Annotated in this window: 57 protein-coding genes (2 of these 57 only partly in view); 18 read left to right on the top strand and 39 right to left on the bottom strand. The window is 65.9% G+C overall.

Features of this window, described 5'->3' with window-relative positions:
• Window positions 1-1,171: the 5' portion of a DNA mismatch repair endonuclease MutL gene (gene mutL, locus U5S82_11680; protein MDZ7752304.1), read on the bottom strand. Its footprint begins 563 nt before the window's first position; the window shows 1,171 of its 1,734 coding nt (coding positions 1-1,171); it begins with the start codon at window positions 1,169-1,171; the stop codon falls past the left edge of the window.
• Between the two features lie 187 nt (window positions 1,172-1,358).
• Between mutL and U5S82_11675 the strand changes: the two genes are divergently transcribed.
• Window positions 1,359-1,955 carry a hypothetical protein gene (locus U5S82_11675; protein ID MDZ7752303.1) on the top strand — a complete coding sequence of 199 codons (597 nt, stop codon included), beginning with the start codon at window positions 1,359-1,361 and terminating at the stop codon, window positions 1,953-1,955.
• On the opposite strand, the gene rlmD is transcribed toward U5S82_11675, so the two are convergent.
• Both rlmD and cysM read right to left on the bottom strand, forming a co-directional pair.
• Window positions 1,948-3,264, bottom strand: coding sequence for a 23S rRNA (uracil(1939)-C(5))-methyltransferase RlmD (rlmD, locus tag U5S82_11670; protein ID MDZ7752302.1), 1,317 nt, complete (start codon window positions 3,262-3,264; stop codon window positions 1,948-1,950). The genes U5S82_11675 and rlmD overlap by 8 nt on opposite strands.
• A 40-nt stretch (window positions 3,265-3,304) precedes the next feature.
• Window positions 3,305-4,192: a cysteine synthase CysM gene (cysM, locus tag U5S82_11665; protein MDZ7752301.1), complete on the bottom strand. Its 888-nt coding sequence runs from the start codon at window positions 4,190-4,192 to the stop codon at window positions 3,305-3,307.
• Between the two features lie 213 nt (window positions 4,193-4,405).
• On the opposite strand from cysM, the gene U5S82_11660 reads away from it, so the two are divergent.
• Together U5S82_11660 and U5S82_11655 are read left to right on the top strand one after the other, a co-directional pair.
• Entirely contained in the window at window positions 4,406-5,362 is a 957-nt protein-coding gene (locus U5S82_11660; protein MDZ7752300.1) for an ABC transporter substrate binding protein, read from the top strand.
• Window positions 5,359-8,148: an ATP-binding protein gene (locus U5S82_11655; GenBank protein ID MDZ7752299.1), complete on the top strand. Its 2,790-nt coding sequence runs from the start codon at window positions 5,359-5,361 to the stop codon at window positions 8,146-8,148. Before U5S82_11660 ends, U5S82_11655 begins: the two co-directional genes overlap by 4 nt.
• On the opposite strand, the gene rimI is transcribed toward U5S82_11655, so the two are convergent.
• The 7 genes from rimI to U5S82_11620 form a co-directional block, all read right to left on the bottom strand.
• Window positions 8,121-8,618 (bottom strand): ribosomal protein S18-alanine N-acetyltransferase, encoded by a 498-nt coding sequence (gene rimI / locus U5S82_11650; protein ID MDZ7752298.1) that lies wholly within the window; start codon window positions 8,616-8,618, stop codon window positions 8,121-8,123. The two genes, U5S82_11655 and rimI, sit on opposite strands and share 28 nt — an antisense overlap.
• Window positions 8,619-8,625: 7 nt before the next feature.
• Window positions 8,626-9,282: a uracil-DNA glycosylase gene (locus U5S82_11645; protein ID MDZ7752297.1), complete on the bottom strand. Its 657-nt coding sequence runs from the start codon at window positions 9,280-9,282 to the stop codon at window positions 8,626-8,628.
• Window positions 9,283-9,317: 35 nt separating this feature from the next.
• Window positions 9,318-10,853: a 2-isopropylmalate synthase gene (locus tag U5S82_11640; GenBank protein MDZ7752296.1), complete on the bottom strand. Its 1,536-nt coding sequence runs from the start codon at window positions 10,851-10,853 to the stop codon at window positions 9,318-9,320.
• A 293-nt stretch (window positions 10,854-11,146) separates the two neighbouring features.
• Entirely contained in the window at window positions 11,147-11,947 is an 801-nt protein-coding gene (gene pssA, locus U5S82_11635) for a CDP-diacylglycerol--serine O-phosphatidyltransferase (protein MDZ7752295.1), read from the bottom strand.
• A 103-nt stretch (window positions 11,948-12,050) separates the two neighbouring features.
• On the bottom strand, window positions 12,051-13,088 hold the full coding sequence (gene ilvC, locus U5S82_11630; protein MDZ7752294.1) for a ketol-acid reductoisomerase: 1,038 nt from the start codon (window positions 13,086-13,088) through the stop codon (window positions 12,051-12,053).
• Between the two features lie 37 nt (window positions 13,089-13,125).
• Window positions 13,126-13,617, bottom strand: a complete 492-nt coding sequence (ilvN, locus tag U5S82_11625) for an acetolactate synthase small subunit (GenBank protein MDZ7752293.1) — start codon at window positions 13,615-13,617, stop codon at window positions 13,126-13,128.
• A gap of 2 nt (window positions 13,618-13,619) precedes the next feature.
• Window positions 13,620-15,347 carry an acetolactate synthase 3 large subunit gene (locus U5S82_11620; protein MDZ7752292.1) on the bottom strand — a complete coding sequence of 576 codons (1,728 nt, stop codon included), beginning with the start codon at window positions 15,345-15,347 and terminating at the stop codon, window positions 13,620-13,622.
• A 225-nt stretch (window positions 15,348-15,572) separates the two neighbouring features.
• On the opposite strand from U5S82_11620, the gene U5S82_11615 reads away from it, so the two are divergent.
• The 4 genes from U5S82_11615 (at window position 15,573) to U5S82_11600 (ending at window position 19,002) form a co-directional block, all read left to right on the top strand.
• Window positions 15,573-16,055 (top strand): DUF4124 domain-containing protein, encoded by a 483-nt coding sequence (locus U5S82_11615; GenBank protein ID MDZ7752291.1) that lies wholly within the window; start codon window positions 15,573-15,575, stop codon window positions 16,053-16,055.
• Window positions 16,056-16,185: 130 nt separating this feature from the next.
• Window positions 16,186-16,536: a hypothetical protein gene (locus tag U5S82_11610; GenBank protein ID MDZ7752290.1), complete on the top strand. Its 351-nt coding sequence runs from the start codon at window positions 16,186-16,188 to the stop codon at window positions 16,534-16,536.
• Window positions 16,537-16,681: 145 nt separating this feature from the next.
• Window positions 16,682-18,406, top strand: a complete 1,725-nt coding sequence (locus U5S82_11605; GenBank protein ID MDZ7752289.1) for a proline--tRNA ligase — start codon at window positions 16,682-16,684, stop codon at window positions 18,404-18,406.
• Between the two features lie 71 nt (window positions 18,407-18,477).
• Window positions 18,478-19,002, top strand: coding sequence for a transglycosylase SLT domain-containing protein (locus U5S82_11600; GenBank protein MDZ7752288.1), 525 nt, complete (start codon window positions 18,478-18,480; stop codon window positions 19,000-19,002).
• Between the two features lie 10 nt (window positions 19,003-19,012).
• Here the strand turns inward: U5S82_11600 and U5S82_11595 are convergent, their stop codons facing one another.
• The 6 genes from U5S82_11595 to U5S82_11570 form a co-directional block, all read right to left on the bottom strand.
• Window positions 19,013-19,294 carry an acylphosphatase gene (locus tag U5S82_11595; protein MDZ7752287.1) on the bottom strand — a complete coding sequence of 94 codons (282 nt, stop codon included), beginning with the start codon at window positions 19,292-19,294 and terminating at the stop codon, window positions 19,013-19,015.
• An 88-nt stretch (window positions 19,295-19,382) separates the two neighbouring features.
• Window positions 19,383-20,147, bottom strand: coding sequence for an efflux RND transporter periplasmic adaptor subunit (locus tag U5S82_11590; GenBank protein MDZ7752286.1), 765 nt, complete (start codon window positions 20,145-20,147; stop codon window positions 19,383-19,385).
• Window positions 20,148-20,180: 33 nt separating this feature from the next.
• Window positions 20,181-21,407 (bottom strand): TolC family protein, encoded by a 1,227-nt coding sequence (locus U5S82_11585; protein MDZ7752285.1) that lies wholly within the window; start codon window positions 21,405-21,407, stop codon window positions 20,181-20,183.
• A 109-nt stretch (window positions 21,408-21,516) separates the two neighbouring features.
• Window positions 21,517-22,020 carry a thioredoxin family protein gene (locus tag U5S82_11580; GenBank protein ID MDZ7752284.1) on the bottom strand — a complete coding sequence of 168 codons (504 nt, stop codon included), beginning with the start codon at window positions 22,018-22,020 and terminating at the stop codon, window positions 21,517-21,519.
• 271 nt (window positions 22,021-22,291) lie between these two features.
• On the bottom strand, window positions 22,292-22,780 hold the full coding sequence (locus tag U5S82_11575) for a TlpA disulfide reductase family protein (GenBank protein ID MDZ7752283.1): 489 nt from the start codon (window positions 22,778-22,780) through the stop codon (window positions 22,292-22,294).
• Window positions 22,781-22,950: 170 nt separating this feature from the next.
• Window positions 22,951-23,865, bottom strand: a complete 915-nt coding sequence (locus tag U5S82_11570) for a DUF4398 domain-containing protein (GenBank protein ID MDZ7752282.1) — start codon at window positions 23,863-23,865, stop codon at window positions 22,951-22,953.
• Window positions 23,866-24,019: 154 nt separating this feature from the next.
• Here U5S82_11570 and arsC point away from each other — a divergent pair, with 154 nt between their 5' ends.
• The 3 genes from arsC (at window position 24,020) to U5S82_11555 (ending at window position 25,410) form a co-directional block, all read left to right on the top strand.
• Window positions 24,020-24,367, top strand: a complete 348-nt coding sequence (gene arsC, locus U5S82_11565) for an arsenate reductase (glutaredoxin) (protein MDZ7752281.1) — start codon at window positions 24,020-24,022, stop codon at window positions 24,365-24,367.
• 66 nt (window positions 24,368-24,433) lie between these two features.
• Entirely contained in the window at window positions 24,434-25,030 is a 597-nt protein-coding gene (wrbA, locus tag U5S82_11560) for an NAD(P)H:quinone oxidoreductase (protein MDZ7752280.1), read from the top strand.
• Window positions 25,027-25,410 carry a DUF2069 domain-containing protein gene (locus tag U5S82_11555; GenBank protein ID MDZ7752279.1) on the top strand — a complete coding sequence of 128 codons (384 nt, stop codon included), beginning with the start codon at window positions 25,027-25,029 and terminating at the stop codon, window positions 25,408-25,410. The genes wrbA and U5S82_11555 overlap by 4 nt, the downstream gene beginning before the upstream one ends.
• Window positions 25,411-25,459: 49 nt before the next feature.
• On the opposite strand, the gene U5S82_11550 is transcribed toward U5S82_11555, so the two are convergent.
• From U5S82_11550 to proV, 4 genes are all read right to left on the bottom strand, one after another.
• Window positions 25,460-26,827 (bottom strand): hypothetical protein, encoded by a 1,368-nt coding sequence (locus tag U5S82_11550; protein MDZ7752278.1) that lies wholly within the window; start codon window positions 26,825-26,827, stop codon window positions 25,460-25,462.
• 108 nt (window positions 26,828-26,935) lie between these two features.
• Window positions 26,936-27,748 carry a glycine betaine ABC transporter substrate-binding protein gene (locus U5S82_11545; GenBank protein ID MDZ7752277.1) on the bottom strand — a complete coding sequence of 271 codons (813 nt, stop codon included), beginning with the start codon at window positions 27,746-27,748 and terminating at the stop codon, window positions 26,936-26,938.
• A gap of 173 nt (window positions 27,749-27,921) precedes the next feature.
• Entirely contained in the window at window positions 27,922-28,821 is a 900-nt protein-coding gene (locus tag U5S82_11540) for a proline/glycine betaine ABC transporter permease (GenBank protein MDZ7752276.1), read from the bottom strand.
• A 3-nt stretch (window positions 28,822-28,824) separates the two neighbouring features.
• On the bottom strand, window positions 28,825-30,018 hold the full coding sequence (gene proV, locus U5S82_11535; GenBank protein MDZ7752275.1) for a glycine betaine/L-proline ABC transporter ATP-binding protein ProV: 1,194 nt from the start codon (window positions 30,016-30,018) through the stop codon (window positions 28,825-28,827).
• Between the two features lie 163 nt (window positions 30,019-30,181).
• Here proV and recQ point away from each other — a divergent pair, with 163 nt between their 5' ends.
• Window positions 30,182-32,050, top strand: a complete 1,869-nt coding sequence (gene recQ / locus U5S82_11530; GenBank protein MDZ7752274.1) for a DNA helicase RecQ — start codon at window positions 30,182-30,184, stop codon at window positions 32,048-32,050.
• Window positions 32,051-32,107: 57 nt separating this feature from the next.
• Here recQ and tyrS read toward each other — a convergent pair whose 3' ends face one another.
• The gene (tyrS, locus tag U5S82_11525) at window positions 32,108-33,316 is read right to left on the bottom strand and encodes a tyrosine--tRNA ligase (protein ID MDZ7752273.1); all 1,209 of its coding nucleotides are present in this window, start codon (window positions 33,314-33,316) and stop codon (window positions 32,108-32,110) included.
• A 226-nt stretch (window positions 33,317-33,542) separates the two neighbouring features.
• On the opposite strand from tyrS, the gene U5S82_11520 reads away from it, so the two are divergent.
• Together U5S82_11520 and U5S82_11515 are read left to right on the top strand one after the other, a co-directional pair.
• Window positions 33,543-35,327: a peptidoglycan DD-metalloendopeptidase family protein gene (locus U5S82_11520; protein MDZ7752272.1), complete on the top strand. Its 1,785-nt coding sequence runs from the start codon at window positions 33,543-33,545 to the stop codon at window positions 35,325-35,327.
• A gap of 57 nt (window positions 35,328-35,384) precedes the next feature.
• Window positions 35,385-36,539: an anhydro-N-acetylmuramic acid kinase gene (locus tag U5S82_11515; protein MDZ7752271.1), complete on the top strand. Its 1,155-nt coding sequence runs from the start codon at window positions 35,385-35,387 to the stop codon at window positions 36,537-36,539.
• A 77-nt stretch (window positions 36,540-36,616) separates the two neighbouring features.
• On the opposite strand, the gene erpA is transcribed toward U5S82_11515, so the two are convergent.
• The 4 genes from erpA to argC form a co-directional block, all read right to left on the bottom strand.
• Window positions 36,617-36,970 carry an iron-sulfur cluster insertion protein ErpA gene (gene erpA / locus U5S82_11510; protein ID MDZ7752270.1) on the bottom strand — a complete coding sequence of 118 codons (354 nt, stop codon included), beginning with the start codon at window positions 36,968-36,970 and terminating at the stop codon, window positions 36,617-36,619.
• A 78-nt stretch (window positions 36,971-37,048) separates the two neighbouring features.
• Complete coding sequence (locus U5S82_11505) at window positions 37,049-37,480, bottom strand: polymer-forming cytoskeletal protein (GenBank protein ID MDZ7752269.1); 432 nt, start codon at window positions 37,478-37,480, stop codon at window positions 37,049-37,051.
• A complete protein-coding gene (locus U5S82_11500; GenBank protein ID MDZ7752268.1) occupies window positions 37,477-38,214 on the bottom strand; it encodes a DUF6776 family protein in 738 nt (245 codons plus the stop codon). Before U5S82_11500 ends, U5S82_11505 begins: the two co-directional genes overlap by 4 nt.
• A 9-nt stretch (window positions 38,215-38,223) precedes the next feature.
• Window positions 38,224-39,255: an N-acetyl-gamma-glutamyl-phosphate reductase gene (argC, locus tag U5S82_11495; GenBank protein MDZ7752267.1), complete on the bottom strand. Its 1,032-nt coding sequence runs from the start codon at window positions 39,253-39,255 to the stop codon at window positions 38,224-38,226.
• A gap of 368 nt (window positions 39,256-39,623) precedes the next feature.
• Here argC and U5S82_11490 point away from each other — a divergent pair, with 368 nt between their 5' ends.
• On the top strand, window positions 39,624-40,154 hold the full coding sequence (locus U5S82_11490; protein ID MDZ7752266.1) for a TlpA disulfide reductase family protein: 531 nt from the start codon (window positions 39,624-39,626) through the stop codon (window positions 40,152-40,154).
• A gap of 116 nt (window positions 40,155-40,270) precedes the next feature.
• On the top strand, window positions 40,271-40,555 hold the full coding sequence (locus tag U5S82_11485; GenBank protein ID MDZ7752265.1) for an oxidative damage protection protein: 285 nt from the start codon (window positions 40,271-40,273) through the stop codon (window positions 40,553-40,555).
• Here the strand turns inward: U5S82_11485 and U5S82_11480 are convergent.
• The 3 genes from U5S82_11480 to U5S82_11470 form a co-directional block, all read right to left on the bottom strand.
• Window positions 40,545-41,801, bottom strand: coding sequence for an ATP-grasp domain-containing protein (locus tag U5S82_11480; protein MDZ7752264.1), 1,257 nt, complete (start codon window positions 41,799-41,801; stop codon window positions 40,545-40,547). The two genes, U5S82_11485 and U5S82_11480, sit on opposite strands and share 11 nt — an antisense overlap.
• A gap of 95 nt (window positions 41,802-41,896) precedes the next feature.
• Entirely contained in the window at window positions 41,897-42,292 is a 396-nt protein-coding gene (locus U5S82_11475) for an iron-sulfur cluster assembly accessory protein (protein ID MDZ7752263.1), read from the bottom strand.
• A gap of 100 nt (window positions 42,293-42,392) precedes the next feature.
• Complete coding sequence (locus U5S82_11470) at window positions 42,393-42,557, bottom strand: rubredoxin (protein MDZ7752262.1); 165 nt, start codon at window positions 42,555-42,557, stop codon at window positions 42,393-42,395.
• A 267-nt stretch (window positions 42,558-42,824) separates the two neighbouring features.
• Here U5S82_11470 and U5S82_11465 point away from each other — a divergent pair, with 267 nt between their 5' ends.
• The 3 genes from U5S82_11465 to hemL are packed head-to-tail and all read left to right on the top strand — an operon-like array spanning window position 42,825 to window position 45,549.
• Window positions 42,825-43,595: a hydroxymethylpyrimidine/phosphomethylpyrimidine kinase gene (locus U5S82_11465; GenBank protein MDZ7752261.1), complete on the top strand. Its 771-nt coding sequence runs from the start codon at window positions 42,825-42,827 to the stop codon at window positions 43,593-43,595.
• Window positions 43,592-44,248, top strand: a complete 657-nt coding sequence (thiE, locus tag U5S82_11460) for a thiamine phosphate synthase (GenBank protein MDZ7752260.1) — start codon at window positions 43,592-43,594, stop codon at window positions 44,246-44,248. Before U5S82_11465 ends, thiE begins: the two co-directional genes overlap by 4 nt.
• Before the next feature lie 20 nt (window positions 44,249-44,268).
• Complete coding sequence (gene hemL / locus U5S82_11455) at window positions 44,269-45,549, top strand: glutamate-1-semialdehyde 2,1-aminomutase (GenBank protein MDZ7752259.1); 1,281 nt, start codon at window positions 44,269-44,271, stop codon at window positions 45,547-45,549.
• Between the two features lie 43 nt (window positions 45,550-45,592).
• Here hemL and U5S82_11450 read toward each other — a convergent pair whose 3' ends face one another.
• The 11 genes from U5S82_11450 to atpB form a co-directional block, all read right to left on the bottom strand.
• Window positions 45,593-46,441 carry an FHA domain-containing protein gene (locus U5S82_11450; protein MDZ7752258.1) on the bottom strand — a complete coding sequence of 283 codons (849 nt, stop codon included), beginning with the start codon at window positions 46,439-46,441 and terminating at the stop codon, window positions 45,593-45,595.
• 190 nt (window positions 46,442-46,631) lie between these two features.
• Window positions 46,632-48,455, bottom strand: coding sequence for a glutamine--fructose-6-phosphate transaminase (isomerizing) (gene glmS, locus U5S82_11445; protein ID MDZ7752257.1), 1,824 nt, complete (start codon window positions 48,453-48,455; stop codon window positions 46,632-46,634).
• 120 nt (window positions 48,456-48,575) lie between these two features.
• Complete coding sequence (gene glmU / locus U5S82_11440; protein MDZ7752256.1) at window positions 48,576-49,940, bottom strand: bifunctional UDP-N-acetylglucosamine diphosphorylase/glucosamine-1-phosphate N-acetyltransferase GlmU; 1,365 nt, start codon at window positions 49,938-49,940, stop codon at window positions 48,576-48,578.
• A gap of 47 nt (window positions 49,941-49,987) precedes the next feature.
• Window positions 49,988-50,413: a F0F1 ATP synthase subunit epsilon gene (locus U5S82_11435; GenBank protein ID MDZ7752255.1), complete on the bottom strand. Its 426-nt coding sequence runs from the start codon at window positions 50,411-50,413 to the stop codon at window positions 49,988-49,990.
• Between the two features lie 52 nt (window positions 50,414-50,465).
• Entirely contained in the window at window positions 50,466-51,848 is a 1,383-nt protein-coding gene (atpD, locus tag U5S82_11430; GenBank protein ID MDZ7752254.1) for a F0F1 ATP synthase subunit beta, read from the bottom strand.
• A 78-nt stretch (window positions 51,849-51,926) separates the two neighbouring features.
• Window positions 51,927-52,787, bottom strand: coding sequence for a F0F1 ATP synthase subunit gamma (atpG, locus tag U5S82_11425; protein ID MDZ7752253.1), 861 nt, complete (start codon window positions 52,785-52,787; stop codon window positions 51,927-51,929).
• Between the two features lie 115 nt (window positions 52,788-52,902).
• Window positions 52,903-54,444: a F0F1 ATP synthase subunit alpha gene (atpA, locus tag U5S82_11420; GenBank protein ID MDZ7752252.1), complete on the bottom strand. Its 1,542-nt coding sequence runs from the start codon at window positions 54,442-54,444 to the stop codon at window positions 52,903-52,905.
• A 45-nt stretch (window positions 54,445-54,489) separates the two neighbouring features.
• Window positions 54,490-55,023, bottom strand: coding sequence for a F0F1 ATP synthase subunit delta (locus U5S82_11415; GenBank protein MDZ7752251.1), 534 nt, complete (start codon window positions 55,021-55,023; stop codon window positions 54,490-54,492).
• A gap of 12 nt (window positions 55,024-55,035) precedes the next feature.
• Window positions 55,036-55,506 carry a F0F1 ATP synthase subunit B gene (locus U5S82_11410; GenBank protein ID MDZ7752250.1) on the bottom strand — a complete coding sequence of 157 codons (471 nt, stop codon included), beginning with the start codon at window positions 55,504-55,506 and terminating at the stop codon, window positions 55,036-55,038.
• Window positions 55,507-55,567: 61 nt separating this feature from the next.
• Complete coding sequence (gene atpE, locus U5S82_11405) at window positions 55,568-55,852, bottom strand: F0F1 ATP synthase subunit C (protein MDZ7752249.1); 285 nt, start codon at window positions 55,850-55,852, stop codon at window positions 55,568-55,570.
• A gap of 57 nt (window positions 55,853-55,909) precedes the next feature.
• Window positions 55,910-56,603: the 3' portion of a F0F1 ATP synthase subunit A gene (gene atpB, locus U5S82_11400; protein MDZ7752248.1), read on the bottom strand. It continues 155 nt past the right edge of the window; the window shows 694 of its 849 coding nt (coding positions 156-849); its start codon lies beyond the right edge, outside the window — the gene reads right to left on this strand; the stop codon is at window positions 55,910-55,912.

Below are 56,603 nucleotides of genomic sequence, written 5' to 3'. Positions count from 1 at the left end.
CACTGTGACGCTCCGCCGGCCGCCGCGGGGACGCGGGCAGACGAGAGGAGGCGCCGCCGCGGGGGCCATTCGAGGCATGGTTGGAGTCACCGCCCGAACCACGGACGGGGACCTGGCGGGATGTCGATATAGCGGTGGTAGCGGACGCAACGCGGGAGACCCCGCCGCCCCCGGAACGCACCAGCCCCCCCGCCACCACGTCATGCACCAGGCGGGCATCGCGGAAGCGTACCTCGTGCTTGGTGGGATGGACGTTGACATCCACCCGCGTGGGATCCAGTTCGATGAACAGGACGAAGGCGGGCTGGCGGCCTTCGGGGATGGCGTCACCGAAGGCCTGGCGGATGCCGTGGACCAGCAGCCGGTCGCGCACCATGCGGCCATTGAGATAGAGATACTGGCCGTCGGTGTGACTGCGACTCACGTCCGGGGCGCCGAGCCAGCCCCAGCAGCGCACATCGGGATGGTCCACCGCCACCGGCCATGCCTGTTCCATGAAGGCCCGGCCGAGCACCGTCGCCACTCGGGCTTCCCGGGCCCGTTCATCGCGCGCGGGGGGCACCTTCAGCACCTCGCGCTGGCCGGCCACCAACCGGAAGCCGCATTCCCAGCGGGACAGCACCAGCCGCCGCGCCATGGCCATGAGATGGGCCTGCTCGGTACGTTCCGAGCGCATGAATTTGCGCCGCGCCGGGGTGTTGTAGAAGAGTTCCCGCACCTCCACCCGGGTGCCGTGACGCAGCGCCGCGGGCACGGGACCTTCCCGGACACCTCCCTCCATGCGCATGCGCCAGCCGGCGTCGGCATCCCGCTGGCGGGATTCCAGAGTCAGTCGCGATACCGAGCCGATGCTGGCCAGGGCCTCGCCCCGGAAGCCGAGGCTGCTGATGCCTTCCAGATCCGCCGGGTCGCGGATCTTACTGGTGGCCTGGCCCGTGAGGGCCAGGGCCAGGTCGTCGGGATGGATGCCATCGCCGTCGTCCTCGACCCGGATGAGAGCCAGGCCGCCTTGCTCGAAGGTCAGCTCGATGGTACCGGCGCCGGCGTCGATGGCGTTCTCCACCAGTTCCTTCACCACGGAGGCCGGGCGCTCCACCACCTCGCCGGCGGCGATCTGGCTGGCCAGCATCGGGGGCAGGGGCAGGATGCGGCGGAGGGCGCTATCGGTCATGGGTATCGGGCCGAAGGGTGTCGCCCGGGCGGAAGGACGGGCGCGAAAACCCCGATACCCGGAATCCTTGCGCGACACGCGCTACCTGCCGGGCCGCATGCCGCCGGCGCCATCGGCTATTGAAAGTGGAACATCGCATGGCGAAACTACTCTAATCCGTCACGTGTTTTCAACCGGACCCGCCGCCATGCCCCGTGAACGTCTCAGCGCCAGCCGCCCGGCCATCCTCACCGCCGTGGTCGTATTCCTCGCCGGCTGCGCCGCCATCGCTCCGGACCATCTGGAGGGCGATAGCCGCTATGCCATTCCCGCGGGCTCCACCCTGATGCTCAACGAGGCCATCGAACTGCCCGGCCGCGGCGATCTGCTCTATCTTCAGCATGGTCGCACCCTGCGGTTTAGTAGCGTCCAGGAGGTCTATCCCCACTGCTACATCGAGACCCGGCAACGCCCGGAGGGCCCCCTGCGGGTCGTGCCCACCACCTTCACCATCACCGAGGTGGGGCGCAGCTTCCACTTCAGCTGGCTGCCCCCGGGTGGGCCGGGCGGCATCATGCCGACCTCCGGCGGCGGCTCCGGGGGCGACGGTGGCAGCGCCCTCTCCCAGTGGTTCTACGTCACCCGGATGAGCCTGCGTCCCGCCGAGCCCTCGGTGGATGTCTACCGCCTCACCTGTCTGGCGGACCGCCTGGACGCGTCGGGCCCGGAGACCGAGCGCCATCACCTGACGGTGGCCCAGATACGGGAGACCCTGGGGGACATATTCACCCTGGAGATCAAATAACCCGACCCCGCTCGAACACCGCCATGGACTCCACATGGCTGGTGTGGGGAAACATGTCCATGACCCCGGCAGCCGCCAGACGATAGCCCTGTTCCCTCACCAGCACGCCGGCGTCGCGGGCCAGGGTCGCCGGATTGCAGGACACGTAGACGATGAGGGGCGGCACCGGCCGTGGCAGGCGGCTCACCACCGCCAGGGCGCCGCTGCGGGGTGGATCCAGGAGCAGACGCTCGAAACCCTGGTCATACCACGGTGGGGGCCGTTCCAGATCCGTGAGGTCCGCCACCACGAATTCGGCGTTATCGATGCCGTTGCGTTGCGCATTGTGGCGGGCCTGGTCCACCAGGGCGGCATCCCCCTCCACGCCCAAAACCCGGCTCACCCGCCGGGCCAGGGGCAGGGTGAAATTGCCGAGGCCGCAGAACAGGTCCAGCACCGCGTGATCCGGCCGGGGCGCGAGCAGTTCCAGGGCGCGGTCCACCATGGCCGCGTTGATGACGGTATTCACCTGAGTGAAATCCAGGGGCTGGAACTCCAGGGTGAGTCCGTGGGCCTCGAGCCGGTAAAGAAGGGGTTCCGGCGCCCTGCCGTCGAGGTCCACCACCGAGTCGCGCCCTCCCGGCTGGAGCAGGATCTGACAGCCGTGGGTCATCGCGAACCGACCCAGTAGCTCCCTATCCTCTGACGACGGGGGCTCCAGGTGGCGCAGCACCAGGACCACCCGGTCGTCGCCCACCGCGACCTCCACCTGGGGTATCGCACGCACCACGGAGAGCCCGGCGAGGGTATCCCGCAGCGCCTCGAGGCGCTGACCCACCCGCGGGTCCAGCACCTCGCAGCGGGCCAGATCGGCCACGAAGCCGCTGCGCTTCTCGCGAAAACCCACCAGCAGGCGCCCCTTCTTGACCACGTAGCGGGCCCCCAGGCGGGCCTTGCGGCGGTAGCCCCATAACGGCCCCGTGAGGGGTGCCAGGATGGTGGCGGGCGGCGCCCCGGTGGCATGGCCGAGGGCCGCCAGAAGCTGCGCCTGCTTGTGGCGGATCTGGGCCTCGGCCCCCAGGTGCTGGAGGCTGCAACCGCCGCAGGTCCCGGCGTGGGCACAGCGGGGTTCCACCCGTTCCGGGGATGGGCTCAGCACTTCCACTACGCGGCCCTCATCGTAGCGGGAGCGGCGGTTGAGGTAACTGAACATCACCTCCTCGCCGGGCAGAGCACCATCGATGAACACCACTTTGTCCGCCACCCGGGCCACGCCCCGGCCATCGTGGTCCAGAGAATCCACTCGGGCCGCCACGGGATCCCGGGGCAATGGACGTTTCCTGGACACGGTCGGCGCGGTGCGGAAGGCGTCAGGGATAGACGCCGGTGGAAAGATAACGGTCGCCACGATCGCAGATGATGCACACCAGCACGCCTTCCTTCAGCTCGCCAGCGAGCTTGAGGGCCGCCGCCACGGCACCGCCCGAGGATACGCCGGCGAAGATCCCCTCCCTGGCGGCCAAGGCGCGCGCCGTGTTCTCGGCCTCCGCCTGGGTGACGTCGATGATGCGATCCACGCGCTCGGCCTCATAGATCTTGGGCAGATAGGCCTCGGGCCAACGGCGGATACCGGGGATGCTGGCCCCCTCCGCAGGCTGCACCCCGACGATCTGGACCCCGGCATTCTGCTCCTTGAGGAATCGCGAGGTGCCCATGATGGTGCCGGTGGTGCCCATGGCGCTGACGAAGTGGGTGATACGCCCTTCCGTATCCCGCCAGATCTCGGGCCCCGTACCTTCGTAGTGGGAGCGCGGGTTGTCGGGGTTGGCGAACTGGTCGAGGACCGTACCGCGGCCCTCTTCTTCCAGTTTGCGGGCCAGGTCGATGGCGGCCTCCATGCTGCCTTCGCGGGGTGTCAGCATGAGTTCGGCACCGAAGGCCCGCATGATACCCTGGCGCTCGCGGCTCATGTGTTCCGGCATGATGAGCAACAGACGATAGCCCTTGATGGCCGCGGCCATGGCCAGGGCGATGCCGGTATTGCCGCTGGTGGCCTCGATGAGGGTGTCGCCGGGTTTGATGTCGCCCCGTTCCTCGGCCCGCCTGATCATGCTGAGCGCCGGCCGGTCCTTCACTGAGCCCGCGGGGTTGTTGCCTTCGAGCTTGGCCCACACCTCGCAGGCACCGTTGGCCGGCAGGCGCTGCAGGCGGACCAGGGGGGTGTTGCCGACGAAGTCTTCGATGGTGACGAGGGCCATGGCATGAACGGGTCTGTAAGGGGTCGAATGGACTACATTATCAGAGACCGTATGATGTAAATAAACATCGGTTCCGAGGAACCGCAACCCGACCTCGTGATGACGCACTCTCACCCCACCACCGTCGGCCCCTCCCAGCCAGGGCCGACACGGCCCATGGCGCCGCATCGAGGCACCGCCTGCAGGGCGATACGGTGCCTCCTTCTCGTGTCCATGATGCTGATGGCCATGGCGGACACGGCGGCGGCCCCCGACGCCGCCCGGCACATCGTCGTCCTGCTGCTGGCGGACCCGGCCCATGCCCCCCACGGACAGCTGCTCAAGGCCGTCAAGCAGGGCCTGGAGGCGGCGGCGGCGGCGGATAACGTCATCCTGCAGGTCACGGATGCGGACGGGATTCCCGATTACCTGGCTCGGCTGGACCCCGCAGACCATGCCATCGTCGTCGCCGTCGGCGGCCGCGCCGCGGCCGATACCCTGCATGGACCCTCCATCACCACACCACTGATATACACCCTGATCACCCGTGCCCAGTACGCCACCCTCACGGCCCGCCGCATGGAACCACCCCGCGGCGGCGACACCACCGCCATTTTCCTCGACCAACCCTTCGCCCGGCAGTTGCGTCTGCTGCGTGCCAGCCTGCCCATGATCCGGCGCATCGGCGTCGTCGTCGGGCCATCATCGGCCCCCTATGTCCACGACCTGCGGCGGGCCCTGGCCCGCACCGCACCCCTCGATGTCCAGATGGTGAATTCCCCTCGCGAGGTGATGCCGGCCCTCAAGCGCACCCTGGCACGCAGCGATGCCATACTCGCCCTGCCCGATCCCCTGGTCTACAACCCGCGGACCATGAAGGGCATACTGCTCACCACCTATCGCCACCGGGTACCCCTCATCGGATTGTCTCAGGCCTACGTCAGGGCGGGCGCCATCACTGCCGTTGATTCCACACCGGCACATATCGGCACCCAGCTCGGCGAGATCCTCGCCGGGCTGGCCCGTTCACCGACACCGCGGCCGGCGCTGCCGCCCCCGGCCTTTCCACGTTATTACGACGTGGTGGTGAACCCCACCGTGGCCGACTCCCTGGGTATCCACCTGCTGCCGGCGAACGAACTGCGGGCCATCCTGCGCCAGCAGGAGATGGAGATGGAGCCGCTACCGTGAAGGGCTGGACCCTGCGCCAGCAGATCCTTTTCCTCGCCCTGGTGCCCGCCGCCATGGTCGCGGTGGCGCTGGTGCTCTACTACTCTCACACCCGCATCGCCGATCTGGACGAATCCCTGCGGGAGCGTGGTACCGCCATCGCCCGGCAACTGGCCCCGGCCAGCGAATACGGGGTGTTCTCGGGCAACCGCAATATCCTGTTCACCCTGGCCAACGCGGCCCTGGAAGAGGACCAGGTACGCTCGGTGTCCATCTACGACAACAACCGCCGCCTGCTGTCCCATGGCGGCCCGTCCATGCGGCCCCATGACGCCGCGGCCTTCGCCGGCGACGCCATCTCCATGCAGACCTCCGAGGACGGGGAGTCCCTGTTGTTCCAGGCGCCCATTCGCCCCTCACAGGTGGTGATCGAGGACCTGGAACAGTTCATGGACATTGACCCGACCAGGGACCAAAAACTGTCGACCCTGGGCTATGCGGTGGTCGAGCTGTCCTTGGAGGAGATCCAGCGGCAGAAGAGCCTGGTGGTGCTCACGGGGGTGGTGATCTCCGGCGCCCTGCTGATCCTGAGCGGCATCCTCGGCTGGCTCATGTCGGCAGGCGTCAGCCGGCCGGTGGCGCAACTGGCCCACATGGCCAACGAGTTCGAACGCGGCAACCTCGATGCCCGCATGGCGCCGGTGGATGCCCCGCGGGAGTTGGAGCGCCTCGGCGAATGCCTGAACATGATGGGCAAGGCGCTGAACGCCTCCAGAAACGAGATGCAGCAACAGGTGGAGGATGCCACCCGGGAACTCAGGGAGACCCTCGACGCCCTGGAGATCCAAAACGCCGAACTCTCCATCGCCAAGAAGGAGGCCCAGTCGGCGAGCCGGGTGAAGTCGGACTTCCTGGCCAACATGAGCCACGAGATCCGCACCCCCCTGAACGGCGTGGTGGGTTACATCAACCTGCTGCAGAAGACCCAGCTCGACCCCACCCAGGCCGACTACGCGCGGACCATCCAGGAATCCGCCACCACCCTGCTGCGCATCGTCAACGACATCCTCGATTTCTCCAAGATAGAAGCCGGCAAGATGGAGTTGGAGGTCCTCGATCTGGTGCTGCGGGATTGCCTGGAGGAGGTGATGGACGTGGTGGCACCCGCCGCCACGGAGAAGGGGCTGGAGCTCGCCTACCATATCCACATGAACGTGCCGGCCATCATCCGTTCCGATCCCACACGGCTGCGCCAGATCCTGCTCAACCTGGTATCCAATGCCGTCAAATTCACCGCTTCCGGCAGTATCAACGTACGGGTCATGCGGGACGAGGACGCGCGCGGGCTCGGCCTGCGCTTCATGGTACACGACACCGGTATCGGACTCAGCGAGGAACAGCAGGCGCGGCTGTTCCAGACCTTCACCCAGGCGGACCCCTCCCTGTCGCGGCGCTACGGCGGCACCGGCCTGGGGCTGGTGATATCCCGCCGCCTGGTGGAGCGCCTCGGTGGCGAGATGACGCTGTCCAGCGTCCCCGGCGAGGGCACCACCATGACCTTCACCATCCGCTGCGAGGCGGCGGTGGACCATGGCGGCGAGCCGCCCACGGGGCCCTTCAAGGGCAGCCGGGTCCTGCTCTACGAGCAACACCCGGCGGTGCGCATGATGCTCCACGAGATGCTCGAGACCCTCGGCCTCGAGATCCAGGAAGTACCTATCATCGACCATCGGCCGGCCCCTGTTCCCGACCTCGACTACGACGTGATCGTGGCCAGCCTGCCGTCCGGCGTCGCCGACGAGACCACGGTGGATGCGGTGTGCGAATCCCTCCCGGGCTGCCATTCGGCACGGGTCATCGTCTCCTGCGCCCCCCTGTCCAAGGAACTGCGCGACCATCTCGCCGCACGCGGCGTGAGCGCCCTCCTGGGCAAGCCGGTGCGCCTGCGCAAACTGGAGGATGCCCTCGATCGCCTGCTCAACTCGCCGCGGGACGACGACCTGGTATGGGACCCGCCCCAGAACGAGCTGGGGCGCAAGCGCTTCCCCGGGGCACGGGTGCTGGTGGCCGAGGACAACGAGATCAGCCGCCGCCTCGCCGCCACCCTGCTGCGGGCTCTGGGCGCCGACGTGGAGACGGTGGCAGACGGACACGCCGCCGTGGACCTTGCGGTGGCCCGGGACTTCGACCTCATCCTCATGGATGTCCACATGCCGGTGATGGATGGCCCCACCGCCACCGCCCGCTTCCGGGCCCTGCGTCACGGCGGACGCTATACGCCCGTGGTGGCGGTCACGGCGGATGTGGTGATGGACAGCCGCGAGCGCTTCCTCGCGGCAGGCATGGACGATGTGCTGAACAAGCCTATCAGTGAACAGGCCCTGACGGCGCTGCTGGACCGCTGGCTGCCCATGCAACTGGAACGGTCGCGGGCCGACCAGGACACGACGGCGGCAGAGGTACTGTCCGATGCCGCAGCGCTGCGCATCGCCGGCGGCCGCCACGGCCTGGTGGATGAGTTGCGGGGGATGCTCCACAAGGAACTGGACAACCACGTGGATGGCCTCAGGGAGGCCCTCCACGAGGGAGATCTGGCACAGGTGGCCGAGCTGGCCCATCGCATGGCGGGCGGTGCCATGCAATGCGGCGCGCGGGCCCTGGAACGCTCCTCGCGCCAACTCCAGAAGATGGCCGAGGCAGGAGACCGGCCGGGGCTGGAGGAGGCCATCGGCCACCACGCCGAAGATGTGGCAAGACTATCCCGGACCCTGGAAAACCACTACTGGCCCGACCGCGAGGCCTCCTGATCGGCCAGCAGGTCGCGGGCCAGGATGAGGGCGTCCTCGCGGCCCTTGTCCCCGGGGTAATAGTTCCTGCGCACCCCCACCTCGGAGAAGCCCTTGCTCTGGTAGAGCCGCACGGCGGCCCGGTTGCTGGGGCGCACCTCCAGCAGCACCACCTCGGCCCGGAAGCGGGTGGCCATGCGCACCAGGTGCTCCAGCAGCAGGCCCCCATAACCCTGGCCCTGATATTCGGGGCGCACGCACAGGTTGAGGACATGGGACTCGCCCGCGGCCACCGACATCACGCCGTAACCCATGAGTTCCTCCCCGCGATGCATCACCCAGGCGATATACCCCACCCGCAGGCAGTCCTCGAAGATCCCGCGGCCCCACGGAAAGCGGTAGGCTGCCTGCTCGATGACCATGATCTCGTCGAGGTCGTCCGCCGCCATGGGGCGAAACCTCAAACGGGGGGACTCCAGGACGGCACTCACGGCATGTTCATCCTTCGCGGTCAGCCACGGTGCGCCAGGCCAGTTTCAGATCCGCCCAGGCCTTGCCCTTCTCCGCCGGACTGCGCAACAGGTAGGCGGGGTGATAGGTCACCACCACCGGAATGTCGGTGTCCGGCAGCCGGTGCACGGCGCCCCGCAGGCGCCCGATGGGGGTTTCGGTCTTGAGGAGATTCTGGGCCGCCACCCGCCCCACCGCAAGGATCACCGCCGGGGCGACGAGCCCCACCTGGCGGCGCAGATGGCCCTCGCAGTGGGCCACCTCGTCGGGCCTGGGATCGCGGTTGTCGGGCGGGCGGCACTTGAGAATGTTGGCGATGTAAACCTCTTCCCGCGTAAGACCGATGGCCCGCAGCATGGCGTCCAGCAGCCGCCCGGCCCGGCCTACGAAGGGCTCACCCTGGCGGTCCTCGTCGGCGCCGGGGGCCTCCCCCACGATCATCCAGCGGGCCTGGCGGTCGCCGACGCCGAACACCGTCTGGGTGCGGCTACGATGAAGCCCGCAATCGCGGCACGCCCGCACCCGGGCCTCCAGCTCCGGCCAGTCCAGGGCCGCCCCACCGTCACCACCGTCCCCGGCGGGCCGCGCGGCCGCGGGCCAGGCGGGCACGGGGGCCTCGCGCTCCAGCCACACGTCGATCCCCATGGCCTGCAGGTAGGCGACCCGCTTGCCGTCCATGGTCAGATCTGGGGGTGGGTGCGTTCCGTGAGCAGCATCATCTTGTTCAGCCCGTTGATATAGGCCTTGGCCGATGCCACCACGATGTCCGTGTCCGCCCCCTGGCCGTTGACGATGCGTCCCCCCTTCTCCAGGCGCACCGTCACCTCACCCTGGGCGTCGGTGCCGCTGGTGATGTTGTTCACCGAATAGAGCTTGAGATCGGCGTCGCTGTGGACCAGGGATTCGATGGCCCGGTAGGCGGCGTCCACGGGGCCGCTGCCGCTCGCGGTGGCGCCGTGCTCGTGGCCGTCCATCACCAGGGTCACCGTGGCCTCGGGGATCTCGCCGGTCTCCGAGCACACCCTGAGGGCGACGAGCTGGAAGCGCTCGTTCTCGGCCTTCATGGCCGCATCCGTCACCAGGGCCTGGAGATCCTCGTCGTAGATCTCGTGCTTCTTGTCGGCGAGATCCTTGAAGCGGCTGAAGGCGGCGTTGAGTTCCTCCTCGCTGGCGAAACTGATCCCGAGTTCGGCCAGCCGCGAGCGGAAGGCGTTGCGTCCCGAAAGCTTGCCCAACACCATGCGGTTCTCCTTCCAGCCCACGTCCTGGGCCCGCATGATCTCGTAGGTCTCGCGGCTCTTGAGCACGCCGTCCTGGTGGATCCCCGACTCGTGGGCGAAGGCGTTGGCACCCACGATGGCCTTATTGGGCTGGACCGCAAAACCGGTGATGTTGGACACCAGACGCGAGCAGGTGACGATCTGCGTGGTATCCAGCCGCACATCCACGGGGAAGATGTCCTGGCGGGTGCGCACCGTCATCACCACCTCCTCGAGGGCCGCATTACCGGCGCGCTCGCCGAGACCATTGATGGTGCATTCCACCTGCCGGGCCCCGTTAAGCACCGCCGACAGGGAATTGGACACGGCGAGGCCGAGATCATTGTGGCAGTGCACGGAGAACACGGCCTTGTCGGCATTGGGCACCCGCTCGATGAGATTGCGAATGAGGCCCCCGAACTGCTCCGGCACGGAGTAACCCACGGTATCGGGGATGTTGATGGTGCCGGCGCCGGCATCGATCACCGCCTCGATGACACGACACAGGAAGTCGAGTTCGGAGCGCCCGGCGTCCTCCGGCGAGAATTCCACGTTATCCGTATGGTTGCGCGCCAGCCTGACCGCCGCCACCGCCTGTTCCAACACCTGATCCGGGCTCATGTTGAGCTTCTTTTCCATATGGATAGGCGAGGTCGCGATGAAGGTATGGATGCGCGGCGACACCGCCTCCTTCAGGGCCTCGGCCGCCCGCTCGATGTCCTTGGGGACGGCGCGGGCGAGCCCGCACACGGTGCTGTCCTCGATGGCACCGGCCACCGCCTTGACGGCCTCGAAATCGCCGGGGCTGGAGATGGGGAACCCGGCCTCGATGACATCCACCCGCAGGCGCTCGAGGGCCCGGGCGATGCGGACCTTCTCGTCCCGCGTCATGGAGGCCCCGGGGCTCTGCTCCCCGTCGCGCAAAGTGGTGTCGAATATGATCAATCGGTCATTCATTGTCCTGCTCCTCAGCCCACGGGCCGGCCACAGACTCGGGGCCGGCGGGTATGGAATTCATGCTTGGGGTGGTCCGAATCCGGACCGGGGGGTTGGAGTAGTCGCCCCTCAGGGCAGTCGCCGCAGGCCCGGCAGGCCGGCGGGGAGCACGCACGCAAAACCACCCTGGGGGAGGGTGGGTCGTCCTGGGCTGGCGATGGCGTACGTCATGTTCGGGCGGCAATGACCGGTATTCTGAAGCTAATACTCGCTATCATAATCATTCTGCCCGACTCTTGCCAAGCCTCGTGGCGTCAATCGTCCCCTTCCCGCGGCTCCCCGCCACCGCGCCGGCGGCTCCGGCGGCGGCGCAGTTCCACCAGGGTCAGCAGCGGCCCCGAGGCGGCGTAGGCGAAGAAACCCAGGAACAGGATCTGGGGCGGGTAACTCGATACGAACACCAGCACGAACACCGTCACCAGCACGGTGATGAACGGCACCTTGCCCCGCAGATCGAGACCCTTGAAGCTGTGGTAGCGGAAATTGCTCACCATGAGCAGGGCGACGGCCACCGTCAGGGCCAGGACGGGCAGGTTGAGGGAGGCGCCGTCCGTGCCGGTATCCGCGCCAAACCACACCAGGCCCGCGATGATGGCCGCCGCCGCCGGGCTCGCCAGACCCTGGAAATAGCGCTTGTCCACCACCGCCACCTGGGTATTGAAGCGCGCCAGGCGCAGGGCCGCGGCGGCCGTGTAGAGAAAGGCCGCCAGCCAGCCCATCTTGCCGAGGCTGGCCAGCGACCACTCGTAGACCACCAGGGCCGGCGCGAGGCCGAAGGACACCATGTCGGCGAGGCTGTCGTACTCGGCGCCGAAGGCGCTCTGGGTATTGGTCATGCGGGCGATGCGGCCGTCCATGCCGTCCAGCACCATGGCCACGAAGATGGCCACTGCCGCGGCCTCGAAGCGTTCCCCCATGGCCGCCACGATGGCGTAGAAGCCGGCGAACAGGGCGCCGGTGGTGAAGAGGTTGGGCAGCAGATAGATACCACGGCGCCGGCGGCGCGCCGCCTCCGGCGCCGAAGATTCTTCTGGCTCACCCTCCTCGGGGATCATATATACCTCGATGTGCCGTGCCGGCCATGGGCGGCCGGCGATTCCCTAAAGGTGCGGCCGCGGCAGGCGCCCACCGCCCGCCCCGCCATCGGATCCGGCCCCGTCAGTTCTTCTCCTTGTCCACCAGCTGGTTGGCCTTGATCCAGGGCATCATGCCGCGCAGGCGGCCACCCACCTCCTCGATGGGATGTTCCTCACCGAGACGTCGCAAGGCCTTGAAGTGGGAGGCCCCGGACTGGTTCTCCAGGATCCACTCCTTGGCGAACTGGCCGGTCTGGATCTCCTTCAGGATACGCCGCATCTCGGCCCGGGTATCGTCATTCACCAGCCGCGGCCCGCGGGTCACGTCACCGTACTCCGCGGTGTTGGAGATGGAATAGCGCATGTTGGCGATGCCACCCTCGTACATCAGGTCGACGATGAGCTTGAGTTCATGCAGACACTCGAAGTACGCCATCTCCGGGGCGTAACCGGCCTCCACCAGGGTCTCGAAACCGGCCGACACCAGGGCCGTCATGCCGCCACACAGCACGGCCTGCTCGCCGAACAGATCGGTCTCGGTCTCTTCGCGGAAGTTGGTCTCGATGACGCCCGCCCGGGCCCCGCCGTTGGCCGAGGCATAGGACAGGGCGAGGTCCTTGGCGCGACCGCTGGCGTCCTGGTAGACGGCGATGAGGGAAGGCACGCCACCACCCGCCACGTAGGTGGAACGCACCAGATGGCCCGGCCCCTTGGGGGCGATCATGATGACGTCCAGATCGGCACGGGGCTGGATCTGACCGAAATGGATATTGAAGCCGTGGGCGAAGGCCAGGGCCGCCCCCTGGCCGATGTTGGGCTCGATCTGCTCGCGATAGAGGCCACCCTGGAGTTCGTCCGGCACCAGGATCATCACCACGTCGGCGCCCTTGACCGCCTCCGCCACCGGCTGCACCGTCAACCCCGAAGCCGCCGCCTTCCGGGCCGAAGACGAACCATCCCGCAGCCCTACCACCACGTCGACGCCCGAGTCCTTGAGATTGTTGGCATGGGCATGGCCCTGTGAGCCGTAACCCACGATAGCGACCCGCTTGCCCTGAATGATCGAAAGATCGGCGTCTTTATCGTAATAGACCTGCATTGTGTTCCCCTGATAGTGGATTTGATGGTGGTGGTGCCGGCGTCGCCCGGCGCCCCGGCTACAGCCTCAACGTGCGGGCGCCGCGGGCGATGCCCGACGATCCCGTACGCACCACCTCGATGATCTTGGTCTCGTCCACGGTGGCGATGAAGGCATCGAGCTTGTCGCCCCGGCCGGTGAGTTCGATGACATAGGTGGCATCGGTGACGTCGATGACCCGGCCGCCGTAGATGTCGGACAGGCGCTTGAATTCCTCGCGATCCGCGCCCCGCGCCTCCAGCTTGATGAGCATCATCTCGCGCTCGATGTGGGGCCCCGTGGACAGCTCGATGAGCTTGACCACGTCCACCAGCTTGTTCAGCTGCTTGGTGATCTGCTCGATGATGGTGTCGCTGCCGCTGGTGACCAGGGTCATGCGGGACAGGGAGGCATCCTCGGTAGGCGCCACGGTGAGGGACTCGATGTTATAGCCCCGGGCGGAGAACAGGCCCGCCACCCGCGACAGGGCCCCGGCCTCGTTCTCCATCAGGATCGAAATGATATGGCGCATGGTCAGGCCAGCTCCCGTTCCGGTGACATATGGGGCGGCAGGGTCATCTCGTGGTGGCCCTTGCCCGCCTCGATCATGGGATAGACGTTCTCGGTGGGGTCGGTGATGAAGTCCATGAACACCAGTTGGTCGCTGGCCATGGCCTCCTCCAGGGCCGGCTCCACGTCCTCGGGCTTGTCGATGAGCATGCCCACATGGCCGTAGGCCTCCGCCAACTTCTTGAAGTCCGGGAGGGCATCCATGTAGGAATGGGAGTAGCGGTTGTCGTAGAAGAACTCCTGCCACTGCCGCACCATGCCGAGGTAGCGGTTGTTGAGATTGACTATCTTCACCGGCAGCCCGTACTGCTTGCAGGTGGAAAGCTCCTGGAGGCACATCTGGATGCTGCCCTCGCCGGTGACGCAGGCCACCGTGGTATCCGGGAAGGCCAGCTTGGCCCCCATGGCGGCCGGCAGACCGAACCCCATGGTGCCGAGGCCGCCGGAGTTCAGCCAGCGCCGCGGCTGGTCGAACTTGTAGAACTGGGCCGCCCACATCTGATGCTGGCCCACATCCGAGGTGACGATGGCCTGCCCCCTGGTGACCCGATACAGGGCCTCGATGACCGCCTGGGGCTTGATGACCCGGGACTCGCGATCGAACTCCAGGCAGTGGTGGCTGCGCCATTCCTCGATATGGGACCACCAGGCGCCGAGGGCATCCGGGTCCGGCGCGCCGCCGCCGGCCTCCAGCAAGCGCAACATCTCCTGCAGCACGCTGACCACGTCCCCGACGATGGGGATGTCCACCGGCACGTTCTTGGAAATGGAGGCGGGGTCGATATCCACGTGCACGATCTTGGCCGTCGGGCAGAAGGTGTCCAGCTTGCCCGTCACCCGATCGTCGAAGCGCGCACCGATGGCGATGAGCACGTCGCATTCGTGCATCGCCATGTTGGCCTCGTAGGTCCCGTGCATGCCGAGCATGCCCAGGAACAGGGGATCGGTGGCCGGGTAGGAGCCGAGCCCCATGAGGGTCTGGGTGATGGGGTACTTGAGGTGGCGCACCAGCCGGGTGAGGACCTCCGAACCATTGCCGAGCACCACGCCGCCGCCGGTGTAGATGACCGGACGGCGGGCGCTGAGGATGAGATCTACCGCACGCTTGATCTGGCCCGGATGACCCTTGACCACCGGGTTATAGGAACGCATGGCCACCTGCTTCGGGTATTCGTAGGGGATGCGAATGTTGGGATCCGTGACGTCCTTCGGGATATCCACCACCACCGGACCCGGCCGCCCCGTGGCGGCGACGTAGAAGGCCTTCTTGAGGGTGAGGGCGAGGTCGCGGATGTCCTTGACCAGGAAGTTGTGCTTCACGCACGGACGGGTGATGCCCACGGTGTCGGCCTCCTGGAAGGCATCGCTGCCTATCCAGGGGGTGGGCACCTGACCGGTGAGGATCACCATGGGCACGGAGTCCATGTGGGCGGTGGCGATGCCGGTCACGGCATTGGTGGCCCCCGGCCCCGAGGTCACCAGCACCACCCCCGGCCGGCCGGTGGCGCGGGCATAGCCGTCCGCCGCATGGGCCGCCCCCTGCTCGTGGCGCACCAGAATATGCTTGACGTCGGTCTGCTTATGGAGTTCGTCGTAGATATGCAGGACCGCCCCGCCGGGATATCCGAAGAGGAACTCCACACCTTCGTCCTTGAGGAACTGGACGATTATCTGAGAGCCGGTCAATTCCACGCCTGTGTCTCCATCGCAACCGATAAGACCGGCCCGTAGACCGGCATGATATAAAAAAGATTCAGACCGTACTTATATTCCAATGTCAGGTCAAGGTGAAGCAGGCTAAAATCATTGGGAGAAATGCCGCTAGGGATCAGTATACGGTCTCTACCCTCGACGGAGGACGCCGCCCCGGTAGATGTCGGATCCTTCAGCCCTGGTTACCGTCATTGGAGAGAACTCATGTCACGTCTCAAAGCGCTGTCAATCACGGCCTTGGTGCTGGCCCTTGTCGCACAACCGCTGGCTGCCGCGGGCGACAAGGCCTACAAGTGGGTGGATGCCGACGGTAACGTGAATTACGGGGCCGCCCCGCCCAGGGATCAACCCGCCGAGGAACTCATCCTGCGCAAGGGACCGGTCCCCGCGGCTGCAGATGAATCCCCGGGGGCAGAGAATACACCCGCACTGCCCGCAATGGACCCGGATGAAAACGCCGCCGACGAGAACCCGAAACCCGAGTTGAGCAGCGAACAGCAACAGGCTCGGCGCCAGGTCAACGAGGCCAACTGCACCATCGCGCGCCAAAACCTCAAGACCCTGGAGGCCATGCCGGACCGGATCATCGAACGGGATGCCGACGGCAACGAGGTGGAGCTGAAAGACGACGAACTCGCCGCCCGCCGCGAGCGGGCGCAGGCGAACGTGGAGAAATTCTGCAACTGAGAGGGATATCGGCAACCGTGACCGCCGTCACGTTAGGACGATCCCCGGGGGAAGGCTGACCTTGCAATCTCCTAAGTGATTTAGTATATTATAATACAGTTAAATACTAAATCAATTGGAGATTACAAATATGAAAACATCCACCCTGCTCTACGGCACCCTCGCGGCCACCCTGTTGATGGCCGGAACTGCGGCCGCCGACGAATACCGGATCCATCGCGACCTTCTCTATGGACAGTCCGTACCGCCGGTGACCACCCCGATGGCGGCATACCATGTAGACCGTGACATCCTGTACAAGGCCGAGAACGCCAACCTACAGACCGTCCAGGAGTACGACGTGGATCGGGACATCCTGTACCATGCGGCGGCCACGCAGCGCGCCTATCACGTCGACCGCGATATCCTCTACGAGGCCCAGAACGCCGAGAATACCCCGGCCTACCATCTGGATCGGGACATCCTGTACGGCGTCCGCTGATCGGCACGCTACATGCCCCACCTGAAGAACCCGGCTGCGGCCGGGTTTTTTTATTGTCGAGCCAGGCGACCCGCGACCTTATAATGCGCGGGCCCACGGGGTGAACTACCCTATCCCTCCCATCATCTGCCCCCAAGGAGTCGTCATGCGCACCACGGAGCTTCTGCTCGCCACCGTCAAAGAGGTCCCCTCCGACGCCGAGGTGGTAAGCCACCAGTTGATGCTGCGGGCCGGCATGATCCGCAAGGTCGCCGCCGGCCTCTACAGCTGGTTGCCCCTGGGCCTGCGGGTGCTGCGCCGGGTGGAGCGCATCGTACGGGAGGAGATGGACGCCAGCGGCGCCCAGGAGCTGATGATGCCGGCGGTGCAGCCGGCGGAGCTGTGGCAGGAGTCCGGACGCTGGGAGGAGTATGGCCCCGAGCTGCTGCGCCTCAAGGACCGCCACCAGCGGGAGTTCTGCTTCGGCCCCACCCACGAGGAGGTGATCACCGCCCTGGCCCGTGACGAACTGCGCAGCTACAAGCAGCTGCCGGTGAACTTCTACCAGATCCAGACCAAGTTCCGGGACGAGATCCGGCCGCGCTTCGGGGTCATGAGGGCCCGCGAGTTCCTCATGAAGGACGCCTATTCCTTCCACCTGGACCAGGCCTCCCTCCAGGACACCTACGAGCGCATGTACGAGGCCTACGGGCGCATATTCCGCCGTTGCGGACTGGACTTCCGCGCGGTGGAGGCAGATACCGGGGCCATCGGGGGCGCCGCCTCCCATGAATTCCATGTCCTCGCCGATTCGGGAGAGGATGCCATCGCCTTCAGTGACGGCGGAGGCTACGCCGCCAACGTGGAACTGGCGGAGGCCCTGGCCCCCGACGTCACCCGCCCCGCCCCGGGTGAAGAGATGCACCTGGTGGATACCCCCGACTGCAAGACCATCCAGGCTCTCGTGGAGGACTACGGAATCGCCGTGGAGCGCACCGTGAAGACCCTGGTGGTGGCGGCATCCGACGCCGTGGAGGGCCCCCTGGTGGCCCTGCTGGTGCGCGGCGACCACGAGTTGAATGGCATCAAGGCGGAGAAACTGCCGGAGGTGGCGACGCCGCTACGCATGGCCACGGAGGAGGAGATCCGCGAGGCCGTGGGGGCAGGCGCCGGCTCCCTGGGGCCGTTGGATCTGCCCATGCCGTGCATCGCCGACCGGGCGGTGGCGGTGGTGGCCGACTTCACGGCGGGTGCCAACATCGAGGGCAAGCACTACTTCGGCCTCAACTGGGAGCGGGATCTGCCCCTGCCGCCGGTGGCGGACCTGCGCAACGTTCAGGAGGGGGACCCCAGCCCCGACGGCAAGGGCAGCCTCCATATCCTGCGGGGCATCGAGGTGGGGCATATCTTCCAGCTGGGGCAAAAGTACAGCGCCGCCATGGGGTGCGCGGTGCTGGACGAGAACGGCAAGGACCGGGTGCTCACCATGGGCTGCTATGGCATCGGGGTGTCGCGCATCGTGGCTGCCGCCATCGAGCAGAACCACGACGACCGCGGCATCATCTGGCCGGGGGCCATCGCGCCCTTCACCGTGGCCCTGCTGCCCATGAACATGCACAAGTCCCAGCGCCTGCGGGGAGCGGTGGAGGCCCTCTACGAGAGGTTGCTGGACGCCGGTATCACCGTACTCCTGGACGACCGCGGGGCCCGCCCCGGCGTCATGTTCGCCGATATGGAGCTGGTGGGCATTCCCCATCGCCTGGTGCTCGGCGAGCGCGCCCTGGACGAAGGCGAGATCGAGTACAAGGGCCGCAGCGATGAGGACTCAGTGCGCATCCCCCTGGAAGACTGCGTGGCGTTCCTCGAGGACAAGCTCACCGACCGCGCTTGAGGACGTCGGCCGTGGCCCGCACCGCGCCCCTGTGCCTGGTGACCACGACCCTGCTATGGCTCGCGACGGCCATGGTGGTCGCCGCCGCACCCCAGGGCCGGCCGGACCCGGTGCTGGCGGCCCGGCTCAAGGACGCCATCGAGGATGCCACCAGCTTCGGCGATCGCTTCGAGGCCCAGGTGTGGCTGATGGACATGTCCCAGCGTCTGGCCCCCTACGTGCCGGACGTGGAAGAACGCCTGGCCATTCTCGAGGCGGTCCATCGCGAGGCAGACCGCGCGGCGTTGCCCCCGGAACTGGTACTCGCCGTCATCCATGTGGAGAGCCGCTTCGATCGCTTCGCCATCTCGCGCGCCGGTGCCCGCGGGCTCATGCAGATCATGCCCTTCTGGCTGGATGAGATCGGCCATCCCGAGGACAATCTCTTCGTCATCGAGACCAATCTGCGCATGGGCTGCACCATCCTGCGCTATTACGTGGACATGGAGGATGGCCACTTGGCGCGCGCCCTGGCGCGCTACAACGGCAGCTTGGGACGCCCGGTGTATCCCCGCCTGGTGTTCGACGCCCTGAGACGCCACTGGTACAAGCAATAGCGGCGGCCCGTCAGGCGGTGGAAAAGCCGCGGTGGGTGGTCGTGGCGATGGTTCGGCACTCCACCGCCTCCACCCGGGACATGGGAGAGCCCTGCCACAACCACTGGCACAGTGCCTCCAGCTGCTGCGCGGGCCCCGTCACCACCACCTCCACGGCACCATCCGGCAGGTTCCGCGCCTCGCCATCGAGGCCCAATTCCAGGGCCTTGTCGCGGGTGGCGGCGCGAAACCAGACCCCCTGCACCCGCCCCGTCACCCGGCACCGCCGGCTCAGCCGCTCTTCGGTATTCATATCGAATTGCCCACGGATGTAGGTCGGGCTTCAGCCCGACACCGAACGGCTCAGCCGCTCTTCGGTATTCATATCGAATTGCCCGCCATCAGGGCCCCAGGATCCGAACGGTTTGACCGGGAGAGAACTCCGCGGATTCGTCATCCTCGAGGATCACCCGCAACACGTACCCGGAGCCGGATACGCCTTCACGGCAGAGTTCCGGCAGCAGGGAGGCCACCGTCCCACCGCGGCGGGCGTCGCCGATGACCACCGTGACCTGCTGGCCCGGCATCACCGCCGCCGCCCATTCGCCTGGGACCCCGGCCTCTACCGTATAGGGGCGGAGAGATGCCAGGGTCACCAGGGGAATGGCCACATGGGTGTTCACCACCGCCATGCCGGGATGGATATGACGCTGCACCACCGTGCCCGCGAAAGGAGCCCTGACCACCCTGTACTCGAGATCCAGCCGCCGTTCGACATGCCTCGCCTCGGCCCCCTTCAACTCGGCCGCCGCCGTCACGTGAGCAATGCGGGCCACCTGCAGATCATGATCGGCAAGCAGGGTGCGGTCATAAAGCTCTTCGGTGCGCTCGAGTTCCCGTCCCGCCTCCTCGAAGGCCTGGCGCGCCCTTTCGACATGCTTCCCGGCGGCCGCGAGGCGGGCCGTCACGGCGCGTTGATCCAGGCGTACCAGCACCCCTCCCTCTTTCACCCGGTCACCCGCGGTCACGGGCACCGCCACCACCATGCCGGAGGCCGGCGTGCTGAGAGTCACTTGCCGGCCCCACGCCAGCCGTCCCGTAGCCTCCAGCCCGTGGGCCCCGAGCGACACCAGCAGCAGGCCCCAGAGAATGATGTTGTGCCTCATTGCCGAACTCCTTTCACGGAAACAACGAATGTCTCAACGGCTACCCAAGAGATTGCTGACCATCTCTTCCGGCGCCTTGCCCGTCAGGGCGTCCAGCCGGACCCAGGCCAGGGCGATATCGAACTCCGTGCGGGCCGTCTGCAGCCGTGCTTCGGAGGTCATTACCATGGAGTCTCCCAGATCGGAAATGGCCTCCATCTGGTAAAGGGTGCGGCTGCGATCGAGGTTCAGTTCCGTGAAGTCCCGGCGCACGGCATCCACCTCGCGCTGGCGCTGCAGGACGTCGAGTTCCACCCACAGATCCACCACCGCCCGGCGCACGGCGATGGCGTGGCGGGCCAATTCGGCCCTGACTCGATCGTGCTCGGCCTCGGCGCGGGCGATACGGGCCCCGGCACGGCCGCCCTCATATAAGGGTATATCGAGCACGATGCCGGCCCGCCAGTCGTTCGCACTCGACCGCTGGGAGCGACTCTGGGCCCCGGCATCCAGTTCAGCCCGCAGCACCGGTCCGCTGGCGGCCTGCGCCGCCTCGATGCCCCTGGCCGCGGCATCCAGCTCGGCCCTGAGAGCCACGAGGCGAGGATTGTGCTCGGCGGCGCTGGCCTGCAACGACTCGACGTCCACGAGGTCCCGGCCGATCGCGGACAGGTCAGTAGGCCGGGCGACATCCGACGGCGAATCCTGGGGGCGATTGAGGAGTTCCGCCAACCGCACCCGGGTGGTCCGTTGGGTGGCCCGGCTGCGCATCACGGCGCTGCGAAACTCCTGGTATGTCGCCTCGGCCTCGAACAACTCGAGGTCCGAAGCCTGTTTCAGTTCGTGGCGGTCCCGCAGGCGGTCGAAACGCACGAACTGCAGGGCCATGGCCTCGTTGTCCCTGGCGAAGGCCAGATCGGCGAGGACGACATCGAAGAAGGCCTCCAGGATGGCGACGCGCCGCTGCTGGCGCGCATCCAGCAACCGGCTTTCGAAGCCACGAACGCCGGCAGCCGCGGCCTCGCTCAGGGTGGCGGAGTAACCGAAGTCGTACAACCGCTTGCGCACCGCTACCCCGACCGCATGATCCTGCGACTCCCCGAAGCGGTCCTCGTCCGCCCACGCCAGGGTGGTCGACAACACCGCGGTGGCATCATCGTCGGCGGCCGCGCCTTCATGTTCCGCGCGGGCCAGCGCCAGGCGGGCGCGGGACTCCAGCAGGTCGGGGTGAGGCTCGTCCGCCAGGCCCAGGGCGTATTCCAGGGTCAGCGGCTGGGGCAAAGGAGAGGGCACGGCCTCCTGGGCCTGTGTCTGGGCAATGACCAGGGCAGCAGCAAGGGCAAGGAGAAACCCCAGCCCACCACGGAGCCGACGGTAATCCATGAATGGGTTATTCGCCCTGACTTCTCTTCTGGCGCTTGTAACGGACGAAGTTCGTGTCCTTGTAATGGCCCTCGGCCACGAACTCGCCGAGCCACAGGAACTCGTCCACGTCACTGGTCGCCCCCGTGTAGCGCACCACCCGGTTGCCTTCCAGATCATAGAAGGCAAATACCGGGGTGGCCCTGACGCGATTCTTCTTCTCGGCAAAATCCTTGGAGCGCATGGTGTTACCCTCGAAATCGGTGATCTCCGTATCACCTTCCACATCCACCGGGAAGATCAGGAAATTGTCCCGATACCACTCCTGGACCCGCGGTTGGTTCAGCACCGTCTGCTTCATGCGATGGCAAAAGGGGCATTCGTCCATCTCGAAGAATATAAGAATGCCTTTCTTGCCCTGCTCCCGTGCCACCGTGAGTTCTTCCGTGAAATCACCGAAGGTATCGTTGAAAAAATGGGTATAGGGGTCGCGGCCTGCGGCGCCGCAGGAGACCGCGATCGAGAGCAGCATGGTGAGCAGGATGCCTTTGCCAAACACGCCTTTGTTCTGCATAACCTTCACCTCGAACCCATAGAGTATTTAACGTGAAGTCGCGAAGCACGATCTCCCCCTCCCCCTCTCCCTCTGGGACAAATCCGTCGGGAACGGATTTGAACGCGCCTTGGCGCGGCCCGCAGGGCGAAGGGCAGGATGCCCGGAGTACAGGGATGGGGTGAGGGAACGAACATGGCGATACGCGCTCCTCTTTCATCATCTTGGGCGGCGCGTATCGCCATGAGAGTTAACGCTGATTATTCTTTTTCTCTATGAAGTTTTCCAGCATTTCCGCAGTCACCGGTCCGGTCTGCTTGGCCACCAGCTTACCCTCGGGGTCGACTACGAACGTGGTGGGGAGCCCCATGATGGGGCCCAGAGGTGTTACTCCAGCGGGGCGCATCATGGAGATGGGATAGGTGACGAAAAAGTCCTCCAGGAAGTCGTTCAAACCGGCGGCATCGATGTCCTCGAAATTGACACCCCACACCACGGCACCCTTGTCCTTGTTTGCCTCATGGAACAGCACGAGTTCCGGGATCTCCTCGATGCACGGTGGACACCAGGTGGCCCAGAAGTTCACCACCACCCACTTGCCACGCAAGTCGGCCAGTGAATGGGGATTCCCATCCATGTCTGGAAGGGCCAGCTTCGCGGGTTCCGCGTGAACGCCCACGGTGACCAGCAACAGGCCGGCCAGGAGGGTCCGGAGACACTTCAGATAGAGTTCAGCCAAGCCGGCACTCCTTCGAGGTTGAGTCATGGTGAAAGATAGTGGATACACGAATGGCGCCGGGGTTGATTTGCCCGCGCGTTCCAGCCTTCCTGCGGTGGCCCCGAGGACACCCGCCGTAGCGAAGAGAACCCCCAGGACCGTTTCCGGCGGGGTGGCGGCTGAAGAGAAGTTCAGCGCCCGAGATAGGTCCGATCGGATGCCTCCACCGTGCCGAGGGACCAGGCACCCCGATTCCTGGCATGGTCCACGGCGGCATCCGCCTCACCACGGCCATAGCCCCGAGGAATATCCAGACCCTGGCCGGGGTAGATGAGATCCGCGTCCCTGATGCGATCCGCGTTGGCCTTGAATATCAAAGGCCAGTAGTACGGGTTGTCGTAAATGACTTCCTGCCCTGAGATTCCCCACAGGCTGTCACCGCGAACCACCTGGTAGGACTCCACCGCGAGGGGGGTGGACGTATCCAGGGTGGACATGAGGGTTTTCGCGATATCGTAGGCGCGCCAACCGTCCCCCTGTCCCACGGCGGCCAGGGCATCACGGTATCGAGCCTGCTCCGTGGCCGACATACGGGACCGATAGACGCCGGCCTCTTCGAGCATGGCCTTGGCCTGTTTCAGGTAATACCGGTCCTTCACCGACTCACCCTGGGCCTTGGCCTCGTTGGCCAGCTTGACCGCCGTCACCTCGTCACCCCGCTCCGCCGCCGTCCTGGCCCGGGCCAACAGTGCACGGGCGTCAGGCGCCGGCGCACCGACTGCCTCGGCGTCGTTCAGGGCCTTCTCCGCCGTCCCGATGGCCAGGGCGATATTTCGTGCCGATACCGCGGCCTTCTTGGTGGCGATGGCATCCGCCTTCGCGGCATTATAGTCGCCGTCGCCGATGGCCTTCTCGGCCTTCGAGAGAAGTTCTTTCGCCCCCTTGAGATTGGCCGGTGCATGGGTCGCCGCACCGGCGCTCTCCGCCGCCTGCAGGGCCTGGCGGGCATCGGCCATCTCCTGGGTGGGCGCACTCGCGCAACCGATGACCAGGAGGGCCACCAGGACGGTCGTCCCAACTGCCTTTAGCGTCGACACAATCTTCATCTGGATGACTCCTGTTTCATCGCACCGACTCCTGAGACCACGAGCTGCGCGGCTATCTCACGGAAACCAATTTCCTTAATATATCGAAACCTAACACCGGCCCCATAGGCTGTCAAGATGGATAAACGCCGCAACTTATTGTTTTGAAAGAAAAATGACCGTTCGAATCTATCACAATCCACGCTGTTCCAAGAGCCGCCAGGCATTGCAGCTGCTGCGGGACCGGGATGTCGAAGTGGAGATAGTGGACTATCTAAAGACGCCGCCCGACGAGGCGACCTTGCGCCGCCTGCTGCAGCTGCTGGCCTTGGGCCCGCGTGACCTCATGCGCAAGAAAGAAAAGGAATATCATGAATTGGGGCTCGATGACCCCACCCTCGACGCGGACGCGTTGATAAAGGCCCTGGCGGAGCACCCCAGACTCATGGAGCGCCCCATCGTCGTCAAGGACGGCGCGGCGGTGATCGGGCGCCCCCCTGAAGACGTACTCAAGCTCGTTTGAAGCTATCCATCCCGGGCCCTTGTGCCGCGCCGGCGGCAGGCGCGGGTCTTATCCCAGGAGACGAAAGTGACCGAGATTCTGGTCCTCTATTACAGCCGCCACGGCAACGTGACCCGCATGGCTAACTTGGTGGCCCGCGGCGTCGAGGAGGTCGCGGGTTGCTCTGCCCGGGTGCGCACCGTGCCCGGGGTTTCCGCCACTTGCGAGGCCATCGAACCGCCGGTGCCGGCCGCCGGTCCGCCTTTCGCCTCCCACCGCGACCTGCGGGAATGCCATGGCCTGGCCATGGGCAGCCCCACCCACTTCGGCAACATGGCGGCACCGTTGAAGCATTTCATCGACGGTACCAGCAGCCTGTGGATGTCCGGGGCCCTGACGGACAAACCGGCGGCGGTGTTCACCTCCACCGCCAGCATGCACGGCGGCCAGGAGACCACCCTGATTTCCATGATGCTGCCGCTGCTGCACCACGGCATGATGATCCTGGGGCTGCCCTACGAGAATCCGGAGTTGATACGTACCACAGCCGGCGGCACACCCTACGGTGCCAGCCATGTGGCCGGCGAGGACAACCGCCGCGCCTTGTGCAAGGATGAAGAACGGCTGTGCATCGCCCTCGGGCGGCGCGTGGCCCGCGTGGCCTCGAGGCTCAGTCGGCCTTGACTACCCCCTCCCACGCGCCGGGGACCCTGACTCGCATCGCGCGTGACACGAGCCTCGGTGCCCTGCTATCGCTGCTGATGCTGTTGATTGCCTGGTACGGCTGGCTGGCACCCCCGGCGCTGTCCTTCGGACCGGTGCTGCTGATTCTTTTTCTGCTGCCGCTGCTGCTCCCATTGACGGGTATGGTGAAGGGCCGGCCCCGGGCCTTTATCGGCGCCAGCCTGCTGGCGCTTGTCTATCTGAGTCATGGCGTGATGGAGGCCTACGGTTCCCCCGCAGAGCGCTGGTTGGCCCTGGTGGAGGTGACGCTCAGCCTCATGCTCTTCGCTGCCGGTCTCACCTTCGCCCGTCTGCGACGACGGGAGATGGACGAACGATAAGAAAAAAGGGGGGATATTCCTCCCACTTCAGCAGACGGCCGTCCGTCGATTAAAAGTAATAACCGAAATTGATGTTGAAGCGCTCCTGCCACTTATCATCGGCATTGGCACCCAGGCGGTCACCGAAGGCAGCGTCTCCCCCCACGAACTCATTGCCGTTGGACCAGGCCATATCGGTGTAGATATACCAGCCGCCATGGCCCCAGGCCGCCCCGAGTATGAAGAGTTCGCTGTCATTGAAGCCGCTCTTTTCCTTGACCACGGAGCTGTACTCCGCGTAGGGAATGACGTAATTGAGCCACGGGATACCGGGCGTCTGGTGGAAATAGCTGAGGGAGACAGCCGGGATCCAGCCTTCGGCGGCGGCCGTACTGGGGAAATCGTAGGCCCCCATCTGAACCCGATCGGCCATGCCCAGGGGCTGCCCGGCATCCACGTCGAACTTGAAGTAGGTCAACTGGCTGGCCAAGGTGAAATTGCCCCATTTGTTTACCATGTGGACCGACGCGGCATGGTGATCGCCATCATCCTGGGGGCCCTCACTCCTGAGTTCACCGTACTGGAGGGAGAAGCCGAGGGCGGTGTCGATGGATGTATCCGGCAGGGTGTAGATACCTCTTATGTTGAACTGATTGCGTTCTTCATAGCCGTTACCCGTTTCATCCACCACGTCGTAGGAATAACGGGCACTGTCCTTGGTCCTGCCGGTGTAGGTGCCCTCGCTCGCCGCATAGTAGGCAAAATCGAAGGCCCAATCGTCGAAGATTCTGCTGTACTTCACCCCCAGGTCCATATCGTCCGAGAGCCCCAGGTAATAGTGCTGGTCGAACAGCCAGCTCTGGGAAACGCCGTAGGGCCCCGGCCCGAAGGGCACCCGGTTCACCCCCACCTGTACCTGACTATCGTCCTCGAAGTTGTAGCCGACCCAACCGGTGTGGAGAAAGTTGTAGCCGCCACCCCTGAAATCATCCTGGTACCACCGATACTCGAGCTTACCCACCCAAGGCCCGCTCAAATAATCGAGGTTCACCCTGAAGGTATCCAGTTCGAAAGTCCCCCCGTCCTCCCAGGCACGGGAGGCGCCACCATTACCCGGGTAATCGCCTATGACGTAGTTGGCCCTGATGGCACCGCCGATGGTGAGGTCCCCCACCTTGACCTTGGCGGGCGCAGGGACGATGGTCTCGAGCTTGCGTTCGGCCTCCACCACCTGCTCGTCGACCTCCGCCCTGGCCTCCTCGGCCACCGCCAACTCCTTCCTGGCCTGCTCGAGTTCCCGTTCCAGTTCCAACACCCGGCGCTGGAGTTCTTCCGGTGTCTGGTCGGCGGCAAACACAAAGGCCGGCACTCCCGCCAGAGCCGTCACGGCCACCGCGGTACCCAGCACACCCATCATTCCTTTCTTTTGTAGCGTCATTTTTCGGTCCCCGCGAAAAAACACCCCCCGCCCCGTGTGGCACGCCCAGGGGGCGCCCTCACGAGGTCACGATTTCCGGCCGGCCTGTGATTCACCAGGCACCGGCAGTCAGAGTTCTCCCGTCACCCAGTAGTGGATACGCTTCTCGTTGTTCGCCATGTACTGGGTAACGGCCTCCTCGTACGAACTCTCCTGGGCGTCGTTCATGGCCGCCTGCAGGTCGTCGATGGGCAGCTGCATGCGGGAGAAGAAACCGGCGGCCTTGACGTCGTCCTGATAGAAACCCTTGCGGGCCACGGCATGGACGCGCTCGAAGGCCCCCAGCGCACCCTTGGGGTCTTCCAGATAACGCAGGTCGTACTTACCGAACATCCAGTGGGGGCTCCAGCCGGTGACCACGATCCACTCGTCGCGGCGGATGGCCCGATCGAGGGCCGCCGTCATGCCGGCGCCGCTGGAGATCTGCAGCTCGTAGTCGAGGCCGTAGTCCTCGATGGCCTGCTTGGACAGGCGGGTGAGGCCGGCACCGGGGTCGATGCCGGTAATGGTCTCATCCAGCCGGTCCCTGACCGCCGGCTTCTTGAGATCGGCGATGGAACTCACCTCGCTCTCGGGGACATAGGCGGGCACCACCCAGCCGAGACGGGCGTGGGTATAGAGCAGGCCGAGGTTGACTATCTTGTCCCCCATCTTGGTCACGTAGTCCGCGTGGGTGCCCGGCTGCCAGGACATGAGCATGATGTCGATGCCGCCGGTGGCAAGGCCCTGGTACTGGGGGGCAATGTCCGTCTGCAGCAGCTCCACCTCGTAATCCATCTTCTCTTCCAGGATGCGTTTGGCGAGCTTGGTGACGAATTCCGCATCGGACCACGCGGTCCAGCCGATGCGGATGTCCTGAGCGGCCATCGCATTGGCGCTCATGCCCACGGCGAGCACGGCCGCCGACAACCATTGGAATGTCTTGGATATCTTCATGATTTCCTCCTTATCGCTCTCAGTTTGGAGGGGTCATTACCCCTTCCGAAAAACCGGCCCAACCGGTGCCGCAGGCGGGTCGCTGTGGTGGCGTGTCCGGCTTGTGTATGCCGGGACCTTCAGCCTTTCCCCAATAGTTGTCTAAAGCGTGTCCGCAACCGCGACGGGCCGGTCGCCTTCCTGATGCCGAAGCTCTGGGTGACACGGTCGAGCAGGATGGCGAGCAGCACCACACCAAGCCCGCCCTCGAAACCGAGCCCCACGTCGAGGCGCTGAATGCCGGTGAGCACGGTGTTGCCCAGGCCACCGGCGCCGATCATGGAGGCGATGACCACCATGGACAGGGCCAGCATGATGGTCTGGTTGACCCCGGCCATGATGGAGGGCATGGCCAGGGGCAACTGCACCTTGAACAGCAACTGCCGGTCCGTGCAGCCGAAGGCGCGGCCCGCCTCCACGTGTTCCTCGCTGACCTGGCGGATGCCGAGGTTGGTGAGGCGGACCGCCGGCGGCATCGCGAACACCAGGGTGGCGATGGCGCCGGGCACCTTGCCCAGGCCGAAGAAGATGGCGGCCGGAATGAGGTAGACGAAGGGCGGCATGGTCTGCATGAAGTCGAGCACCGGCCTCACCACCGCCTCCACCATGTCCTTACGCGCCATGGCGATGCCGATGGGGATGCCGATGACCAGCGCCAGGAAACTGGAACCGATGACCAGGGCCAGGGTGGAGATGGTCTCGTCCCAGATCCCCATGCCGAAGATCAGGGCCATGGCAATGAAGGCGAAGATGCCGAAACGCCAGCTCACCCGCCAGGCGGCAATGGCGACGATGATCAAGGCCAGCAGCACGGGTGGGATCCCCAGCAGGCCGTCCTCGAAGTTGTCGATGATGAACTTGATGGCATCCGAGAAGCCGTCCAGCACGCCCGTGAAGTTGGACTGGATCCAGTCGACGGCCGCACCCACCCAGTCACCGATGGGAATCTCGAAGTCCGTGATGAAGGAATCGCCCGCCATGGTTCAGCCCGCCTTGTCGAGGGTCTGGAGCAGCACGGTCTTGGTGACGATGCCGACATAGCGCCCGCCCTTCTCCACCACCGGCACCGGATATTCGCTGGCGGCCACTAGGCTCAGGACCTCGCTCAGGTCCATATCATCGGGCGCCGCCTCGATGCCCTTAAGGAAGGCATCGTCCCAGCGGGTATCGCCGGGGCCGTCCACCGCCTTGGACAGGCTGTTGATGCTCACCATGCCGCGGTAGCGGCCGTCTCCGTCCACCACCACGGCCACGTTGCGGTTGCGGTCCTTGAGCTGGGCCAGGGCCGCCCGCACGTTGACCCCGGGGCGTTCGAACACCATGAGCCCGCGCTTTTCGGCGATCTCCGAGGCCTTGAACACCTTGCTGACGTCCACCCCGTAGAAGAAGGAGCGCACGTATTCGTTGGCGGGGTTGGTGACGATCTCCTCGGGCGTGCCGATCTGCACGATGGCGCCGCCCTCCATGATGGCGATGCGGTCACCGATGCGGATGGCCTCGTCGAGGTCGTGGGAGATGAACACCACGGTGTGGGCCTCGTGCTGCTGCAGGCGCACCAGTTCGTCCTGCATCTCCGTCCTGATGAGGGGGTCGAGGGCCGAGAAGGCCTCGTCCATCAGCAGGATGGGGGCCTCGGTGGCCAGCGCCCGGGCGAGACCCACCCGTTGTTTCATGCCGCCCGAGAGCTCATCGGGCCGGCTGTCCGCCATGGCCGCCAGCCCCACGGTCTCCAGGGCCTTGAGGGCCCGTGCGCGCCGATCACCGGCCGCCATACCGCCGACCTCGAGACCGAAGGCGGTGTTCTCCGCCACCGTCTTGTGGGGCATGAGGGCAAAGGACTGGAACACCATGCTCATCTGGTGGCGCCGCATGTCGATGAGTTCCTGCTTGCTCATGCGGGTGATGTCCGTGCCGTCCACCAGCACCCGCCCGGCCGTGGGCTCGATGAGCCGGTTCAGCATCCGCACCAGGGTGGACTTGCCCGACCCGGACAGGCCCATGACGACGAACACCTCGCCGTCCCGAATGGCGAAGCTGGCATCCTGCACCCCCACGGTGTTGCGGGTCTGGTCGAATATCTCGTCCTTGGACAACCCCTGCTCCAGCAAGGTCAGGGCCTGCCCCGGATCGGGCCCGAAGATCTTGTACAGGCCCTCGATGACCAATTTGTCAGTCAAACCGGATTTCCCCCGACTTTATTGTCCCGATCTTATTGTTTATCGGCCTCATGCTAACGCTTCGAGTTCAAATAGTTATGTATCTACATTATCTTTTCCCATGTGGCTTAGCAATCTCAGAGGCGCTCGGACAACACCGTGGCCAGGCGTTACAATCATGCGGATGAAACCAGCGGAGCCATCCCTTCCCGGAGACGACGCCCTCCACCGTATCCTGCGGGATGTCTTCGGCTTCGAGACCTTCAGGCCCGGGCAACTCGATATCTGCCGCGACGTGGCCGCCGGCCGCGATGCCTTCGTCCTCATGCCCACGGGGGGCGGCAAGTCCCTGTGCTACCAGATCCCGGCGCTGCACCGCCCGGGGGTGGCCATCGTGGTCTCCCCCCTCATCTCCCTCATGAAGGACCAGGTGGACGCCCTGGCGGCCAACGGCGTGGCTGCCGCCTTCTTCAACTCCAGCCTCGAGGCCGAGGATGCGCGAGAGGTGCTGGCGGCGCTGCACGGCGGCGACCTGGACCTGCTCTACGTGAGTCCCGAGCGGCTGTTGAACGGCAGCTTCCTGGATCGGCTGGCCGGCCTGCCCGTCGCCCTGTTCGCCATCGACGAGGCCCACTGTGTCTCCCAGTGGGGCCACGATTTCCGGCCCGAATACCAGGCCCTCGGCAGCCTGCGACAGCATTTTCCGGAGATCCCCCTGGTGGCCCTGACCGCCACCGCCGACGGCCAGACCCGGGACGACATCGTCCGTGTCCTGCAACTGGAGCAGGCCGGCCACCATGTCAGCGGCTTCGATCGCCCCAATATCCGTTACACCGTGCGGGAGAAGGCGCGGCCCCTGGAGCAGATGACGGCCTTCGTCGAGGAACGCCGCGGCCAGGCCGGCATCATCTACGCCCTGTCCCGCAAACGCGTCGAGGAGCTGACGGCCCACCTGCAACACCGCGGGATCCGGGCCGAGTCCTATCACGCCGGGCTAACCCGGGAGCACCGGCGCGGCGTCCAGGAAGCCTTCCTGCGGGACCAACTGGAGGTGGTGGTGGCCACCGTGGCCTTCGGCATGGGCATCGACAAGCCCAACGTGCGTTTCGTCATGCACTACGACCTGCCGCGGCATATCGAGGGTTTCTACCAGGAAACGGGCCGTGCCGGGCGGGACGGCCTGCCGGCCGAGGCCCTACTGCTGTACGGGCTGCAGGACGTGGTCACGGCCCGGCGCCTCATCGGCAACAACGGTAACCCGGACCAGCTGCGCATCGAGAGCCGCAAGCTCGATGCCATGGTGGCCCTGGCGGAGGCCGACACCTGCCGGCGGCGGGTGATGCTCAACTACTTCGGCGAGGCCCGCACCGCGGACTGCGGCAACTGCGACGTCTGCCTGGACCCACCGGAGCGCGTCGACGCCACGGAGGATGCCCGCAGACTGCTGTCCTGCGTGTACCGCGTGGGCCAGCGTTTCGGTGCCCGCCACGTGGTGGACGTGCTGCGGGGGGCCGACAACGAGCGGGTGCACAAATTCGGTCACGACCGCCTGTCCACCTACGGCATCGGCCGCCACCGGGATGCGCGGGAATGGAACGGCATGGTGCGGCAACTGATCCACCACGGTTATCTCTACCAGGACATGGCGGCCTTCAACGCCCTGCGTCTGACCCCGGCGGCCCGCCCCCTGCTGCGGGGCGAGCTGCGCATCGAGCTGGCCAAGCCCCGCCCCCAGGCGGCATCGCGGCAACGCCGGCCCCGTCCCGAAGGCGATGTCGGGCCCTATGACCAGACCCTGTTCGAGCGCCTGCGGGAAGTGCGCAAGACCCTGGCGGAGCGCCAGAACGTGCCCCCTTACATCGTCTTCGGCGACAACACCCTGATGCAGATGGCGCGCCACAAACCCCTCGACGAGACGGGATTGCTGGCCATCAGCGGCGTCGGCCAGTTCAAGCTGGAGAGTTACGGCAGGGCCTTCCTGGACGTCATCGCCGACCACTGCATGGAAAGTACCACGCAGCGCCGGACCGCGGAGCCGGACGGGGTCTCGTGACCATGGACTCGCAACCCGACGGCAAGGCCGCACGGGACTCATGCGGCCGCAGCCGATTCAGGCGTTCACGGTGACCCGGGCGAAGCGGCGCTTGCCCACCTGGAACACCGCCGTGGTCCCCGCCGCCACCTGTCGTTTGGGATCCGCCAGGCGCTCGCCGTCGATGCGCACGGCCCCCTGCTTCACCATGCGGATGGCGTCCGAGGTGCTGGAGGTCAGGCCAGCATCCTTCAACAGGTTGGCCACCGCCAGGCCATCGGGGCCGGCCTCCAGGGTCACCTCGGCCATGTCCTCCGGCAGCGCGCCCTGGGTGAATCGCCGCTCGAAGTCCTCGCGGGCGGCCCTGGCCGCGGCGGCATCGTGGAAGCGGCTGATGAGTTCCATGGCCAGCTGCACCTTGTAGGTGCGCGGGTTCTCCTCCCCCGCCTCCGCGCGGGCCCGCATGGCCTGGATGTCCGCCAGGGAGCAGTCCAGGGACAGCAGCTCATAGTACCGCCACATGAGCCCATCCGAGACCGACATCACCTTGCCGAACATCTCCCGTGGGTCCTCGGCGATGGCGATGTAGTTGTTCAGGGATTTGGACATCTTCTGCACCCCGTCCAGGCCCTCGAGGATGGGCAGGGTGATGGCCACCTGGGGCTCCTGGCCGTAGATCTCCTGGAGGTGACGCCCCATGAGCAGATTGAACTTCTGATCCGTGCCCCCCAACTCCACGTCGGCCTTCATGACCACGGAGTCGTAGCCCTGCACCAGGGGGTACAGGAACTCGTGAACGGCAATGGATTGACCGCTGTGGTAACGCTTGTTGAAATCGTCCCGCTCCAGCATGCGCGCCACGTTGTACTGGGCGGCCAGTTGCACCAGTTCCGCCGCCGACATCTTGCCCATCCACGTGGAGTTGAACATCACCGTGGTGCGTTTGGGGTCCAGGATCTTGAATATCTGCTCCTCGTAGGTGCGGGCGTTGGCCATGACCTGGTCCCGGGTGAGGGGCTGGCGGGTGACATTCTTACCGGTGGGGTCGCCGATCATGCCGGTAAAATCACCGATCAGGAAGAGAACGTCATGACCGAGGTCCTGGAACTGCCGGAGCTTGTTGACCAGCACCGTATGTCCCAGGTGGAGATCGGGCGCGGTGGGATCGAAGCCCGCTTTGACTCGCAGGGGCTTGCCGCGGGCCAACTTGGTCTCGAGGAGTGCCTCCGGCAATACCTCGTCCGTACCCCGCCGGATCAGTGCCAAGTCCTCGTTTGTGGATGTCATGTATGCTGTCGGGAACGCGCAGGAAATCAGGGGAAGAAAGCCTATCACAGGGGTCGATTCAGCCCTAGAAAAAACCTGTCATCGCATTGACTGGGGCGTTTTAAGCGACTATCTTTCGCGAAACAAAACACAAACTGTATCAATGAATTATCATAAATACGTCAAGAACGACTACAACGTCATGGGGAGAAAAAAGAGGGGCTCGACGGGTCACCGGATTATTATCGTGACAGGCGTCGTCACCATCGCCCTCGGCCTCAGCGCCTTCGGTTATCTGGGTGATCCCGGGAGCAGCACCGGGAGTAGTCGTGGCGCCGGCACCCCACCGGCGTACGACGGGACCGCCGCTGCGCCGGCCGGCGATCGCCACACGGCGAACACCATCGTGGCCGCCGTGGATGCGCCCCCCGTCCCCGCACCCCTCGTCGCATCGGCATACCCGGATGGGGAGGCTTCATCCGCGGCAACGGGCACGGCCTCGGTCGACGCGGTCACGGCCCCACCCGACATCACCGAACTCACCGCCACCGTCGCCCCGGGCGACTCCCTTGCGCGCATCTTTAGGCGCCTGGAGATACCGGCCGCCGAGTTGGTGGCCCTGGTACGGGAAGGGAATGCCAAGGACCGTCTGTCCCGAATGAAGCCCGGACAGGAACTGTCCTTGCAGATAACCGGAGACGACCGCCTGCAGCGGCTGGCTTGGCGACAGGCCGCCGACGCGACACTGGTGGCCACGCGCACCCCTGAAGGCTTCTCTTTCGAGGAGTTCCGAGGAGAGCAAACGCCCCACGACACCACGATCGACGCCGCTGCCCTGAGGCCGGGGACCCGTTCACCCGCGGCAACGACCCCGCAGGGGCAGGCGCGGGCCATGGACGCACCCGCCAACGAGGAACCCCCCGTTAAGGCCCTGGACGCCAAGGTGAAACGCGGGGATTCCCTGGCCCTCATCTTCCGCCGCCTCGGCGTACCGCCGGCGGAACTGGCCGGCCTGGTGAGGGATCGCAGCAACCGGGAGCGCCTGTCGCGGATCCAGCCCGGACAGGCGATCACCCTGGAGGTGGACGACGCCAACAGCCTCCAGCGGCTGGTGTGGCAACAGGACCGCATAACCACCCTGGTAGCCGAGCGGAAGCCCCGGGGTTTCTCCATCCGGGTGGAGGAAATGGAGGTATCCACGCGCCGTGTGGCCGCCTCCGGGAACATCAGCAGTTCCCTGTTCGAGGCGGGCATCGCCGCCGGTCTGGCGGACCGCACCATCATGGAGATGGCCGAGATCCTGGGCTGGGACATCGACTTCGCCCAGGATCTGCGGGAGGGTGACCGCTTCACCGTCCTCTACGAGGAACACTTCGACGACCAGGGTGAGAAAATCAAGGACGGCGACATCCTGGCCCTGGAGTTCGTCAACCGCGGCCGCACCGTCAGTGCCCTGCGGTTCACCAAGCCCTCCGGTGAGACCGACTACTATTCGCCCGACGGCCACAGCATGCGTAAGGCGTTCCGGCGCATGCCGGTGCGTTTCGGCCGTGTGAGTTCGCGTTTCACCACCGCCCGCTGGCACCCCGTGCTGCACCGTTTCCGGGCCCACAAGGGGGTGGATTATGCGGCCTCGCGGGGTACGCCCATCCTGGCGACCGGCGACGGCAAGGTGATATTGCGCGGCACCAAGGGCGGCTATGGCAAGACCATCGTCATCAAGCACGGCGAACGCTACACCACGCTCTATGCCCACATGTCGGGATACGGCAAGAAGACGGGAGCGGGAAGCCGCGTGAGACAGGGCCAGGTCATCGGTTACGTGGGCAGCAGCGGGCTCGCCACCGGGCCCCATGTCCACTATGAGTTCCGGGTCGCCGGCGTGCATCGGGACCCCCTCAAGGTGGAACTGCCCAAGGCACTGCCCCTGGAACGGCGGCACATGGCCGACTTCCAGGAGAAAACCGCGCCCCTTCTCGCCCACCTGGAGCGCCTGCGCCGGACTCGACTGGCCCTCAACGACGGCGAGTAGGGCGTTCCCTCCGCCGCTCGTGGCATCCCCGGGCCGCGCTTCCTCCATCCCGACCTGATGGCCCGCTACATCGGCCTCATCTCCGGCACCAGCATGGACGGTATCGATGCCGCCCTGGTAAGCATGACCGGGGATGGTGGCGTGAGTTTCGACCACGGCCTGACATGGCCCCTCCCCGAAGCCTTGCAGCGAGAACTCCACGCCCTGTGCCAGCCGGGCGGGGCCGACGAACTGCGGCGCATGATGGGCCTGGACCATGCCCTCGGCGAGGCCTTCGCCGCGGCCGCGGAGGCCATTCTGCGCGACACCGGTGTGCCGGCCCGGGCCATCACCGCCGTGGGCAGCCACGGCCAGACCCTGCGCCATTACCCGGAGGCCGGGATCCACAGCACTCTGCAGGTGGGTGACCCGAACATCATCGCGGAACGCACCGGCATCACCACGGTGGCGGACTTCCGCCGCCGCGATATGGCGGCCGGTGGCGAGGGCGCACCCCTGGCCCCCGCCTTTCATCAGTTCTTCCTCGGCCGCGGCCCCGTGCGCCGCGCCGTGCTCAATCTCGGGGGGATCGCCAACCTCACCCTGCTGGATGCGCCAGGCGGACTCATGGGCTTCGATTGCGGTCCCGCCAACACCCTCCTCGACCTCTGGACCCGGCGCCACCTGGCGGAGCCCCTGGACCGGGGCGGCCGCTGGGCGGCGACGGGCAGGGCGATCCCCGAGTGCCTGGAGGTCCTGCTGGCGGATCCCTACCTCGAAAGGCTCCCGCCGAAGAGCACGGGGCGTGAATACTTCAACCTGGAATGGCTGGAGACGCGCCTGGGTGAGGCTTTACACCGCCATGGGGCCGCGGACATCCAGGCCACCCTGGTGGCCCTCACGGCGGAGTCGGTGGCCCGGGCCCTGAAGCGATGGGCGCAGGCGGTGGAGCAGGTGCTGGTGTGTGGCGGCGGGGTACACAACCCGGTATTGATGAAGGCCCTCGAAGAGGCCTTGCCGGATTGCCGGGTGGCGTCCACGGCGCAGGTCGGCCTGGACCCGGATTACGTCGAGGCGGCGGCCTTCGCCTGGCTCGCCCACCGCACCCTGACGGGGGAGCCGGGCAATGTGCCAGGGGTCACCGGGGCTCGCCATGCGGTGGTGCTGGGGACCGTCTATCCCGGCGGGGTCGCCGCGCCGAGACCGAACGGACAATCATCCCCAGGGAGTTGATGCCGGCGGCCCGGACAGCGGCCTCCGCCCATGAGGCGATGGCTCTGCGCGGCCGGGGTGCTGCTGCGGGAGGTCCGTCAGATGGCGAAGGAAGACCCGCAGCCGCAGGTGGTGCTGGCGTTGGGGTTGCGCACGACGAACTGGGCCCCCTGGAGGTCTTCCTTGTAATCGAGTTCGGCGCCCTCCAGATACTGGGCGCTCATGGGGTCCACGATGAACTTGACTCCACACTTTTCCACCACGCTGTCACCATCCTGGATGGTCTCGTCGAAGCTGAAACCATACTGGAATCCGGAACAACCGCCGCCCTGGACATAGACGCGCAACATGAGGGCAGTATTGCCTTCGTCGTCTATCAACTGCTTGACCTTGGTGGCCGCGCTGTCGGAGATACTGAGGGCATCGGAGGTTTCCATGATCGTCGCGTTCATTCTATCGAGGCTCCCAAGTGGTCATTGCCAAAGTTGTCATTTGGGTAAGTTGACATTCCCGCCTGTCGTAATCAAGTATCACTCTTCGGGGGATAGCTCGGCATCGGCGTGGCTCAAGACCGGTGGTGGCGCCGTATCACCCTGGGACCGCACCAGGTTGCCGTTCACCTCGGCGCCCATGGCCATCTCGATGAGATTGTAATAGACGTTCCCTGTGACCTTGGCATTGGACGCCAGTTCAATATGCTCGGCGGCATGGACATCGCCGAGGACACCCCCATCCAGAATGATGTTGGGTACCCGCACTTCGCCCTCGATGATGCCGGTCTTGCTTACCGTCAGCAGGGCCCCGGTATGGTCATCGGCGAGCACGCTGCCGCGCACGGAGCCATCGATGTGCAGACGCACCGCACCGCTGAAACGGATGTCCCCGAAGACCTCGGTGTTCCTGCCCACCAGGGTATCGGTATCGGCCTTGGGGGCCTTGTGTTTCCTGTTACGTCCAATCACCGTTGCTCTCTCTGTACGCTGTCCACCACCGTGGACCACTGATAGCTTTGTTCGACGTGGATACTGTCCTTGTCGCCGGCCCTCACCGACACCTCCACCTGCTCGGCCTCGAAGCCGGCTGGCAGCAGGATCCTGCCATCCAGCTGCTTGAAGTGTTTGAGCTTGAATTCACGGTGCCCATCCGCTCCCAGATCCCCGGCATCGATGGTGTGGCGTTCGCCCTCCAGCATCCCCGTGATGCGCAAAGCCACGGCACCCTGCACCACATTATCACCTTTACCCATGTGCGTTAACACGACGCGATAGCCGTAGGCGCCGTCTCCTCCAGCCGGCCGGAACCGAAGACCGTGCACTCCCAGGGTCTCCGTCTCCAAAGAGCGCTTGAAGAGCCCGCGATAGAACTGGACCTCGTCGCGCAATTCCGCGATACGCCTGCCCTGGGCCGCCAGGTCGGCCTCCACCGCCCGGTAGGCCTCGCCCTTGACCTGGATCCGACGTTGCAGGATGGCCACCTCCGCCGCCAGCCTGTCATTGTCCGCCGACAGTTCATCCACGTGCCGGGCCAGGTCGCGCCGTTCCGTGGTGGATTGGGCCAGGGCGCCGAGAGTGTCACCCAGCTCCCGCCAATAGAGGGCCGCCGCCGCCGTGAGGACCAACACCAACACCATCATGAACCGTAGCGCGGTGCGCCAGGGGCGATGGTCCTTGATGGCCAGACGGTCGAATCTCGCCACGGACGTACCCTACGGCAGCAGGCCCGGGGCCCGCAGCCCCGTGGCCTCGAGCAGACCGAGCATGATGTTCATGTTCTGGATGGCCTGGGAGGCCGCCCCCTTGGCCAGATTGTCGATGACGGACAACACCACCACGGTATCACCATCCTGGGGCCGATGGACCGCCAGGCGACACATATTGGTCCCGCGCACGCTGCGCGTCTCGGGGTGGGCCCCGGCCGGCAACACGTCGACGAAGGGCTCGTCACGGTAGCGGGCCTCGAAGAGCCCCTGGAGGTCCGTGTCAGGCGCGACGAGCCGCCCGTACAGGGTGGCATGGATGCCGCGGATCATGGGTACGAGATGGGGCACGAAGGTCAGGCCCACCGCGCCGCCCGCCATGGCGGCGAGTCCTTGGCGGATCTCCGGCAGATGCCGATGGCCGGGAACGCCGTAGGCCTTGAAGGACTCACCCGTCTCGCACAACAGGAGCGGCACGCTGGCGGCACGGCCTGCGCCGCTGGCCCCGGACTTGGCGTCGGCCACCAGGCTCCCGTTATCCACCACGCCCGCCTCAATCAACGGCATGAACCCCAGAAGGACCGCCGTCGGATAACAACCGGGGTTGGCCACCAGCCGGGCCCCCCGGATGGCGGCGCGGTTCGCCTCGGGCAGGCCATACACGGCCTCCTCAAGCAGTTCGGGCGCCCCGTGGTCCATGCCATACCAGTGACGCCACGCGGCGGCGTCCCGGAGGCGGAAATCCGCCGCCAGATCGATGACCCGGGTCCCGGCCTCCAGCAAGGTTCGGGTCATGGTCATGGCGGTGCCATTGGGGGTGGCGAAGAACACCACATCACAGCCCGCCAGGGCTGCCTCGTCCGGGGCGCTGAACGCCAGATCGGTGTAACCCCGCAGGTTGGGAAACACCTCCGCAACCGCCTTGCCGGCCTCGCCGCGGGAGGTGATGACGCGCAACCGCACCTCCGGGTGTTGCACCAGAAACCTCAGCAACTCGGCACCGGTATACCCCGTGCCCCCTACGATCCCCACTTCGATCATGCGCTTCGCCACCCCCGTCTCGCGACACCTCGACCGGGCCTCACCCTGAACCACCCGTGCCTCAGGGTCCCGCCACGGCCGGTATGAGATATCGGCAGAAAATAAAAAAGCGGCCGCGGCCGCTTCGGATACACCGATTACGCGCTTAATTCATAATCGGTCAACTCATCGGGCTGGTAAACTAAGCACTTCCGCATAAGCTGTCAACTCTATGATTTAACGGCAGAAGCATGGGTCAGTCCGGGATGTCGGGCGATCGGCCGCGCGCGTGCGACGCGTCCGGCTGGCCGGCTGGAGTCCGACCTAACAGCCGTGCCCATCTGCGCGCGCGTGCGATCGGCCCATGTTTCCGCGTAGCATGCCGTCCCGTGTCTACCACTAGCCCCTATTCCCTGCGTCCACGACGGCGGCGACCGTGGATCTTCCCCGTCCTGATGCTGGCGCTCGTGCTGGCCCTCGCCACCTGGAATCTGCTTTCCCCCCCGGCCACGGCGCCCCGGGACGTCGTGTTCCAGCTCATCGACGGGCGGCGCCTCGCCCTGGAAGAAATGCGCGGGCGGCCGGTGCTGGTGAGCTTCTGGTCCACCACCTGCCCGGCCTGCCTGCGGGAGATCCCCCATCTCAAGGCCCTCTATCGAAAGGCCGCTCCCCGGGGGCTGGTGATGGTGGCGGTGGCGATGCCCTACGACCCTCCCAGCGAGGTGCTGGCCCTGGTGGCCGACCGGGAACTGCCCTATGACGTGGCCCTGGATGTCCAGGGCCGGGTACTCCACGCCTTCGGCCATGTCCCCGGTACACCCACCCATTTCCTCATCGACGGTGACGGCGGGATCGCGCTCCACCACGTGGGCACCCTGGACACCCGGCGGGTGCTCGACCTCGTGACCGAAGGTGGGTAAAAGTCCCGCCATGTCATCGGGATATGGGCCCGTCTCCCGTGTTAATATGCCACGCCATACGACCTCGTCGGCTGTTGGTCCGACGAGCGGGACACAGAAAAAACGGGAAACACTTCATGACGAGAACGGTGCACTGCGTGGTCCTCAAGCGGGAAGCGGATGGCCTGGACGCCCCGCCCCATCCGGGCGAACTGGGAGAGCGTATCTATGAGAACGTCTCCAGGGAAGGCTGGCAGCAATGGCTCGATCGCCTCACCACCATCATCAACGAGAACGGGCTGAACACCGCTGACCCCGGCACCATCGAGATCATCGAACGCCACATGGTCGGTTTCTTCTTCAATGAAGGAGAGGGTGGCGGCCCGCCCTCCGGCTTCCAGGCCCCCGGCGCTAAGAAATAGTCTCCACGGGCTGACGGCCCAGCACCGGGCTGACCACCACCTTGAGTTCCCGGTGGGCCGCCCGTAGGGCCTCCTCGGCGGCCGCCGGCGTCGGCGCCCGGGCGAAAATGAAGCCGAGATAGCTCGAACCTTCGGGTAGCGGCACCAGTTCATACCCCTCCCGCACGCTGATCTCCAGTTCCTCGATGCAGGGCACCCGCAATGCCGCGCTCACCCCCTCGACGCGACGCAGGATGCCGTGTCCGGGGATGGGGATCATGAGGACTCCGGCACCACCCTCCAGGGCCACGGGTGCCACCTCCCTGCCCATGGCGGCCCGCAACACCAGTTCCTCCAGGCTGTGCCCCGTCCCCAGGCTAAGGAGCCGCGCGCACTGGCCACCGATGGTGCGGGCCGCGAGCTCCAGGATCCACGAATCGTCCCCTTTCACCCTCAGCTCCGCGTGGACGGGCCCCTGGCGCAGCCCATAGGCCGCGCAGGCCGCGGCCACATGGGCGACCAGGCGTGACTGGATTGACGCCGGCAAGCGCGACGGCGTGATGTAGTAGGTCTCCTCGAAAAACGGCCCCTCCAGGGGATCAGGCTTATCGAACAGCACCAGGGGTACCAGGCGTCCATCCACCAGCAGGCCCTCGAAGGCCACCTCCCGCCCCGGCAGGTAGTCCTCCACCAACACCCAATCCCGTTCCTCGCCTGATGCGGCGTGGCGCAGGATGGTCTGGATGCGGGCGCAGGCCGTGCCCATGTCCGCCGCGTCGTCCACCCGCATGACCCCGCGACTGCCGGACAGGGCCAGGGGTTTGACCACGCAGGGAAAGGACAGGCCCTCCAGTTGAGGGGCCAGGGGGCTATCCAGGTGGAGCCGCCTGAAGCGGGGTACCGGCAGGCCGGCGCGGCCCAGGGCCTGGCGGGCGAGATCCTTGCGCCGCGACGTCTGTACGCTGCGCAGGCTGTTGTGGGGCAGCCCCAGTTCGGGGGCCACCCGCGCCGCGGCCTCTACGGTGCCGTCGTCGGTGGCCACCACCATGCGCGGGCCGTGGGGTGCCGCGGCCGCGGCCAGCCGCAGCGGCCAGTCGGGTTCATCGGGGTCGTAATGGATGCCGGTGAAAGCGGCCTGGATGAGAGGGTGATGCCCCTGGGAAGCCACCACCACCCCCAGACCCAGGCGCCCGGCGGCACGCAGATAGGCGGGCAGGCGATAACTGGTGGGCGGCGTTACGAGAAGGACGCCGCCTGCTTTCGACATGGGTACGAGACAGTCAGGGGGCGGGCGGGTGCCCGCCCCCGAGGATCAGGACCCGGTAGGAGATACCGGGGTGGGAGGCCGGGTGGCGAATGGCCTCAGCCGCAACCACCGCCGGTGGAGCCACAAGCCTTGCAGGAGCCGCTGCCGCCGGTGGCCTGGAAGACATTGTTGAACACGAAGCTGGCGCCCATGGGGCGGTCCACGAAGTCTATCTCCACACCCTGCAGGTAGTTGATGGCCACCGAGTCCACGTACAACCTGAAGCCCTGGTCATCCTCGAGCACGCAGTCGTAGGGGCTGCGCCGATCGGTGAAGGTCATGCCGTAGGTCATGCCACCGCAGCCGCCACCGGAGACGAACACCCGCACCGCCTCCACGGCGTCATCATCGACCTGGTCGAGGAGCCTGCGCATCTGTTCCAGGGCCGGCGGGGTCAGTTTGATCTGCTGATCGGTCACTCTGTTGTCGAAGGCAACTGCGGTCTCGCTCATAATCTTCACCTCTAAGCCATAGGCCTGTGGAATTGTAGGGAAAAGATGGCAGCTTCGCCAGCCACTTTCAACCATCGGCCGCTATGGGTTTTACCGCCTGTCATTCCGGCATGATCTCGAAGTCATCGCGCCGCGCGCCGCAGTCGGGGCAGGTCCAGTTGAGGGGCAGATCGTCGAAGGCCGTGCCGGGGGGGATCCCCTCCTCCGGCAAGCCTTCGGCCTCGTCGTAAACGAAGCCGCATATCACGCACATATATTTGGCCATGGTTCCGTAAGGGACGCTCGAGTGGTACGGGAAGAATAACGCGATGCGGCGCGCGCTTGAACGGGCCGGTGTTAACTCTCATGGCGATACGCGCCGCCAAGATGATGAAAGAGGAGCGCGTATCGCCATGTTCGTGCCCTCACCCCATCCCTCTCCCAGAGGGAGAGGGGGAGTTCGTGCTTCGCGACTTTCACGTAAACTATTCCCATCATGTCTCAATCCCGTTCCGACAATCCGGCTCCTACTGACAATCCGATAGTCGTCACCATGTCCGGCCTGGACCCCACGGGCGGCGCGGGCATCCAGGCGGATATCGAGGCCATCGCCAGTATGGGTTGCCACGCCGCCCCCCTGGTGACCGCCCTCACCGTCCAGGACACCCGTGGCGCGCAGGCCTGCTATGCGGTCGACGCCCTGCAGTTCATCGAGCAGGCCCGCCACCTGCTCGCCGACCTGGACATGGCCGCCTGCAAGATCGGGCTGTTGCCCGACACCGCCCTGGTGGAGGCGGTGGCGGGGATCCTCGCCGACCACCCGAATGTGCCGGTGATCCTGGACCCGGTGCTGGCATCCGGGCGCGGCGACAGCCTGGTGGACGACGAGGTGCCGGACGCCATACGGGCCCTTCTATTGCCCCGCACCACCGTGGCCACGCCCAACACCGCCGAGGCCTTCGTCCTCGCGCGCCATGCCGACACTCCCGAGGCGGCGGCTCATGAGATGATGGACCTGGGTGCCGAGTACGTGCTCATCACCGGCGGCGACATGGCAGGCACCCGGATCGCGAACCGGCTCTTCGGACACCGGCGGGAGATCGATACCTTCCACTGGGAGCGTCTCCCCCACGGCTACCATGGCTCCGGCTGCACCCTGGCCGGCGCCATCGCCGGGCTCGCCGCCCATGGCCGGGAATTGACCTCCGCCATACATCATGCCCAGGAATATACTTGGCAGGCCCTGCGCCACGGCTACCGCATCGGCCACGGCCAGCATGTGCCCAACCGCCTGTTCTGGGCGGCCCACGGGCGGGCCGAATGACCGGGCCCAGGCCCATGCCCCACCGCGGTCTCTATGCCATTAGCGGTGACGGCCTCGCCGGCGAGACCCTCATGGAGCGCTGCGAGGCCGTCCTCGCCGGCGGCGCCGTCATGCTGCAGTATCGCGACAAGGACTCTCCCTCGGCCCGCCGGCGGGCCGATGCCGAGGGCCTGCTGCGACTGACGCGGCGTCACGGCGTGCCCCTCGTGATCAACGACGACCTGGAGCTAGCCGCTACCATCGGCGCGGACGGGGTGCATCTGGGGCAGGAGGACGTGGACATCACCACGGCGCGCCGTGCCCTGGGCCCGCGGGGCATCATCGGCGTGTCCTGTTACGATCGACCCGACGCGGCCGTGGCGGCCCAGGAGGCCGGCGCGGACTATGTGGCCTTCGGGCGCTTCTTCCCTTCGTCCTCGAAGCCCGGTGCATCCGGCGCCCCCATCGAGGTGCTGAGCCGGGCCCGCCCGCGCCTGCGGATACCCGTGGTTGCCATCGGCGGGATCCGTGAGGAAAATGGCGCCGCGCTGCTGGCGGCCGGGGCCGATCTGCTGGCGGTCATCGGCGCCCTGTTCGAGGCGCCGGATCCCCGCCGTGCGGCAACGGGTTTTCAACGGCTCTTCGAGCAGCCATCCCACCCACCCGGCAACTGAACCCAGCGCAGAGGTCACCCATGTCCCAGTCCCATGAATTGTTCGAGCAGGCACGGCGCTACATCCCGGGCGGCGTCAATTCCCCGGTGCGGGCGTTCAAGGGCGTGGGCGGGGATCCCGTGTTCTTCAAGCGGGCCGAAGGCCCCTACCTGGTGGACGAGGACGACAAGCGTTACGTGGACTACGTGGGCTCATGGGGACCCATGGTACTGGGCCACGCCCATCCGGAGGTGGTGCGGGTGGTCCAGGAGGCGGCCGCCCGGGGGTTGAGCTTCGGCGCCCCCACGGTGGTGGAGACGCTCATGGCCGCCAAGGTGTGCGAGCTGGTGCCCTCCATGGCCCAGGTACGCATGGTCAACTCCGGCACCGAGGCCACCATGAGCGCCATCCGGCTGGCCCGCGGCTTCACCGGACGGGACGCCATCGTCAAGTTCGAGGGCTGCTACCACGGCCACGGTGACTCGCTGCTGGTGAAGGCGGGTTCGGGGGCGCTGACCATGGGCGTCCCCACGTCTCCCGGGGTACCGGCGGATCTGGCCCGGCATACCCTCACCGTCACCTACAACGACCTGGATACCGTGACCGACCTGTTCCGGCGCATGGGGAACGAAATCGCCACCGTCATCGTGGAGCCGGTGGCGGGCAACATGAACTGCGTGCTGCCCGATCCCGGCTTCCTGAAGGGTCTGCGCGGACTGTGTGACGAGTACGGCAGCCTGCTGATATTCGACGAGGTGATGAGCGGTTTCCGGGTCTCCCTGGGCGGCGCCCAGGGGGTCTTCGGCATCACCCCCGACCTCACCACCCTGGGCAAGGTCATCGGCGGCGGCATGCCCGTGGGGGCCTTTGGCGGGCGGGCCGACGTCATGTCCCGGTTGTCGCCGGACGGCCCCGTCTACCAGGCGGGGACCCTGTCGGGCAATCCAGTGGCCATGGCGGCCGGCCTCAAGACTCTGGAGCTCATCTCCGCGCCCGGCTTCTTCGAGGACCTGTCCATCAAGGCCGACCGTCTCACCACCGGGCTGCGCGCGGCAGCGGCGGATGCGGGGATACCCTTCACCACCAATCAGGCGGGGGGCATGTTCGGGCTGTTCTTCTCCGAGGAGCCGCGCATCACCCGCTTCGACCAGGTGACCGCCTGCGATATGGAGCGCTTCAAGCGCTTCTTCCACGGCATGCTGGACCGCGGCATCTACCTCGCCCCGTCCGCCTTCGAGGCCGGCTTCATATCCGCCGCCCACAACGACGACACCCTCGATACCACTTTGGCCGCGGCGGCGGAGGTCTTCAAGACCCTCTGAAGGGTGGCGCGGATCGTCGGTTAGGAACCGAGCGGGCGAGCCTTCAGCCGGCACTCTGCTTGGGCACGAAGGTACCCAGATGGGACACGTCCATGAGGGTGAGTGCGGACTGCCCATCCCAGTCAATCACCAAGTGTTTGCGGGACACCTCGCGCAGGTTCGGGTCCAGGACCACGTCGCAATCACGGCTGCGACCGACGCTGTGGCTGCCGGACGGAAGTTGGTAGGCGGCGCCGTTCTCGTCCGTCAGGTTCAGAACCTCCGCCGTCCGGCTCATGCGGAACGAATGACCCGCCATCACCAGGGTCATCTCCTCACCTTCGGAAATATGTAGCGGATAGGCCTCCCGCGGCGGCAGGCGGCGATAGACGTCGGAGGCCATGGCACCGAGATCCCGCGCGGGCCGATCGAAGGCACTGGTCTCGCGTCTGGCCACATCGTGCAGGGTGGCCATGAAGGGGGAGACGTCGGTCCTGCTCTCCGTCTCCATCACGGCCCGCCGTTCGAGAATGAACTCCAGAAGCCGGCGCCGAAAGTGGAGATACTCGATGTATTTCTCCAGGGCCACGACGAGGAAGGGCAGGCCATCCGGTTGCCGCAGCGCCTCCCTGGCGAGGATGTCGCGCCAACCATGGTCCCGCGACACAATGCGCAGATCGAGTCTGGAAAAGGCCTCCAGCCCCTGCTCCGGATCCCGCCGGAGCGTCAGCAGTATGGCCTCGAAACGGCCATCGACATCGTCGAGGACGGCGAGTTGTTGCTGCAGCTCCAGGGCAGAGCTGTCCACGAACTCGGCGATGCGGGCGGAGGGTACCTTCACCAGGGAGGCGAGGTGCGAACCGAAGCGCTTGACCTCGGAGCCGCCGTCTTCTTCATGCCCCTGATTCACCATGGTCGACCCATGCCTCACCTTGTCCAATCCTGCCCGCGCAACGGTTAGCGGCGGCACCCCCGACCCTTCGAGGCCGGTGCAGTCAAAGTGTGCGACGGTTCCGCTTTTCCTGCCAATGCAGGACACCTTCTCTCGAGTAAAGAATATACGAAGTCCGGACGTCCCGCCGCCCCCGCGATGCGCGTCCGGGCTACTCCACCGTGACCGACTTGGCGAGGTTCCTGGGCTGGTCAACGTCGGTGCCTTTCAGTACCGCCACGTGGTAGGCCAGCAATTGCAGGGGTACGGTGTAAACGATGGGCGCGGTGGTGGGACAGATATCCGACAGGGTGAGATTCTGGTAGTTGTCCAGATCGATGGACACCTTGAGGTCGCTGAACAGGAACAGTTCACCGCCGCGGGCCCGCACCTCCTGGAGGTTGGAAAGCACCTTGTCCAGCAGGGGGTCGTCCGGCAGCGCGCACACCACGGGCATATCGGCGTCCACCAGGGCCAGGGGGCCATGCTTGAGTTCCCCGGCAGGGTAGGCCTCGGCGTGGATGTAGGAGATCTCCTTCATTTTCAGCGCCCCTTCCATGGCGATGGGGTAGAAGGTACCCCGTCCCAGGAACAGGGCATGGCTGCGTTCGGCAAAGGCATCCGCCATGGCCTTGATGGCATCGGACAGCTCCAACACCACCTCCACCTGGCGCGGCAGGGCGTGGAGTTCCTCCACCAGCACCCGTTCCTGGTCCGCGGTGAGGCCGCGACGGCGCGCCAGGGCGAGGGTGAGCAGGCGCAGGCACACGAGCTGGGTGGTGAAGGCCTTGGTGGAGGCCACGCCGATCTCGGGGCCGGCACGGGTCATCAGGACCACGTCCGATTCCCGGGTCAGGGAACTCTCGGGCACGTTGCAGATGGTCATGCTGCCCAGATAGCCGGCGGACTTGGCCACTCGCAGGGCCGCCAGGGTATCCGCCGTCTCTCCGGACTGGGACAGGGTCAGGAACAGAGTGTTGGGGGGCACCACCACCGAGCGGTAGCGATACTCGCTCGCCACCTCCACGGTGCAGGGTATACCCACCTCCTCTATCCAGTAGCGAGCCACCAGCCCGGCATGGTAGCTGGTGCCGCAGGCGATGATGTGCACACATTGCACCTGGTTCAGGAGTTGCGTGGCCTCGTGGCCGAAGCTCTCCTCCAGCAGGCGGCCCTTGAAGATCCTGCCCTCCAGGGTCTCGGCGATGACGGCGGGCTGCTCGGCGATCTCCTTTTCCATGAAATGCCGGTAGGGGCCCTTGTCCATGGTGCCGGCCACTTGCACGGAGACCTTGGCTTCCCGCTCGACGGCCTCCCCGTGCTCGTCGTAGACCATCACACCGTCGCGCCGCACCTCGGCCAGGTCTCCCTCTTCCAGAAACACGAAGCGCTGGGTCACCGGCAGCAGGGCGAGCACATCCGAAGCGATGAAGTTCTCGCCCTCACCGATGCCGATGACCAGGGGACTGCCGGCCCGCGCCACCACCAGCCGGTCGCGATCATCGGGGGCCACCACCGCCAGGGCATAGGCCCCCACCAGTTGGCGGATGGCCGCGCGCACCGCCGACAGTAGATCGGTATTGCCCGCCAGCTCGCGGGCCAGCAGGTGGGCGATGACCTCGGTATCGGTATCGGAGCTGAAGCGATAGCCCTCGGCGGAAAGCATGGTACGCAGGGCCCAGTGGTTCTCGATGATGCCGTTATGAACCACGGCCACCCGCTCGCCGCTCATATGGGGGTGGGCATTGCGTTCGGCAGGCATGCCGTGGGTGGCCCAGCGGGTGTGGGCGATGCCGAGGTCACCGCTGAAACCGCCCTGGTCCAGCAGGCCACGCAGGGCCGCCACCTTGCCCACGGAACGCATGCGCTGCAGGCCGTTGGGCCCCTGCACGGCGAGACCCGCGGAGTCATAACCGCGGTATTCCAGGCGCTGGAGGCCATCCATCAGCGTGGAGACCACGTCCCGATTGGCGATTGCGCCGACTATTCCACACATGAATCAGTACCCCCTAGTGACTGTGCCGGACCCATGATATGCCGTTCGCCCGGGCCATCGCGGGACCGGACGGCCCGGCCGGAAACGCCGGGGTCTGGCTTCAGATAGCGGCCGGGGTGGCTACTTCTTTCGCGGCCGCTGCCAGCCCGTGCGGATGGTCTGGGCGACCCGGCTGAGAGCCAGTTCGCCGGGGGGGACATCGCGGGTCACCGTGGTCCCGGCGCCGATGGTCGCCCCCGCCCCCACCGTGACCGGTGCCACCAGCTGGGTGTCGGATCCCACGAACACGTCGTCGCCGATGACGGTACGATGCTTGTTGGCGCCGTCGTAGTTGCAGGTGATGGTGCCGGCGCCGATATTAACCCCGCGGCCGACCTCGCTGTCCCCCACATAGCTGAGGTGATTGATCTTGGAGCCCTCGCCCACCGCCGATTTCTTTATCTCCACGAAGTTGCCCACATGCACGTGATCCGCCAAGTGGCTCTCGGGGCGAATGCGGGCGTAAGGGCCGATGCGGGCGTCCGCCCCCACGGTTGCCGTATCCACCATGGAGAAGGGTAAGACCTCGGTGTGGGGACCGATCTCCACGTTCCTCAGGACCACGTTGGCCCCCACCACCACGCCGTCCCCCAGCACCACCCGGCCCTCGCAGATCACGTTGACGTCGATGGTCACGTCCCGGCCCGCCTCCAGAGTGCCCCGCAGGTCGAAGCGCGCCGGGTCCATCAGGGTCACTCCCTGGTGGAGCAGCTCTTCGGCCCGGGCCCGCTGGTAGGTGCGTTCCAGGGCCGCGAGCTGGGCGCGGTTGTTGACCCCCTCCACCTCGTGGCTGTGGGCGGGATGGACGGTATGGACCACCAGGCCGTCCGCCACCGCCATGGAGATGACGTCCGTCAGGTAATACTCGCCCTGGGCGTTGGCGTTATCGAGGCGGGCCAACCAGCCCCGCAGGGCCCCCGCGGGCGCCGCCAGGATCCCCGTGTTGATCTCCCTTACCGCCAGTTCCTCGGAGTCCGCATCCTTCTGCTCGACGATGTGCGTGACGGCACCGTCCGCATTCCGCACCACCCGGCCGTAGCCCGTGGGATCATCCAGGCGGACGGTCACCAGGCCGAGACTGCGGGGACCGACTAGGTCCACCAGGCGCCGCAGGGTAGCGGTGCGGGTCAGGGGCACGTCGCCGTAGAGCACCAGCACCGTGGCCTCGTCGTCCACCTCCGGCATGGCCTGGGCGACGGCATGGCCCGTACCCAGTTGCTGGGCCTGCAGCACCCAGCGCACGGGCGCCGCCGCCATGCCTTCAAGCACCTGGTCACCACCGTGGCCGTAGACCACGGCGATGTGGTCCGCGGCCAGCTCTGCGGCGCGGTCGATGACATGGCCCAGGAGGGGCTTGCCGGCGATGGGATGGAGGACCTTGGGCAGGGCGGAGTGCATGCGCTTGCCCTGACCTGCCGCGAGGATGATGACGCTGAGGCTGGGCATGGCCGGACTCCGGGTGAATCAGTGCAACCGCGGCGCGCTACCCGCCTTCAACGATTGGCCTTCTTGCGCAGGCGCTGGATCATCTGCAACTGGGCCATGGCCTCCGCCAGTTCGGCCTGGGCCTTGGCGTAGTCGATGTCGGCGCTGCGGTCCGCCAGCGCCGCCTCGGCGCTCTCCTTGGCCTCCAGGGCCTTGGCCTCGTCCAGGTCGTGGGCCCGCAGGCTGGTATCCGACAGCACCGTCACCACGTGGGGCTGAACCTCCAGGATGCCGCCGGAGACGTAAAATACTTCCTCCTCACCGCCCGGCAGCCGCACCCTCACCTCCCCCGGCTTGAGGGGGCTCAGCAGCGGCGAGTGGCGGGGCGCGATGCCCACCTCACCCATCACGGCGGGGGCGAACACCATCTCGGCGGTGCCGGAAAAGATGGCGGACTCGGCGCTGACGATGTCGACGTGTAGGGTCATGGCCATATTCGACTCAATGCTCCGTTGGGGGGTTGGGGGAAGACCTCGGGCACGGGGCTCAACCCTGCATGCTCTTGGCCTTCTCCACCGCCTCGTCGATGGAGCCCACCATGTAGAAGGCCTGCTCGGGCAGGTTGTCGTACTCGCCCTCCACGATGGCCTTGAAGCTGGCCACGGAATCCTTGAGGGACACGTACTTGCCCGGGGAGCCGGTGAACACCTCCGCCACGAAGAAGGGCTGGGACAGGAAGCGCTGGATCTTGCGGGCCCGGGACACCATCACCTTGTCCTCGTCGGACAGTTCGTCCATGCCGAGAATGGCGATGATGTCCTTGAGTTCCTTGTAGCGCTGCAGCGTCCCCTGAACCTTGCGGGCCACGTCATAGTGCTCGTGGCCGACGATGAGGGGGTCGAGCTGGCGGCTGGTGGAATCCAGGGGATCCACGGCCGGGTAGATGCCGAGTTCGGCGATCTGCCGGGACAGCACCAGGGTGGCGTCCAGGTGAGCGAAGGTGGTGGCGGGCGACGGGTCGGTGAGGTCGTCCGCGGGCACGTAGACCGCCTGAAACGAGGTGATGGAGCCGGTCTTGGTGGAGGTGATGCGTTCCTGCAGCACCCCCATCTCCTCGGCCAGGGTGGGCTGGTAACCCACGGCGGAGGGCATGCGTCCGAGCAGCGCCGACACCTCGGTGCCCGCCAGGGTGTAGCGGTAGATGTTGTCCACGAACAGCAGCACGTCGCGGCCTTCCTCACGGAAGAACTCCGCCATGGTGAGGCCGGTCAGGGCCACCCGCAGGCGGTTGCCCGGGGGCTCGTTCATCTGGCCGTAGACCAGGGCCACCTTGTCCAGCACATCGGCGTCCTTCATCTCGTGGTAGAAGTCGTTGCCCTCACGGGTACGCTCCCCCACGCCGGCGAACACCGAGAAACCGCTGTGGGCCACGGCGATGTTGCGGATGAGTTCCATCAGGGTGACGGTCTTGCCGACGCCGGCGCCGCCGAACAGCCCGATCTTGCCGCCCTTGGCGATGGGCATGATGAGGTCGATGACCTTGATGCCGGTCTCCAGGATCTCCACCGTGGTGGCCTGGTCGGCGAACTCCGGCGGCTGGCGGTGGATGGGCCAGAGTTCTTCGGCCCCCACGTCCCCCAGGTCGTCGATGGGCTCCCCGAGCACGTTCATCACCCGTCCCAGGGTCTTCTGGCCCACCGGCACGGAGATGGGCCGTCCCAGGTTGTTGACGTCGATGCCCCGTCTCAGACCATCGGTGGAACCCATGGCGATGGTGCGCACCACGCCGTCGCCGAGTTGCTGCTGCACCTCGAGGGTGAGCATATCGCCTCCCACCATCAGGGCGTCGTAGATCTTGGGCACGGCATCGCGCGGGAACTCCACGTCCACGACGGCGCCGATGATTTCAACTATCTTTCCCGAACTCATTTCGCGTTATCCTCAGGTTTTTTCTGTGGATGCGCTCGGCGCGCACCAAAAGGCATTGCAGTAGGGTCCCGGGCCGGCCTAGACGGCGGCGGCCCCGCTCACGATCTCGGAGATCTCCTGGGTGATGGCCGCCTGCCGGGCCTTGTTGTAGACCATCTGCAGGTCGTCGATGAGGTCACCGGCGTTGTCCGAGGCCGCCTTCATGGCCACCATGCGGGCCGCCTGTTCGCAGGCGATGTTCTCCACCACGGACTGGTAGAGCAGGGATTCGATGTAACGCATGAGGAGGTTTTCCATCACGTCCTGGGCATCGGGCTCGTAGAGGTAATCCCAGTGATGCCTGAGTTCCTCGTCTTCCGACGGCGGCAGCGGCAGAATCTGTTCGATCTGCGGCCTCTGGGTCATGGAGTTGACGAACTCGTTGAACACCAGGTAGACCCGATCGACCGTACCCTCCTCGTAGGCGTCCATCATCACCTTCGCCGTGCCGATGAGGTCTTCCAGGCGCGGACGATCCCCGAGCTGACTGGTCTCCCCGACGATATTCCCGCCCACGCGCTTGAAGAAGCCGATGGCCTTGGAGCCGATGGTGCAGAAATCCATGTCGATATCCTGCTCGCGCCACCGCTTCATGTCCGCCAGGGTGGTGCGGAACAGGTTGACGTTGAGCCCGCCGCACAGGCCGCGATCCGTGGACACCACGATATAGCCCACCCGTTTCACCTCGCGCTCCTCGAGAAAGGGGTGGCGATACTCGCTGCTGGCATGGGCCACGTGGGCGATGACATTGCGGATCTTGTCCGCATAGGGCCGCGCCGACTTCATGCGGTCCTGGGCCTTGCGCATCTTGCTCGCGGCCACCATCTCCATGGCACGGGTGATCTTCTGAGTACTCTGGATACTCTTAATCTTGGTGCGGATCTCTTTTGCGCCAGCCATTGGTCTCTAAAAACCTCTTGGTCGTTGCGGTGCCCGATGGCCCGTCATGGGCCTGCCTCCCTGAACCGGCTCCCGCCCATCTGCACAGGCGGGAGACCTCCTCCCGAGGCCGATGCTACCAGGCGTGATGGGCCTTGAAGTCATCCAGGGCCTTGACGAGGGCGGCTTCGATGTCATCGTTCCAGTCACCCGATTCGTCCATCTGCGCCATCAGGTCCTTGTGCTCGCTCTGCATATGCCGCTGCAGGGCGGCCTCGAAATCGCCGATCTTGCTGATCTCCACGTCGTCCAGATAGCCTCCTTCCACGGCAAACAGGCTCACCGCCATGCTGCCCACGCTCATGGGCGCATACTGGTTCTGCTTCATGAGTTCCGTGACCCGCTGGCCACGCTCCAGCTGCTTGCGGGTGGCCTCGTCCAGGTCCGAGGCGAACTGGGAGAAGGCCGCCAGCTCGCGGTACTGGGCCAGGGCCAGACGCACACCGCCGCCGAGCTTCTTGATGGCCTTGGTCTGGGCGGCACCGCCCACGCGGGACACCGACAGACCGGCGTTGATGGCGGGCCGGATGTTGGCATTGAACAGGTCGCTCTCCAGGAAGATCTGGCCATCCGTGATGGAGATGACGTTGGTGGGCACGAAGGCGGATACATCGCCCGCCTGGGTCTCGATGATCGGCAGGGCGGTGAGAGACCCCGTCTGGCCCTTGACCTTGCCGCCGGTCTCCTTCTCCACGTAATCCGCGTTGACCCGGGCCGCCCGCTCCAGCAGACGCGAGTGGAGGTAGAAGACGTCACCGGGGTAGGCCTCGCGCCCCGGCGGGCGCCGCAGCAGCAGGGATACCTGGCGGTAGGCCCAGGCCTGCTTGGTCAGGTCGTCGTAGATGATGAGGGCGTCCTGGCCGATGTCGCGGAAATACTCGCCCATGGTGCAGCCGGCATAGGGGGCGATGAACTGCAGGGCCGCCGATTCGGCCGCCGCCGCCGCCACCACGATGGTGTGATCCATGGCGCCGTGCTCCTCGAGCTTGCGCACCACACCGGCGATGGAGGAGTTTTTCTGGCCGATAGCCACATAGATGCACTTAACGCCCGTGTCCTTCTGGTTGATGATGGCGTCGACGGCGATGGCGGTCTTGCCGGTCTGACGGTCGCCGATGATGAGTTCGCGCTGGCCGCGGCCCACGGGCACCATGGCGTCGATGGCCTTGAGGCCGGTCTGCAGCGGCTGGGATACGGACTTGCGGGAGATGACGCCGGGCGCCACCTTCTCGATGGGAGCGAACTGGTCGCTGGCCACCTCGCCCTTGCCGTCGATGGGGCGACCCAGGGCATCCACCACGCGGCCCAACAGACCCTCGCCGATCGGTACCTCGAGGATGCGGCCGGTACACTTGACCGTGTCACCCTCGGTGATGTGCCCGTATTCACCCATGATGACCGCGCCCACCGAGTCGCGCTCCAGGTTGAGGGCGAGGCCGAAGGTGTCGCCGGGAAACTCGATCATCTCTCCCTGCATGACGTCGGCGAGGCCGTGGATGCGGGCGATGCCATCGGTGAGGCTGACCACGGTGCCTTCCGTACGTGCTTCGGTACCCAGATCGAAGTTTTCTATCTTCTTCTTGATCAGGTCGCTGATTTCGGTTGCGCTGAGTTGCATTCTCGAACCCCTAATTAGTATTCATTCAAAGCCGGCCGGCGGAGGCTAGGCGATGTCACCCGCGAGGCTGTTCAACCGTCCCCGCAACGATGCGTCTATGACCATGTCACCCGCCCTGATGATGATGCCCCCGATGAGCGTGCGGTCGGTCTCGGTCTCGAGTTCCACCTCACAGCCCAGGCGCTTGGCCATGGCCTCCCTGATGAGGGTCTGGAACTTGGCGTTCACCGCATAGGCCGAGGTCACCCGCACCCGTTCGGTGCGCTGGGCGCGGGCCCGCTCCAATTCGTAGAGACGCACGATCTCGTCCAGCAGACTCAGGCGCCCGTTCGCGGCCAGTACCCTCACCACGTTCTGGCCCTTCTCCGTCAGGCGGCCCCCGGCCACGTCCACCACGAGGTCCGCCAGGCGCTCATGTTCGATGCGGGGGTCGGCCAGCAGGCCCTTCATGGTGCCATCATTGATGACGGAGGCCAGGAAGGCCAGCTGTTCCGACCAGCTGTCGAGGCCGTCCTCTGCGCTGGCGATCTTGAACACCGCGTTGGCGTAAGGTCTGGCGAGCGTGCTTCTCTCTTCCATAGTCGAATCGCCTCAGAGTTCGGCGGCCAGCTTCTCGAGCATGGCGTTGTGTTTGGCGGCATCGACTTCCTGCTTGAGGATCTGCTCGGCGCCGGCCACGGCCAGCACCGCCACCTGCTTGCGCAAATCCTCCCGCACGCGATTGCCCTCCTGCTCGATCTCGATCTTGGCGGCGGACTTCAGCTTGTCCCCCTCGGCTCGCGCCTGGTCCTTGGCCTCCTCGACGATCTCCCCCGCCCGCTTCTGGGCGTTGTTGATGATCTCGTTGGCCTGGTCCTTGGCCTCATGGAGAAGATCCTTCGCCCGCTTCTCGGACAGCTCCTTCTCATGGAGCCCCCTCTCGGCTGCGGCGAGCCCGTCGGCGATACGCTTCTTTCTGTCTTCGAGGGCCTTCAGCATGGGCTCCCACAGGACGCCCTTGATGAACCAGACCAGTACCGCGAAAGTGAGCATTTGCCCGAACAACGTGGCAGTTACGTTCACTGTCTAACCCCTTGATTGCGCGTGACTTGATTCCACCCGGAACGAAACCCCGTCGGCATCCTCAACCGCCGATGGCGTTCTGGGCGGCTCCAATGAAGGGATTGGCGAACACGAACCACATGGAGATGCCGAGCACGATCATGGGGAAGGCCTCCATGAGGCCGCCCGTGAACAGCATCTGGCCCAGCAGCTGGGGACGCATCTCCGGCTGGCGGGCGATGCCCTCCAGGTACTTGGAGCAGATGATGCCCCAGCCGAGGGCGGACCCCAGGCCGGCGGCGGCGAGAATGACACCCACACCCAGGGCGGTGAGTGAATAGATGAAGGCAATATCAGCTGGACTCATGGAAGGACTCCTTAATCGAACGAACTGGAAAAATGAAAACGGTTGACCGGCACCACTCTAATGCTCCTCGTGCTCCTCATGGGCCAGGGCCAGATAGACGATGGTCAGCAGCATGAAGATGAACGCCTGGAGCGTGATCACGAGGATATGGAAAATCGCCCAGCCGCCACCCGGAATGAACTGGATCCAGAATGGCATGAGGGCGATGAGCATGAAGATGAGTTCGCCTGCGAACATGTTGCCGAAGAGACGCAGGCCGAGACTGATGGGCTTGGCGAGTTCTTCGATGAGGGTCATCACCACGTTGACGGGCGCCAGCCATGGGCCGAAGGGATGGGTCAGAAAGGTCTTGCCGTAGCCGAATATCCCCTTGACCTTGATGTTGTAGTACAGGATCAGAATGAACACCGAAATGGCGAGGCCGAAGGTGGTATCCAGGTTCGTGGTCGGCACGACCTTCATGTAGACGTGGTGGGGGTCGGCGCCAAAAACGTAATGACCCACCACGGACGACAGCCAGGGAATGAGGTCCACCGGCACCAGGTCCATGGTGTTCATGAGGAACACCCAGATGAAGATGGTGATGGCCAGGGGCCCGATGAGGGGGTTGTACCCCGGAAAGATGTCCCTCACCTGCTGATTGACGAACTCCACAATCATCTCGGCCACGTTCTGCAGGCCGGTGGGTTTGTCGGGATCCAGACTCCTGCCGAGGCGCCACGCCACGTAGGCGAAGAGTCCCGCGAGCAGC

Source organism: Gammaproteobacteria bacterium (assembly GCA_034522055.1).
In the GTDB taxonomy this organism is placed as follows: Bacteria; Pseudomonadota; Gammaproteobacteria; order JAABTG01; family JAABTG01; genus JAABTG01.
Note: the sequence above shows the minus strand (reverse complement) of the source record. Positions and strands in the feature narration are given on the sequence as shown.

Coding starts and splice junctions, on each gene's coding strand:
- U5S82_11580 (MDZ7752284.1), bottom strand. CDS start 22,020: ATGCTGCTCTCGATCGCGGTCTCCTGCGGCGCCGCAGGCCGCGACCCC.
- tyrS (MDZ7752273.1), bottom strand. CDS start 33,316: ATGACATCCACAAACGAGGACTTGGCACTGATCCGGCGGGGTACGGAC.
- glmS (MDZ7752257.1), bottom strand. CDS start 48,455: ATGTGTGGAATAGTCGGCGCAATCGCCAATCGGGACGTGGTCTCCACG.
- ilvN (MDZ7752293.1), bottom strand. CDS start 13,617: ATGCGCCATATCATTTCGATCCTGATGGAGAACGAGGCCGGGGCCCTG.
- atpE (MDZ7752249.1), bottom strand. CDS start 55,852: ATGAGTCCAGCTGATATTGCCTTCATCTATTCACTCACCGCCCTGGGT.
- U5S82_11675 (MDZ7752303.1), top strand. CDS start 1,359: ATGCCCCGTGAACGTCTCAGCGCCAGCCGCCCGGCCATCCTCACCGCC.
- U5S82_11475 (MDZ7752263.1), bottom strand. CDS start 42,292: ATGAGCGAGACCGCAGTTGCCTTCGACAACAGAGTGACCGATCAGCAG.
- glmU (MDZ7752256.1), bottom strand. CDS start 49,940: ATGCCCAGCCTCAGCGTCATCATCCTCGCGGCAGGTCAGGGCAAGCGC.
- atpA (MDZ7752252.1), bottom strand. CDS start 54,444: ATGCAACTCAGCGCAACCGAAATCAGCGACCTGATCAAGAAGAAGATA.
- cysM (MDZ7752301.1), bottom strand. CDS start 4,192: ATGGCCCTCGTCACCATCGAAGACTTCGTCGGCAACACCCCCCTGGTC.
- U5S82_11540 (MDZ7752276.1), bottom strand. CDS start 28,821: ATGGCGGGCGATTCCTTCATCACGGACTTCGAGATTCCCATCGGTGAC.
- erpA (MDZ7752270.1), bottom strand. CDS start 36,970: ATGAACGCGACGATCATGGAAACCTCCGATGCCCTCAGTATCTCCGAC.
- U5S82_11590 (MDZ7752286.1), bottom strand. CDS start 20,147: ATGAGGCACAACATCATTCTCTGGGGCCTGCTGCTGGTGTCGCTCGGG.
- arsC (MDZ7752281.1), top strand. CDS start 24,020: ATGACCGTTCGAATCTATCACAATCCACGCTGTTCCAAGAGCCGCCAG.
- hemL (MDZ7752259.1), top strand. CDS start 44,269: ATGTCCCAGTCCCATGAATTGTTCGAGCAGGCACGGCGCTACATCCCG.
- argC (MDZ7752267.1), bottom strand. CDS start 39,255: ATGATCGAAGTGGGGATCGTAGGGGGCACGGGGTATACCGGTGCCGAG.
- U5S82_11570 (MDZ7752282.1), bottom strand. CDS start 23,865: ATGAAGATTGTGTCGACGCTAAAGGCAGTTGGGACGACCGTCCTGGTG.
- U5S82_11485 (MDZ7752265.1), top strand. CDS start 40,271: ATGACGAGAACGGTGCACTGCGTGGTCCTCAAGCGGGAAGCGGATGGC.
- U5S82_11600 (MDZ7752288.1), top strand. CDS start 18,478: ATGGTGGTCGCCGCCGCACCCCAGGGCCGGCCGGACCCGGTGCTGGCG.
- U5S82_11645 (MDZ7752297.1), bottom strand. CDS start 9,282: ATGGGGATCGACGTGTGGCTGGAGCGCGAGGCCCCCGTGCCCGCCTGG.
- U5S82_11470 (MDZ7752262.1), bottom strand. CDS start 42,557: ATGGCCAAATATATGTGCGTGATATGCGGCTTCGTTTACGACGAGGCC.
- U5S82_11610 (MDZ7752290.1), top strand. CDS start 16,186: ATGAAAACATCCACCCTGCTCTACGGCACCCTCGCGGCCACCCTGTTG.
- U5S82_11415 (MDZ7752251.1), bottom strand. CDS start 55,023: ATGGAAGAGAGAAGCACGCTCGCCAGACCTTACGCCAACGCGGTGTTC.
- U5S82_11660 (MDZ7752300.1), top strand. CDS start 4,406: ATGATGCTGATGGCCATGGCGGACACGGCGGCGGCCCCCGACGCCGCC.
- thiE (MDZ7752260.1), top strand. CDS start 43,592: ATGACCGGGCCCAGGCCCATGCCCCACCGCGGTCTCTATGCCATTAGC.
- U5S82_11450 (MDZ7752258.1), bottom strand. CDS start 46,441: ATGGTGAATCAGGGGCATGAAGAAGACGGCGGCTCCGAGGTCAAGCGC.
- U5S82_11615 (MDZ7752291.1), top strand. CDS start 15,573: ATGTCACGTCTCAAAGCGCTGTCAATCACGGCCTTGGTGCTGGCCCTT.
- U5S82_11435 (MDZ7752255.1), bottom strand. CDS start 50,413: ATGGCCATGACCCTACACGTCGACATCGTCAGCGCCGAGTCCGCCATC.
- U5S82_11515 (MDZ7752271.1), top strand. CDS start 35,385: ATGGCCCGCTACATCGGCCTCATCTCCGGCACCAGCATGGACGGTATC.
- atpG (MDZ7752253.1), bottom strand. CDS start 52,787: ATGGCTGGCGCAAAAGAGATCCGCACCAAGATTAAGAGTATCCAGAGT.
- pssA (MDZ7752295.1), bottom strand. CDS start 11,947: ATGATCCCCGAGGAGGGTGAGCCAGAAGAATCTTCGGCGCCGGAGGCG.
- U5S82_11465 (MDZ7752261.1), top strand. CDS start 42,825: ATGTCCGGCCTGGACCCCACGGGCGGCGCGGGCATCCAGGCGGATATC.
- U5S82_11545 (MDZ7752277.1), bottom strand. CDS start 27,748: ATGAGCGCCAATGCGATGGCCGCTCAGGACATCCGCATCGGCTGGACC.
- U5S82_11480 (MDZ7752264.1), bottom strand. CDS start 41,801: ATGTCGAAAGCAGGCGGCGTCCTTCTCGTAACGCCGCCCACCAGTTAT.
- atpD (MDZ7752254.1), bottom strand. CDS start 51,848: ATGAGTTCGGGAAAGATAGTTGAAATCATCGGCGCCGTCGTGGACGTG.
- U5S82_11640 (MDZ7752296.1), bottom strand. CDS start 10,853: ATGAATGACCGATTGATCATATTCGACACCACTTTGCGCGACGGGGAG.
- recQ (MDZ7752274.1), top strand. CDS start 30,182: ATGAAACCAGCGGAGCCATCCCTTCCCGGAGACGACGCCCTCCACCGT.
- U5S82_11550 (MDZ7752278.1), bottom strand. CDS start 26,827: ATGACGCTACAAAAGAAAGGAATGATGGGTGTGCTGGGTACCGCGGTG.
- U5S82_11595 (MDZ7752287.1), bottom strand. CDS start 19,294: ATGAATACCGAAGAGCGGCTGAGCCGGCGGTGCCGGGTGACGGGGCGG.
- U5S82_11605 (MDZ7752289.1), top strand. CDS start 16,682: ATGCGCACCACGGAGCTTCTGCTCGCCACCGTCAAAGAGGTCCCCTCC.